The sequence below is a fragment of the Zafaria cholistanensis genome (genome assembly GCF_008580665.1).
Lineage (GTDB): Bacteria > Actinomycetota > Actinomycetes > Actinomycetales > Micrococcaceae > Zafaria > Zafaria cholistanensis.
In genome coordinates, this window is sequence record NZ_BKDJ01000016.1 from 1 (window position 1) to 56006 (window position 56006).

The 56006-nt window shown below is 70.7% G+C and carries 52 protein-coding genes, 4 tRNA genes, 1 pseudogene and 1 riboswitch (1 of these 58 running past the window's edge); of the genes and pseudogenes, 42 read left to right on the forward strand and 15 right to left on the reverse strand.

The annotated features are described in order from the left end of the window. The first annotated feature begins 399 nt into the window (after window positions 1-399). The 6 genes from NCCP_RS12745 to NCCP_RS12765 all read left to right on the forward strand — a co-directional run bounded on the left by NCCP_RS12745 (window position 400) and on the right by NCCP_RS12765 (window position 8154). Entirely contained in the window at window positions 400-2409 is a 2010-nt protein-coding gene (locus NCCP_RS12745; protein ID WP_149957670.1) for a M13 family metallopeptidase, read from the forward strand. Between the two features lie 108 nt (window positions 2410-2517). Then, window positions 2518-4044, forward strand: coding sequence for a lysine--tRNA ligase (lysS, locus tag NCCP_RS12750; protein WP_149957671.1), 1527 nt, complete (start codon window positions 2518-2520; stop codon window positions 4042-4044). Window positions 4045-4051: 7 nt separating this feature from the next. Further along, entirely contained in the window at window positions 4052-4222 is a 171-nt protein-coding gene (locus tag NCCP_RS15050) for a hypothetical protein (protein ID WP_172627401.1), read from the forward strand. Window positions 4223-4336: 114 nt separating this feature from the next. After that, entirely contained in the window at window positions 4337-4633 is a 297-nt protein-coding gene (locus NCCP_RS12755) for a histone-like nucleoid-structuring protein Lsr2 (RefSeq protein ID WP_149957672.1), read from the forward strand. A 262-nt stretch (window positions 4634-4895) separates the two neighbouring features. Continuing rightward, on the forward strand, window positions 4896-7406 hold the full coding sequence (locus NCCP_RS12760; RefSeq protein WP_149957673.1) for an ATP-dependent Clp protease ATP-binding subunit: 2511 nt from the start codon (window positions 4896-4898) through the stop codon (window positions 7404-7406). A gap of 241 nt (window positions 7407-7647) precedes the next feature. After that, a complete protein-coding gene (locus NCCP_RS12765; RefSeq protein WP_149957674.1) occupies window positions 7648-8154 on the forward strand; it encodes an amino-acid N-acetyltransferase in 507 nt (168 codons plus the stop codon). A 65-nt stretch (window positions 8155-8219) separates the two neighbouring features. Here NCCP_RS12765 and NCCP_RS12770 read toward each other — a convergent pair whose 3' ends face one another. Further along, the gene (locus tag NCCP_RS12770) at window positions 8220-9248 is read right to left on the reverse strand and encodes an HhH-GPD family protein (RefSeq protein WP_225873826.1); all 1029 of its coding nucleotides are present in this window, start codon (window positions 9246-9248) and stop codon (window positions 8220-8222) included. A gap of 179 nt (window positions 9249-9427) precedes the next feature. Between NCCP_RS12770 and NCCP_RS12775 the strand changes: the two genes are divergently transcribed. Continuing rightward, complete coding sequence (locus tag NCCP_RS12775; protein WP_216364720.1) at window positions 9428-10117, forward strand: hypothetical protein; 690 nt, start codon at window positions 9428-9430, stop codon at window positions 10115-10117. A gap of 36 nt (window positions 10118-10153) precedes the next feature. Here NCCP_RS12775 and disA read toward each other — a convergent pair whose 3' ends face one another. The 3 genes from disA to NCCP_RS12790 form a co-directional block, all read right to left on the reverse strand. Then, window positions 10154-11230, reverse strand: coding sequence for a DNA integrity scanning diadenylate cyclase DisA (gene disA / locus NCCP_RS12780; protein ID WP_149957675.1), 1077 nt, complete (start codon window positions 11228-11230; stop codon window positions 10154-10156). Window positions 11231-11295: 65 nt separating this feature from the next. Beyond that, window positions 11296-12684 carry a DNA repair protein RadA gene (gene radA, locus NCCP_RS12785; protein WP_149957676.1) on the reverse strand — a complete coding sequence of 463 codons (1389 nt, stop codon included), beginning with the start codon at window positions 12682-12684 and terminating at the stop codon, window positions 11296-11298. A gap of 134 nt (window positions 12685-12818) precedes the next feature. Next, entirely contained in the window at window positions 12819-13946 is a 1128-nt protein-coding gene (locus tag NCCP_RS12790; RefSeq protein WP_149957677.1) for an FUSC family protein, read from the reverse strand. A gap of 273 nt (window positions 13947-14219) precedes the next feature. Between NCCP_RS12790 and pstS the strand changes: the two genes are divergently transcribed. The 4 genes from pstS to pstB all read left to right on the forward strand — a co-directional run bounded on the left by pstS (window position 14220) and on the right by pstB (window position 18316). Further along, window positions 14220-15323, forward strand: coding sequence for a phosphate ABC transporter substrate-binding protein PstS (gene pstS / locus NCCP_RS12795; protein ID WP_149957678.1), 1104 nt, complete (start codon window positions 14220-14222; stop codon window positions 15321-15323). Window positions 15324-15505: 182 nt separating this feature from the next. Beyond that, on the forward strand, window positions 15506-16366 hold the full coding sequence (gene pstC, locus NCCP_RS12800; RefSeq protein ID WP_414727729.1) for a phosphate ABC transporter permease subunit PstC: 861 nt from the start codon (window positions 15506-15508) through the stop codon (window positions 16364-16366). Next, window positions 16366-17472, forward strand: a complete 1107-nt coding sequence (pstA, locus tag NCCP_RS12805) for a phosphate ABC transporter permease PstA (protein WP_149957680.1) — start codon at window positions 16366-16368, stop codon at window positions 17470-17472. Before pstC ends, pstA begins: the two co-directional genes overlap by 1 nt. 64 nt (window positions 17473-17536) lie before the next feature. Beyond that, window positions 17537-18316: a phosphate ABC transporter ATP-binding protein PstB gene (pstB, locus tag NCCP_RS12810; RefSeq protein WP_149957681.1), complete on the forward strand. Its 780-nt coding sequence runs from the start codon at window positions 17537-17539 to the stop codon at window positions 18314-18316. 126 nt (window positions 18317-18442) lie between these two features. Here pstB and NCCP_RS12815 read toward each other — a convergent pair whose 3' ends face one another. The 3 genes from NCCP_RS12815 to NCCP_RS12825 form a co-directional block, all read right to left on the reverse strand. Beyond that, window positions 18443-19468, reverse strand: a complete 1026-nt coding sequence (locus NCCP_RS12815) for an inorganic phosphate transporter (protein WP_149957682.1) — start codon at window positions 19466-19468, stop codon at window positions 18443-18445. A 10-nt stretch (window positions 19469-19478) separates the two neighbouring features. After that, complete coding sequence (locus NCCP_RS12820; protein WP_149957683.1) at window positions 19479-20096, reverse strand: DUF47 domain-containing protein; 618 nt, start codon at window positions 20094-20096, stop codon at window positions 19479-19481. Between the two features lie 504 nt (window positions 20097-20600). Then, the gene (locus NCCP_RS12825) at window positions 20601-21260 is read right to left on the reverse strand and encodes a hypothetical protein (protein ID WP_149957684.1); all 660 of its coding nucleotides are present in this window, start codon (window positions 21258-21260) and stop codon (window positions 20601-20603) included. A 166-nt stretch (window positions 21261-21426) separates the two neighbouring features. Between NCCP_RS12825 and NCCP_RS12830 the strand changes: the two genes are divergently transcribed. The 8 genes from NCCP_RS12830 (at window position 21427) to NCCP_RS12865 (ending at window position 28499) form a co-directional block, all read left to right on the forward strand. Beyond that, window positions 21427-21499 (forward strand) — tRNA-Lys (locus tag NCCP_RS12830). Window positions 21500-21698: 199 nt separating this feature from the next. Next, a riboswitch (TPP riboswitch) is annotated at window positions 21699-21808 on the forward strand. Between the two features lie 32 nt (window positions 21809-21840). Further along, complete coding sequence (locus NCCP_RS12835; RefSeq protein WP_149957685.1) at window positions 21841-22509, forward strand: YkoF family thiamine/hydroxymethylpyrimidine-binding protein; 669 nt, start codon at window positions 21841-21843, stop codon at window positions 22507-22509. Between the two features lie 33 nt (window positions 22510-22542). Beyond that, complete coding sequence (locus tag NCCP_RS12840; protein WP_149957686.1) at window positions 22543-23157, forward strand: ECF transporter S component; 615 nt, start codon at window positions 22543-22545, stop codon at window positions 23155-23157. 4 nt (window positions 23158-23161) lie between these two features. Further along, window positions 23162-24931: an ABC transporter ATP-binding protein gene (locus NCCP_RS12845; protein ID WP_149957687.1), complete on the forward strand. Its 1770-nt coding sequence runs from the start codon at window positions 23162-23164 to the stop codon at window positions 24929-24931. Further along, window positions 24928-25749 (forward strand): energy-coupling factor transporter transmembrane component T family protein, encoded by an 822-nt coding sequence (locus tag NCCP_RS12850; protein ID WP_225873827.1) that lies wholly within the window; start codon window positions 24928-24930, stop codon window positions 25747-25749. The genes NCCP_RS12845 and NCCP_RS12850 overlap by 4 nt, the downstream gene beginning before the upstream one ends. A 62-nt stretch (window positions 25750-25811) precedes the next feature. Continuing rightward, window positions 25812-27080, forward strand: a complete 1269-nt coding sequence (locus NCCP_RS12855) for an MFS transporter (RefSeq protein ID WP_149957688.1) — start codon at window positions 25812-25814, stop codon at window positions 27078-27080. A gap of 119 nt (window positions 27081-27199) precedes the next feature. Continuing rightward, on the forward strand, window positions 27200-27523 hold the full coding sequence (locus NCCP_RS12860) for a toxin-antitoxin system YwqK family antitoxin (protein WP_149957689.1): 324 nt from the start codon (window positions 27200-27202) through the stop codon (window positions 27521-27523). Window positions 27524-27623: 100 nt separating this feature from the next. After that, a complete protein-coding gene (locus NCCP_RS12865) occupies window positions 27624-28499 on the forward strand; it encodes a hypothetical protein (protein ID WP_216364721.1) in 876 nt (291 codons plus the stop codon). Between the two features lie 38 nt (window positions 28500-28537). Here NCCP_RS12865 and NCCP_RS12870 read toward each other — a convergent pair whose 3' ends face one another. Then, the gene (locus NCCP_RS12870) at window positions 28538-29839 is read right to left on the reverse strand and encodes a DUF445 domain-containing protein (RefSeq protein ID WP_414727730.1); all 1302 of its coding nucleotides are present in this window, start codon (window positions 29837-29839) and stop codon (window positions 28538-28540) included. Between the two features lie 110 nt (window positions 29840-29949). Here NCCP_RS12870 and NCCP_RS12875 point away from each other — a divergent pair, with 110 nt between their 5' ends. From NCCP_RS12875 to NCCP_RS12885, 3 genes are read left to right on the forward strand one after another with little or no spacing between them, the layout of a single operon-like run. Further along, the gene (locus NCCP_RS12875) at window positions 29950-30816 is read left to right on the forward strand and encodes a glycerophosphodiester phosphodiesterase (RefSeq protein ID WP_149957691.1); all 867 of its coding nucleotides are present in this window, start codon (window positions 29950-29952) and stop codon (window positions 30814-30816) included. Between the two features lie 10 nt (window positions 30817-30826). Next, the gene (locus tag NCCP_RS12880; protein WP_149957692.1) at window positions 30827-31606 is read left to right on the forward strand and encodes an AzlC family ABC transporter permease; all 780 of its coding nucleotides are present in this window, start codon (window positions 30827-30829) and stop codon (window positions 31604-31606) included. Beyond that, window positions 31606-31917 (forward strand): AzlD domain-containing protein, encoded by a 312-nt coding sequence (locus NCCP_RS12885; RefSeq protein ID WP_149957693.1) that lies wholly within the window; start codon window positions 31606-31608, stop codon window positions 31915-31917. Before NCCP_RS12880 ends, NCCP_RS12885 begins: the two co-directional genes overlap by 1 nt. Window positions 31918-32061: 144 nt before the next feature. Here the strand turns inward: NCCP_RS12885 and NCCP_RS12890 are convergent, their stop codons facing one another. Further along, entirely contained in the window at window positions 32062-32691 is a 630-nt protein-coding gene (locus tag NCCP_RS12890) for a P-loop nucleotide/nucleoside kinase family protein (RefSeq protein ID WP_225873828.1), read from the reverse strand. Between the two features lie 101 nt (window positions 32692-32792). On the opposite strand from NCCP_RS12890, the gene NCCP_RS12895 reads away from it, so the two are divergent. Further along, window positions 32793-33185, forward strand: coding sequence for a hypothetical protein (locus NCCP_RS12895; RefSeq protein WP_149957694.1), 393 nt, complete (start codon window positions 32793-32795; stop codon window positions 33183-33185). A 12-nt stretch (window positions 33186-33197) separates the two neighbouring features. Here NCCP_RS12895 and NCCP_RS12900 read toward each other — a convergent pair whose 3' ends face one another. Continuing rightward, the gene (locus tag NCCP_RS12900; RefSeq protein ID WP_308655511.1) at window positions 33198-34676 is read right to left on the reverse strand and encodes an amino acid permease; all 1479 of its coding nucleotides are present in this window, start codon (window positions 34674-34676) and stop codon (window positions 33198-33200) included. Window positions 34677-34749: 73 nt separating this feature from the next. Next, window positions 34750-35823: an aldo/keto reductase gene (locus NCCP_RS12905; RefSeq protein ID WP_149957695.1), complete on the reverse strand. Its 1074-nt coding sequence runs from the start codon at window positions 35821-35823 to the stop codon at window positions 34750-34752. Between the two features lie 571 nt (window positions 35824-36394). Here NCCP_RS12905 and NCCP_RS12910 point away from each other — a divergent pair. The 11 genes and pseudogenes from NCCP_RS12910 to NCCP_RS12960 all read left to right on the forward strand — a co-directional run bounded on the left by NCCP_RS12910 (window position 36395) and on the right by NCCP_RS12960 (window position 47313). Then, on the forward strand, window positions 36395-37468 hold the full coding sequence (locus tag NCCP_RS12910) for a substrate-binding domain-containing protein (protein ID WP_149957696.1): 1074 nt from the start codon (window positions 36395-36397) through the stop codon (window positions 37466-37468). Then, the gene (locus NCCP_RS12915; RefSeq protein ID WP_149957697.1) at window positions 37452-39005 is read left to right on the forward strand and encodes a sugar ABC transporter ATP-binding protein; all 1554 of its coding nucleotides are present in this window, start codon (window positions 37452-37454) and stop codon (window positions 39003-39005) included. The genes NCCP_RS12910 and NCCP_RS12915 overlap by 17 nt, the downstream gene beginning before the upstream one ends. After that, window positions 39002-40042, forward strand: coding sequence for an ABC transporter permease (locus tag NCCP_RS12920; protein ID WP_149957698.1), 1041 nt, complete (start codon window positions 39002-39004; stop codon window positions 40040-40042). Before NCCP_RS12915 ends, NCCP_RS12920 begins: the two co-directional genes overlap by 4 nt. Next, complete coding sequence (locus NCCP_RS12925) at window positions 40039-41178, forward strand: ABC transporter permease (protein ID WP_149957699.1); 1140 nt, start codon at window positions 40039-40041, stop codon at window positions 41176-41178. The genes NCCP_RS12920 and NCCP_RS12925 overlap by 4 nt, the downstream gene beginning before the upstream one ends. 106 nt (window positions 41179-41284) lie before the next feature. Beyond that, window positions 41285-42715 (forward strand): LLM class flavin-dependent oxidoreductase, encoded by a 1431-nt coding sequence (locus NCCP_RS12930; protein ID WP_149957700.1) that lies wholly within the window; start codon window positions 41285-41287, stop codon window positions 42713-42715. An 83-nt stretch (window positions 42716-42798) separates the two neighbouring features. Then, the gene (locus tag NCCP_RS12935; RefSeq protein WP_149957701.1) at window positions 42799-44022 is read left to right on the forward strand and encodes an acyl-CoA dehydrogenase family protein; all 1224 of its coding nucleotides are present in this window, start codon (window positions 42799-42801) and stop codon (window positions 44020-44022) included. Window positions 44023-44092: 70 nt separating this feature from the next. After that, window positions 44093-44353 (forward strand): annotated as a pseudogene (locus NCCP_RS12940) (hypothetical protein); the annotation flags it as partial. A gap of 178 nt (window positions 44354-44531) precedes the next feature. Further along, a complete protein-coding gene (locus tag NCCP_RS12945; protein ID WP_149957702.1) occupies window positions 44532-44867 on the forward strand; it encodes a thiamine-binding protein in 336 nt (111 codons plus the stop codon). Between the two features lie 45 nt (window positions 44868-44912). Continuing rightward, the gene (locus NCCP_RS12950) at window positions 44913-45620 is read left to right on the forward strand and encodes an O-methyltransferase (protein ID WP_149957727.1); all 708 of its coding nucleotides are present in this window, start codon (window positions 44913-44915) and stop codon (window positions 45618-45620) included. 63 nt (window positions 45621-45683) lie between these two features. Beyond that, window positions 45684-46376 (forward strand): GNAT family N-acetyltransferase, encoded by a 693-nt coding sequence (locus NCCP_RS12955; protein WP_225873829.1) that lies wholly within the window; start codon window positions 45684-45686, stop codon window positions 46374-46376. A 76-nt stretch (window positions 46377-46452) separates the two neighbouring features. Beyond that, window positions 46453-47313, forward strand: coding sequence for a spermidine synthase (locus tag NCCP_RS12960; RefSeq protein ID WP_149957703.1), 861 nt, complete (start codon window positions 46453-46455; stop codon window positions 47311-47313). A 134-nt stretch (window positions 47314-47447) separates the two neighbouring features. Here NCCP_RS12960 and NCCP_RS12965 read toward each other — a convergent pair whose 3' ends face one another. After that, on the reverse strand, window positions 47448-48893 hold the full coding sequence (locus NCCP_RS12965; protein ID WP_149957704.1) for an NCS2 family permease: 1446 nt from the start codon (window positions 48891-48893) through the stop codon (window positions 47448-47450). 179 nt (window positions 48894-49072) lie between these two features. Here NCCP_RS12965 and NCCP_RS12970 point away from each other — a divergent pair, with 179 nt between their 5' ends. After that, complete coding sequence (locus NCCP_RS12970; protein ID WP_149957705.1) at window positions 49073-50029, forward strand: universal stress protein; 957 nt, start codon at window positions 49073-49075, stop codon at window positions 50027-50029. A 40-nt stretch (window positions 50030-50069) separates the two neighbouring features. Here NCCP_RS12970 and NCCP_RS15480 read toward each other — a convergent pair whose 3' ends face one another. The 3 genes from NCCP_RS15480 to NCCP_RS12985 all read right to left on the reverse strand — a co-directional run bounded on the left by NCCP_RS15480 (window position 50070) and on the right by NCCP_RS12985 (window position 53471). Further along, window positions 50070-51737 carry a C40 family peptidase gene (locus tag NCCP_RS15480; protein ID WP_172627402.1) on the reverse strand — a complete coding sequence of 556 codons (1668 nt, stop codon included), beginning with the start codon at window positions 51735-51737 and terminating at the stop codon, window positions 50070-50072. Between the two features lie 343 nt (window positions 51738-52080). After that, window positions 52081-53100, reverse strand: a complete 1020-nt coding sequence (locus NCCP_RS12980) for a cation diffusion facilitator family transporter (protein ID WP_149957707.1) — start codon at window positions 53098-53100, stop codon at window positions 52081-52083. Continuing rightward, on the reverse strand, window positions 53100-53471 hold the full coding sequence (locus NCCP_RS12985; protein WP_149957708.1) for a metallopeptidase family protein: 372 nt from the start codon (window positions 53469-53471) through the stop codon (window positions 53100-53102). Before NCCP_RS12985 ends, NCCP_RS12980 begins: the two co-directional genes overlap by 1 nt. A 145-nt stretch (window positions 53472-53616) precedes the next feature. On the opposite strand from NCCP_RS12985, the gene NCCP_RS12990 reads away from it, so the two are divergent. The 7 genes from NCCP_RS12990 to NCCP_RS13020 all read left to right on the forward strand — a co-directional run. Further along, window positions 53617-53689: transfer RNA gene (locus tag NCCP_RS12990), tRNA-Glu, on the forward strand. Between the two features lie 87 nt (window positions 53690-53776). Then, window positions 53777-53850, forward strand: a tRNA-Asp gene (locus NCCP_RS12995). Window positions 53851-53905: 55 nt separating this feature from the next. After that, a tRNA-Phe gene (locus NCCP_RS13000) sits at window positions 53906-53981 on the forward strand. A gap of 254 nt (window positions 53982-54235) precedes the next feature. Then, window positions 54236-54655: an Asp23/Gls24 family envelope stress response protein gene (locus NCCP_RS13005; protein WP_149957709.1), complete on the forward strand. Its 420-nt coding sequence runs from the start codon at window positions 54236-54238 to the stop codon at window positions 54653-54655. Beyond that, window positions 54652-55050: a hypothetical protein gene (locus tag NCCP_RS13010; protein WP_149957710.1), complete on the forward strand. Its 399-nt coding sequence runs from the start codon at window positions 54652-54654 to the stop codon at window positions 55048-55050. The genes NCCP_RS13005 and NCCP_RS13010 overlap by 4 nt, the downstream gene beginning before the upstream one ends. Continuing rightward, the gene (locus tag NCCP_RS13015; protein ID WP_149957711.1) at window positions 55047-55625 is read left to right on the forward strand and encodes a DUF6286 domain-containing protein; all 579 of its coding nucleotides are present in this window, start codon (window positions 55047-55049) and stop codon (window positions 55623-55625) included. The genes NCCP_RS13010 and NCCP_RS13015 overlap by 4 nt, the downstream gene beginning before the upstream one ends. Then, window positions 55622-56006, forward strand: partial view of a hypothetical protein gene (locus NCCP_RS13020; protein WP_149957712.1) — the 5' portion only. Its footprint extends 230 nt past the window's final position; only the first 385 of its 615 coding nucleotides appear in the window; the start codon lies at window positions 55622-55624; its stop codon lies beyond the right edge, outside the window. Before NCCP_RS13015 ends, NCCP_RS13020 begins: the two co-directional genes overlap by 4 nt.

The following is a 56006-nucleotide window of genomic DNA, read 5'->3' on the forward strand; positions in this document are numbered from 1 at the left end:
GGAAGCTAAGACCCACAGCGCCGATGGTACTGCACCCGGGAGGGTGTGGGAGAGTAGGACACCGCCGGACAACCATTACGGAAGCCCCCGACCACACCGTCGGGGGCTTCCCCCCTTTAACACCCCCAACCCACCCACCCCGCCCGGCCGCCAGCCACCCACAGCACCCCAAACAGCCACCGGAGCAGCCAAAGCACACCGCCCGACCCGCCGGTTTGCCCACAGGCGGTTGTGGACAAACCGGCCGGGGTCCGCCTTCGGACCGCTGTCCGCCTGCCGCGGAAATGCCCGGTTTTCCGGCGCACCGCCAGGCGAAGGCAGTACAGTGAGCCTTCCAGACCGTAATTCCCGCCACACGGGTGCGTTGCGTGCCGTGTGGGCCGATACCTCAGGGGAGCCATGACTGCAGAACCCACTTCCATCCCCACCGCTGCAGCGGCGGCCGGGTCCACCACCGCGGGCCACCGCGACCATGCCGTTCGCCCGCAGGACGATTTGTTCCGGCACGTCAACGGCGGATGGCTTGCCTCGGCGGAGATCCCCGGGGACCAAGGCAGCTACGGCTCCTTCATGCAGCTGCGCGACGAATCCGAGGCGGCGGTTCGCGCCATCATCGAGGAGGCGCAGGAGCACCCCGCCGGGCCGGACGGGGCCCCCGACCCGCGCCGGGCGCGCATCGGCGCGCTCTACGCCAGCTTCATGGACGAGGCGGCCATCGAGGCCCGCGGCATGGATCCCATCCGCGCCGACCTGGCGGCCATCTACGCCACCACCAGCGTCCGGGACCTCGTGGCGCTGACGGGGCGCCTCCAGCGCCAGGGTGTTTCCGGCTTCTACGGCGTCGGTGCCAGCAGCGATGCGGGCCAGCCGGACCGCAACCTCCTCACCTTCCTGCAGTCCGGGTTGGGCCTGCCCGACGAGTCGTACTACCGCGAGGAGAAGTTCGCCGAACTTCACGGGGAATACCGGCTCCATTTGGGCCGCCTGCTGGCCCTGGCCGAGGTGCCGGACGCGGAACGGGCCGCCGCGGCGGTGGTGGACCTGGAGACCGCGCTGGCGGCGCACCATTGGGACCGGGTCAAGACCCGCGACGCCCAGGCGCGCTACAACCTGCTTACCGGCGACCAGCTTCGTGCCCTGCACCCTTCAATCCAGGCATGGCTGGACGGTGCCGGCATCGATGCCCGGTACTACGCGGAGGTCGACGTGTGGCAGCCCTCCTACCTGGAGGGCCTCGAACAGGTCCTGGCGGAGCAGCCGCTCGAGGCCTGGCGGCACTGGCTCGCGGTCCAGCTGGTCCGCAGCTACGCCCCGTACCTTTCCGGCGCATTCGTGCAGGAGAACTTCTCCTTCTACTCGGCCAAGCTCGCCGGCACCACGGAGCTGAAGGAACGCTGGAAGCGCGGGGTCGCGTTCGTGGAGGGCGCCGTCGGGGAGGACATCGGCCAACTCTACGTCGAGCGCCACTTCCCCCACCGCCACAAGGAGACCATGGAGGGCCTGGTGGGAAACCTCATCGAGGCCTACCGCCAGTCCATCTCCGCGCTGCCGTGGATGGGTCCGGAGACCATCGACCGCGCGCTGGAGAAGCTGTCCCAGTTCCGGACCAAGATCGGCTACCCGGTCAAGTGGATCGACTACACCCCGGTGGAAGCGAATCCGTCGGACCTGATCGCCAACGCCGCCAGCGCCCAGGCCTTTGCGTTCGCCCGCGAGCTGAAAAAAATCGACGACGGCGTGGACCGCGACCTCTGGTTCATGTACCCGCAGACCGTCAACGCCTACTACCACCCCCTGCTGAACGAGATCGCCTTCCCGGCCGCCATCCTGCGTCCGCCGTTCTTCGACCCCGAGCGCGACGCTGCCTCCAACTACGGGGCCATCGGCGCGGTGATCGGCCATGAGATCGGCCACGGCTTCGACGACCAGGGATCCCAGTTCGACGGCACCGGGAAACTGAGGAACTGGTGGACGGACGAGGACCGTGCCCGGTTCGAGGAGCTCACCGCTCGCCTGGTGGCCCAGTACGACGTGCTGGAGCCCCAAGAGACCCCGGGCCATACCGTCAACGGCCGGCTCACCCTCGGCGAGAACATCGGCGACCTTGGCGGCCTTGGCATTGCCTACAAGGCCTACCGCCTGGACGTGGCCGGGCGCGGGCTGGAGGAGGACGAAGTGGTCGACGGGCTCACGGGCGACCAGCGCTTCTTCCACGCCTGGGCCGAATGCTGGCGCAATGTCTCCCGTCCGGAGACCATGATCACGCGGCTGGCCACCGACCCGCACTCCCCGGCCGAGTTCCGCTGCAACCAGGTGGCAAAGAACCTGGATGCGTTCCATGCCGCCTACGGCACCCGCGAGGGAGACGGCATGTGGCTGGCCCCGGAGGAGCGCGTCTCCATCTGGTAGCGGGCGGCCCCGCACCGGCCGCACGACGGCGGCGGGCGCCTCCGGCATGGAAGGTGCCCGCCGCCCTCCCGCGTCCGCCCCGTCCAATACCACGTAGAATTGGTTACCGTGACTGCCGAAAACACCGCCGCCCCCGCCGCCGCCAAGCACCCCGACACCAGCGACCAGCGCCAGGTGCGCCTGGACAAGCGCGCTGAACTGATCGCTGCCGGCCGCGACCCGTACCCGGTTGGCGTTCCGCGCACCCATTCCCTCCGGGAGGTGCGCGAGCAGTGGTCCCACCTCGAGGCGGGGGAGGAAACCACGGACACGGTCGGCGTCGTCGGACGCGTCGTGTTCCTGCGCAACACCGGCAAGCTCTGCTTCGCCACCCTCCAGGAGGGCGGCCCCGAGGGCCACGGCACCCGCCTGCAGGCCATGGTCTCGCTGGCCAGCGTCGGCGAGGAAGCCCTCGCCGAATGGAAGCGCCTGGTGGACCTCGGAGACCACATCTTCATCCAGGGCCAGGTCATCTCCTCCCGCCGCGGCGAGCTCTCCGTCATGGCCGAGGAATGGCGGATGGCCTCCAAGGCCCTGCGCCCGCTCCCGGTGCTGCACGCGGACCTGAATGAGGAAACCCGCGTCCGCCAGCGCTACGCGGACCTGATCGTGCGCGACGAGGCCCGCGAGATGGTCTACAAGCGTGCGGCCATCACCCGCGCCATCCGCGACACCCTGCATGCGCGCGACTACGTGGAGGTGGAGACCCCGATGCTCCAGCTTATCCACGGCGGCGCCTCGGCCCGGCCGTTCCACACCCACCTGAACGCGTTCGACCAGCCGATGACCCTGCGCATCGCCACCGAGCTGTTCCTTAAGCGCGCGGTGGTTGGAGGCATCGACCGCATCTTCGAGATCGGGCGCATCTTCCGCAACGAGGGCGTGGACTCCACGCACTCCCCGGAGTTCACCACGCTGGAAAGCTATGAGGCCTACGCCGACCAGTTCGTGATGGCGGACCGCATCAAGGAGATCATCCTCGCCGCCGCGGACGCCATCGGCGCCGGCCGCGTCTTGGAGACCTCCAAGGGCACCATCAACCTCGACGGCGAATGGCGCTGGCTGGGCCTGTACCCGGGTCTTTCCGAGGCCGTCGGCCAGGAAATCACCCCCCAGACCCCGGCTGAGACCCTGCGGGCGGTCGCCGCGGAGCACGGGGTCAAGATCGACCCCGCCTGGGATGCCGAGAAGCTGGCCATCGAGCTGTTCGGCGAGATCGTTGAGCCAACCCTGATGGACCCGACCTTCGTCTACGACTACCCGCCGTCGGCGCAGCCGCTGGCCCGCCACCACCGCAGCGAGCCGGGCGTCATCGAGGCCTGGGACCTGATTATCGGCGGCATGGAACGCGGCACCGCCTTCTCCGAGCTGATCGACCCGGTCACCCAGCGCGAGCGGCTCACCCAGCAATCCCTGCTGGCGGCCAACGGCGACCCCGAGGCAATGCAGCTCGACGAGGACTTCCTGCGTGCCCTTGAGTACGGAGCCCCGCCCATGGGCGGGATCGGCCTGGGCGTGGACCGGCTGGTGATGCTCTTCACCGACGTGGGCATCCGCGAGACCATCCTGTTCCCGCTGCTCAAGCCGGAAGCCTAGGCCCGCCATGCAGTATGTGGAGGTCCTGACCCCGACAATCGTGGTGGCCCTGCTGTTCTGGGTGGTCATCCGGGCCGTCATGAACGCGGACCGCTCCGAGCGCCGCGCGGAGGCGGAGGCCGAGGCGCGCCGGGCCCAAGCCGCGAAGGAAACCGAAAAGAACGACGACGGAATTTGATTTCCTGACGCGGACAAAGCTTGGTTGAGAGTCTCCGGATGTGATTAGACTGGCCTGCCACACCGCAGGAAACGGCGGCCGTGGCGGCCAGTCACCCCAACCAAGGAGCTCCATGTGGCACGGAAAGTCGAAATCACGTTGATCGACGACCTCGACGGAAGTCCGGCCGAAGAGACCGTCCAGTTCGGACTGGACGGAAACCACTACGAGATCGACCTTGGGGCCGCCAACGCCTCCCGGCTGCGCGAACTCCTGGCGCCCTACATCGAGGCCTCCCGCCGCTCCAACGCCTACTCCGCGGCCGAGGCCCCGGCCATCCGCGCCTGGGCCACCGAGCACGGCTTCCAGGTCAGCGAGCGCGGCCGCCTGCACTCGGACGTCATCGAGGCCTACCGCGCCGCTCACCCCTGACGCCGGGCCCCGCCCTGCCGCCTCCTTGCGAAACCGCATCCCCGCACCGCATCCCCGCACCGTATGTCCGGCACCGTATCCCCGCCATGGCCGGCCCCGAAACCTGGCGGCCTGGGGCGCGTGCGGGGCCGCGGCGGAGGCTCCGCGGAAGCCGGCCCGGCACGCCCGTTCGGGCACCGCGTTTTCCCTACGGCGAACAAGCCCCACAGGGGCGCAAATCGTGCGTAGCATCGGAGGTACGCGTTAGCTAGGAGTGTGCCGCATGTTTGAGAGATTCACCGACCGTGCCCGTCGCGTTGTCGTGCTCGCCCAAGAAGAGGCGCGCATGCTCAACCACAACTACATCGGCACCGAGCACATCCTGCTCGGCCTCATCCACGAGGGTGAGGGGGTTGCCGCCAAGGCCCTGGAGTCCCTGAACATTTCGCTCGGGGCCGTCCGCGAGCAGGTGCAGGAGATCATCGGACAGGGCCAGCAGGCCCCTTCCGGCCACATCCCGTTCACCCCCCGCGCGAAGAAGGTCCTTGAGCTCTCGCTGCGCGAGGCGCTGCAGCTGGGCCACAACTACATCGGCACCGAGCACATCCTGCTTGGCCTGATCCGCGAGGGCGAGGGCGTTGCCGCCCAGGTGCTGGTCAAGCTGGGCGCGGACCTGAACCGTGTCCGCCAGCAGGTCATCCAGCTGCTCTCCGGCTACCAGGGCGGGAAGGAGACCACCGGTACGGGCACCGGCCAGAGCCAGCAGGAGGGTGCGCCGGCCGGTTCCGTGGTCCTGGACCAGTTCGGCCGCAACCTGACGCAGGCCGCACGCGAAGGAAAGCTCGACCCGGTGATCGGCCGCGAGTTCGAGATGGAACGCGTGATGCAGGTGCTCTCCCGCCGCACCAAGAACAACCCGGTGCTCATCGGTGAGCCCGGCGTGGGCAAGACCGCCGTCGTCGAAGGACTGGCCCAGGCGATCGTGCGTGGCGACGTGCCGGAGACCCTCAAGGACAAGCAGCTCTACACCCTGGACCTCGGGTCCCTGGTCGCCGGTTCCCGCTACCGCGGCGACTTCGAGGAGCGCCTGAAGAAGGTCCTCAAGGAGATCCGCACCCGCGGCGACATCATCCTGTTCATCGACGAGATCCACACCCTGGTCGGTGCCGGTGCGGCGGAGGGTGCCATCGATGCCGCCTCCATCCTCAAGCCGATGCTGGCCCGCGGCGAGCTCCAGACCATTGGCGCGACCACCCTGGATGAGTACCGCAAGCACATCGAGAAGGACGCCGCGCTGGAGCGGCGCTTCCAGCCGATCCAGGTCAAGGAACCCTCCGTGGAGCACACCACGCAGATCCTGCGCGGCCTGCGCGACCGCTATGAGGCCCACCACCGCGTCTCCATCACGGATGGCGCGCTGGCCGCGGCCGCGCAGCTGGCGCACCGCTACGTCTCCGACCGGTTCCTCCCGGACAAGGCAATCGACCTGATCGACGAGGCCGGAGCCCGCCTGCGCATCCGCCGCATGACGGCCCCGCCGGCCCTGAAGAAGATGGACGAGGACATCGCCAACGTCCGCCGCGAGAAGGAAGCCGCGATCGACTCCCAGGACTTCGAGGGAGCCGCCGCGCTGCGCGACAAGGAGCAGAAGCTCCAGGAAGCGCGCGCGGAAAAGGAGAGGGCCTGGAAGAACGGCGACCTGGACGAGATCGCTGAGGTCAACGAGGAGCTCATCGCCGAGGTGCTGGCGAACTCCACGGGCATCCCGGTCATCAAGCTCACGGAGGAGGAGTCCTCCCGCCTGCTGCACATGGAGGACGAGCTCCACAAGCGCGTCATTGGCCAGGACCAGGCGATCAAGGCCATTTCCATGGCCATCCGCCGCACCCGTGCGGGCCTGAAGGACCCGAACCGCCCGGGCGGCTCGTTCATCTTCGCCGGACCCACCGGCGTGGGCAAGACCGAGCTGGCCAAGGCGCTCGCGGAGTTCCTCTTCGGCGAAGAGGACGCCCTGATCACCCTGGACATGTCCGAGTACTCGGAGAAGCACACGGTCTCCAGGCTCTTCGGTGCCCCTCCGGGGTACGTGGGCTACGAGGAGGGCGGCCAGCTCACCGAGAAGGTCCGCCGCCGCCCGTTCTCCGTGGTGCTGTTCGACGAGGTGGAGAAGGCGCACGCCGACCTCTTCAACTCGCTCCTGCAGATCCTTGAGGACGGCCGCCTGACCGACTCGCAGGGCCGCGTGGTGGACTTCAAGAACACCGTGATCATCATGACCACGAACCTTGGCACCCGCGACATCTCCAAGGGCGTCATGACCGGCTTCCAGTCGGCCACGGACACCAAGACCGGCTATGAGCGCATGCAGGCCAAGGTCCAGGAGGAGCTGCGCCAGCACTTCCGGCCCGAGTTCCTGAACCGTGTCGATGACGTGGTGGTGTTCCCGCAGCTGACCCAGGAGCAGATCGTGCAGATCGTGGACCTCTTCGTGAAGCGCCTGCAGAAGCGCCTCGACGACAAGGGCATGACGATCGAGCTCAGCCCTGCGGCCAAGGTCCTGCTGGCCACCAAGGGCTATGACCCGGCCATGGGCGCCCGCCCGCTGCGCCGCGTCATCCAGCGCGAGATCGAGGACCAGCTCTCCGAGAAGATCCTCTTTGGCCAGATCGTGACCGGCCAGCGGATCACGGTGGACGTCGAGGGAGAAGGCGACGCCGCGAAGTTCACCTTCGTGGGCCACGACGGACCCGAGGCCCTGACCGGGGAACCGGAACCGGCCGCCATCGAAAGCTAGTCCGGGAAGGCCGGCCTGTACAGGCTCTGACAGGCCCGGCTCCACCGGCGGGGGACCCCGGTTTCCGCACCCTTCGGGGGCGCGGAAGCCGGGGTCCTTTGGCATGCGGGTCCCTCCCTCCCTCCCGCCCTGCCCCGCCCCGTCCTGCCCCGCCCCGCCCCGGCCTGCGGGCGGGGAGCGGTTGCGGTGGCCTGTTTCGCCGGCACCCCCCCGCGGAGTCCACCGGGCATAGGATGGCCGCATGAGCACCTTCTTCCTGCGCCGCGCCCGCACCGGGGACGTTGAAAGCATCCGCGCCCTCGTCAAGCCGCTGGCGGACCGGCGCGTGCTGCTGGAAAAGGAGGCCGTGGCCTACTACGAAAGCCTGCAGGAGTTCCGGGTGGCCGAGGACGCCGCCGGGGCGATCATCGGCTGCGGGGCCCTGCACGTGATGTGGGAGGACATTGCCGAGGTGCGCACGCTGGCCACCTCCGAGGACTGGCGCGGCCGGGGCGTGGGCCACGCCCTGCTGGAGCAACTGGTGGAGGATGCCCGTGCCATTGGCGTCGAGCGGGTCTTCTGCCTCACCTTCGAGGTGCCCTTCTTCCAGCGCCACGGGTTCGAGGTCATGGCCGACCAGTCGGTGGTCGACCCGGAGGTCTATTCCCAACTGCTGCGCTCCACCGATGAAGGCGTCGCTGAGTTTCTGGACCTGGCCCGGGTCAAGCCCAACACCCTGGGCAATACCCGGATGATCCGCCACCTGTAGGACCCCCGCGCCGCGGCCGCGGGGAAGGAACGCGGGAAGGGGCGGCACGGGGGCCGGGTGCGGAACTAGTGGGGGAGTGCCACGCCCTCCGGTCCCTCGTGGGCCAGCCCGTCGGCGAGCAGCCCGTCAAGGCAGCGCAGCCGCTGGTCCGCGGGCGCGGAGAGCCCGGCAAGGCGCTTCCAGGCCGCCGCCAAGGCCGGATCCCCCGAAACCGTGTTCCCCAAAGCCGTGTCCCCCGAAGCTGTATCCTCCGCCGGGGCTGCTGGATTCGGGACCCGGCCGGAGGCCCCGAGCAGCTCCGCGCGCCGGACCGGGACCTCGGAGGCGCGCAGCACCGCCATGAACGCGCCGCGCACCTGGCGGTCGGTGCCCGCCCACGGCTGCCCCTTGGGAACGTAGTGCGGCTCCGGCTGCCCGGCCCCGACCCAGGCGCACACATCGGCCACGGGGCACTGCGGGCAGCGGGGGGAGCGGGCAGTGCACACCAGCGCGCCCAGTTCCATCACCGCGGCGTTCCAGGCATTGGCCAGCCGGCCGCCATCCTGCTCCCGCGCAGGCATCAGCGCCTCCGCCAGCCGGGCCTCGGCGGCCGTGTAGCTGGGCTCCGGCAGGGCCCGGCCGGACACCAGTCGGGCGTGCACGCGCCGGATGTTGGTGTCCACGACGGTTTCCGGCGCGCCGAAGGCGAAGCAGGAGATCGCAGCGGCCGTATAGGCGCCCACGCCGGGCAGCGCCAGCAGGTCCGCGTGGGCGGACGGCACGCGGCCGCCATGTTCCTCCACGATCCGCTGGGCGGCGCCGTGCAGGCGCAGGGCGCGGCGCGGGTAGCCCAGCCGTCCCCAAGCCCGCAGAGCCTCCCCGGCGGGCTCCGCGGCGAGGTCCGCCGGCTCCGGCCAGCGCTCCATCCATTCCTCCCATACGGGCAGCACGCGCGCCACGGGCGTCTGCTGGAGCATGAACTCGCTCACCATCACGCCCCACGGGGTGCACTCCGGGCGGCGCCAGGGCAGGTCGCGCGCGTTCGCGGCGAACCAATCGGTGACGCGGCGGTGCAGGCCCCCCAGGCCCCGGTCAACCAGATCGGGCTCCTCCAAACCGGGCTCCTCCAAATCGGGCTCCCCTAAACCGGGGTCTCCCCAGCGGGGCTCTCCGAGGCGGGATGGGGGCACGGCAGGGGCTCCTAGCGGGTGGCGGCGGGGCGGAACAGGCACCAATACTCTACTGCCCGGCGTGGGAACCCGCCTGCGGGCCCGCGGATCCCTAGCCTCTTAACATGGCTCCAGAGCAGTCCCGCCCCGCCCCCAACGCCCCCGTCCCGCCCCCAGCCTCCGCGTCCCGCCCCACCCGGCCCAGCCCCGCCGTGTACCGCCGGCGGCGCCTGGTGGCCCTGGCGCTGCTGCTGGCGGTGGCGGCCCTGCTGGTGTGGGCCGTGGCGGCACTCGTTGGACTGTTCCGCGCGGAACCGGCGGCCTCCGGGCAGGCCGCCTCCAGCGCCGCCGCTCCGCAGCCCGCCCCGGCCCCCGCGGTCCCCTCCGCTGCGGCCGGGGAGGCCACCACGGCGTCGTCCGGCGGGATTGCCGCCTGCACGGAGGCGGACATCGCCGTGGCCGCCTCCACCAGCAGGAAGTCGTACTCGTCCAGCCAGACACCGGTCCTGGTCATGACCATCACCAACGTCGGATCCTCCGCGTGCCGGGTCAACGTGGGCACCAGCCAGCAGGACTTCAGCGTCTCCAGCGGATCGGACCGGATCTTCTCCACCACGGACTGCCTCGCGGATCCGACGGATGCGGAGATCACCATCCGGGCCGGGAAATCGGAAACCGCCCGCTTCGCCTGGGAGCGCAAGCGCAGCGCCCCGGGCTGCAAGTCCGTCTCCGCCAAGCCGCGCCCGGGAACCTACGTGCTGACCGCGAAGCTGGGCGAGACCACCAGCGGCAAGGTGCCCTTCGTCCTGAAGTGAGGTTACCGCCGTACGGAGCCGGAGCCGGAGCCGCCGCTACATGAACCGGTCGAGCAGGCTGGACTCGGCGATCCGGGACAGGCCTTCGCGCACCGTGCGGGCACGCTGTTCCCCGATGCCGTCCACGGCCATCAGGTCCTCGATGTTCGCGGCCATCAGGCGCTGCAGCCCGCCAAAGGTTGCCACCAGGCGGTCGGCGACCGCGCGCGGCACCGACTTGATGCCCGCCAGCAGCCGGTAGCCCTGCGGGTGCACCACGGTCTCCAGGGAGTTCGTGTCCGGGGCGTACCCCAGGATGGAGGCGATCCGGGACAGGTCGATCATGTCCGTGGAGGAGAGCTCGTGCAGCTGCGCCAGGGCCACCTCGATGTCCAGCGGCTCGGTGCCCGCCTCCGAGTAGTCCTTGAGCAGCATGTCGCTGCCCGGACCCAGCCCGGTGCTCAACTCTTCCAGCTGCAGAGCCAGCAGGCGTCCGTCGACGCCAAGCTCCAGCACGTACTGGGCGATCTCCTCGGAGATCCGGCGGACCATCTCCTGGCGCTGCAGCACGACGGCGACATCCCGCACGGTCACCATGGCTTCGATCTCCAGCGCGGACAGCGTACCGGTCACCTGGTCCAGGCGGGTGCGGTAGCGCTCCAGCGTCTGCAGCGCCTGGTTGGCACGGGCCAGCACGGGCTCGGATCCTTCCAGGACGTGCCGCAGCCCCTGCACGTAGATGGCAATGATCTGCATCGATTGGGACACGGAGATCACGGGGAAGCCGGTCTGGATGGCCACGCGCTCGGCGGTGCGGTGGCGCGTGCCCGTCTCCTCGGTGGGGATGGTGTGGTCCGGGACCAGTTGCACTCCCGCCTTGAGGATGTTGGAGGCGTCCCGGTCACACACGATCGCGCCGTCCATCTTGGCCAGTTCCCGCAACCGCTGGGGCGAGAACGCGATGTTGATGTCGAAGCCGCCCGAGCAGATGTTTTCCACGGTGCGGTCCTGGCCCAGCACGATCAGGGCGCCGGTGCGCCCGCGCAGGATGCGCTCCAGGCCGTCACGCAGGTGCGTGCCGGGGGCGACGCGCGCCAGCGTGGTGCGCAGCGCTTCTTCGGGGCTCTTGGCCATGACCGTTCCTTCCGGGCCGGCCGGACCACGGAAATGGCGCGACCTTGCGCCTATTCTACGGGTGGCTAGCGGTTTCGCTGGTTGAATGCGACCTCCAGCGCCTCGTGGAGCGTGCTGACCTCCCACACCCGGAAACCTTCCGGCACGTTCCCGGGCCCGTTGGGGGAGGCCGGGACCACCGCGTACTTGAACCCCAGCCGCTCGGCCTCGGTGATGCGCCGCCCAATCTCCGGCACCGGGCGCACCTCGCCGGCCAGTCCCACCTCCCCGAACGCGATGAAATTCGGCGGCAGCGGGCGGTCCAGCCGGGAACCGGCAATGGCCAGCGCGGTGGCCAGATCTGTCGCCGGCTCGCTCAGCCGCACCCCGCCCACCGTCGCCACGTAGGAGTCCAGCGAGGACAGGTCCAGGTTGGCGCGGCTCTGCAGCACCGCCAGGATCATCGCCGTCCGGGCCGAGTCCAGCCCGCTGGTCGCCCGGCGCGGCTGCGCGTTGCTGGTCTTGGCCAGCAGCGACTGCACCTCCGCCACGAGCGGCCGGCGCCCTTCCAGCGTCACGGTGATGCAGGTCCCGGAGACCGGCTCTTTGGTGCGGGTCACGAACAGGCCGCTGGGATCGGCCAGGCCCTCGATGCCGGATTCGGTCAGGTCAAAGCAGCCCACCTCGTCGGTGGGGCCGTACCGGTTCTTCACCGCGCGCAGCAGGCGCAGGCGGGAGTGGCGCTCGCCGTCGAACTGGCACACCACGTCCACCAGGTGCTCCAGGAGGCGGGGGCCGGCGATGGAGCCCTCCTTGGTCACGTGGCCCACCAGCAGGGTGGCCATGTTCCGCTTCTTGGCGGCGTTGATCAGCGACGCGGCGACCTCGCGCACCTGGGTGACGCCTCCGGCGGTGCCCTCCACCTCGCCGGAGGCCAGGGTCTGCACCGAGTCGACGATCAGCAGTGCCGGGTCCAGCTTCTCGATCTGGCCCAGGGCGATCCCCAGGTCCGTTTCCGCGGTCAGGAACAGCGTGTCCGCGATCGCATTAATCCGCTCGGCGCGCATCTTCACCTGGGCTGCCGATTCCTCGCCGGTTACGTACAGTACGCGCGCGCCCCCCCGGGCCGTGCGGGCGGCCACGTCCAGCAGCAGGGTCGACTTGCCCACGCCCGGCTCGCCGGCGAGCAGGATCACGGCGCCGGGCACCAGGCCGCCACCGAGCACGCGGTCCAGTTCGCCGACCCCGGTGGGCCGGTAGGAGGCGGCGGAGGCGTCAATCTGCGCAATCGGACGGGCAGGCTCGGCGACGGTGGCCGCGGCCGTGGTCCGCGCGGCGACCTGCCCGGTTTCCTCGACGGTTCCCCAGGCCTGGCATTCGCCGCAGCGTCCCACCCATTTCACGGTGGTCCAGCCGCATTCGGAGCAGCGGTAGCTCGGCGCGGATTTTGCGCGTGCGGGGGTCTTGGTGGCCATGGGTCCGATGCTATCGTCCGCCCCTGACACTCCGCCGGGCAGTCCCGGTGTCCTGTGCGGTGGGCGGGGACGTCCCCGTCCGGACCTCCCCGCCCGGACCTCCCTGCCCGGGCGTCCCCGCCCAAACATCCCGCTCAGAGGCGCGGCAGGTACCTCACGGCGTCCTCGTGGCTGGTTCCGGCGGCTTCCTGAAGGTCAACCAGCAGGGGGCGCAGCAGCAGCACCAGCCCCTCGCCCTCCAGCCCCGAAACCCCGAACGCTCCCGGGGCAAGCCGGGAGGCGCAGGCGGCGAGTTCGTTGCGTGCCGCATGCTCGGCCCGGTCGCGGGCCGACTGGTGCTCCTCGGCCACCGAATGTCCCAGCAGGTCCACCGCGTCCGCCACTCCCTCAAGGAACTCCGCCAGCGCCTCCGCCGCCTCCGGGCCCGGGATGCCGTGCGTTATCGCGTGGGCCAGCCGGCGGGTGAACACCCGGGAGTTGCGCACGGCCAGGTCCGTGCCGTCGGCCACCCGGCGCAACCGTTCCAGTTCCCCGCGGTAGCGCCGGAAGGCGGGGGAGATCATCGCGGTCTCCTGCGCCGACTTCAGTGCCGCCGGCAGCGCGTTCATCAGCTCCTGCGTGGTCCGTGCCCGCACCAGCGCGTGCCACGCCGACGTCGAATCCGCGGAGAGCAGTGCCGCCGCGCATTCGCGCAGAACCCCGGACAGCTCCCCCAGCAGTCCGCGCAGTTCCTTGACGGGCTCGCTGCGCGGATGGCGGGGGATGAGGATCGTGATCGCGACCGCGAACAGCCCCCCGACGATCGCGTCCAGGCTGCGGGCGAACGGACCGGCCTCCGGGACCGGCAGCAGCACCACCAGCAGGGACTGCAGCCCCAGTTGCGTGCTGAAGATCGTGCCGCTGTCCAGGAACCGTGCCAGCGCCAGGGACAGGGCAACGACGACGGCGGCCTGCCAAATACCGGTGCCCAGCAGGCTCAGCAGCAGGTCGCCCACCGCGATGCCCAGCGTGCAGCCCAACGCCACCTCCAGGGTGCGCCGCAGCGTGGTGTCCCGGCCAAAACCGGAGGCAATCATCGCCGAGGTCGCCGCGAACAGCGGCTCCTCATGGCCCAGGACCTCTTCGGCGAACCAGTAGGCGGCCACCGCGCCCACGGTGATATGCACGATTTTCAGCAGCGAGGAACGCACGCGCAGGATGCCCACCCGGGTCCTCCGGCGGATGAACCCCGCGGCACGGCGGAAGGCGGCGTGGGACGGCATGGGCCCAGTCTTTCACGGACGCGAGGTGATATGCGTCTCATCCCTTAGCCTTGGGACAGGGCGGGCGCAAGGGGAGGCCGGGTTTATCAACCAAGAATCCGGACTTCGTTTACCTTCCGTTCACCTTTGCCGGAATGTTACTTTACCTGCCGCCCCTAACCTCGGTTGAGGAGCGGGTAGACGCATGGCGCCTCCCGCACCCGGGCACCCACTGCACCGCTCCCCACACTCTCCGGGGACCAACTCCCCGACACCCGAAAAGAGGAACAACACGTGAAGGCTCTTCGCATCGGCCAGACCGCCGCCGTCCTTTCCGTCGCCGCCCTGGCGCTCACCGCCTGCGGATCCAACGGCAACACCGGCGCCACCTCCCCGGCCGCCGACGGCGCCGCCGCCGTCACCGGCACCCTGACCGGCACCGGCGCATCCTCCGTCGGCGCGGCCATGGTCGCCTGGGCCGAAGAATTCGCCGCCGCCAACTCCGGCGCGCAGGTCAACTACACCGAAGAGGGCTCCGGCGCCGGCCGCACCGGCCTGATCGACGGCAAGGTCGACTTCGCGGCCTCCGACGCCTACCTGACGGACGAGGAACTGGCCGCCTCCGAGGCCACCTGCGGCCCCGACGGCGCTTTCGACGTGCCGATCTACGTCTCCCCGATCGCCGTGGCGTTCAACCTCGAGGGCGTCGACACCCTGAACCTGGACGCGGACACCATCGCCTCCATCTTCGCGGGCAAGATCACCACCTGGAACGACGAGGCCATCGCCGCCCTCAATGAGGGCGTCACCCTGCCGGACACCAAGATCACCGTGGTGCACCGCAACGACAAGTCGGGCACCACCGAGAACTTCACCGACTACCTCGCCCAGGCCGCCCCGAGCATCTGGACCGAGGAGAAGTCCGGCGACTGGCCGGGCGCCTTCGCCAGCGAGTCCGCCAAGGGCACCTCCGGCGTCGTCGACACCGTCGCCAAGACTGCCGGCGCCATCACCTACGCCGACGCCTCCCGCACCACCGGCCTGGGCATCGCCTCCGTGAAGGTCGGCGAGGAATTCTCCGCCCCGACCGCCGAGGGCGCCGCCAAGGCCGCCGACACCGCCACCGCCGTCGAGGGCCGCGCCGCGCACGACATCGCGTTCGACCTGGACCGCACCTCCGACGAGGCCGGCGTCTACCCGATCTCCCTGGTGACCTTCGGCCTGTTCTGCTCCACCTACGCCGACCAGGAGACCGCGGACCTCGTGAAGGCCTTCGGCACCTACATCACCTCCGCCGAGGGCCAGGAAGTCGCCGCGGCCGACGCTGGCTCCTCCCCGCTGAGCGCCGAGCTCTCCGAGCGGGCCGCCGAGGCCATCGCGACGATCTCCGTCAAGTAAGATTTCCGTCAAGTAACAACGCTCCCGGAACGCCCCGTCCCGCCGTCCAATGGCGGGACGGGGCCTCCTGGTGTGAAGCCCCCTCAAGCTTCAGTACCTAAGGAATCCCAGTGTCCTCCAACGCTCTGACCGACTCCGGCAGCGCCGGACGTGCAGGCGACAAGATCTTTTCCACGGCCGCCATGGTGGCCGGATCCCTGATCCTGTTTGTCCTGTTCTGCGTCGCAGTCTTCCTGGTCAAGGAATCGATCCCCGCCTTGACCGCCGACCCCGCCGACCTCAAGGGCGGCGTCAGCTTCTTCGCCCACATCGGCGCCCTGATCGTCGGCACGCTCATCGCGGCCGCGATCGCGCTGCTGCTCGCGACGCCCGTCGCCGTCGGCGTCGCCCTGTTCATCTCCCACTACGCTCCGCGCCGGCTCGCCCAGGGCCTGGGCTACATCGTCGACCTGCTGGCCGCGATCCCTTCGGTGATCTACGGCGCCTGGGGCGTGACCGTGCTGGCTCCGGCGCTGGTCCCGCCCTACGTGTGGCTCGCCGAAAACGCCGGCTGGATCCCCCTCTTCACGGGACCGGCCTCCGCGACCGGCAAGACCATGCTGACCGCGGGCGTCGTGCTGGCCGTGATGATCATGCCGATCGTCACCAGCCTGAGCCGCGAAATCTTCCTGCAGACACCCAAGCTGCACGAGGAGGCCGCGCTGGCCCTGGGGGCCACCCGCTGGGAAATGGTGCGCGTGGCCGTGCTGCCCTTTGCCCGCCCGGGCATCGTCTCGGCCGTCATGCTGGGGCTGGGCCGCGCTCTGGGCGAGACCATGGCCATCGCCCTGGTCCTCTCCTCCGGCCCCATGATCGCCAGCCTCATCCAGTCCGGAAACCAGACCATCGCCGCCGAAATCGCACTCGCGTTCCCCGAATCCTCGGGCGTGCAGACGAACGCCCTCTTCGCGGCCGGCCTGGTGCTGTTTGTCATCACGCTTGCGGTCAACATGGTCGCCCGCTGGATCGTGGCCCGCCACAAGGAATTCTCGGGAGCCAACTAATGACCGTCACCACTGAAATCCGCAGCAGCCGGTCGGCGCTCACCCGCAACAAGCTCCCGAACTGGGCACCCTGGGCGGTGGCCGCCGGCGCGCTGGTCGTCTCCGCCGCCGTGCTGTCCCTGGCCGGCTTCAACGTGTGGGGCTGGGCCGTGCTGGCCGCCGTCCTGTTCGTGGCCGCCAACTGGGCGGTCTCCTTCGCCGTCGAAGGCGCGCGGAAGGCCACGGACCGGTTTGCCACCAGCCTGATGTTCGGGGCGTTCATCGTCGCCATGGTCCCGCTGGTCTCCGTGATCTGGACCGTACTGACCAACGGCATCGCCGGCTTCTCGCTGGACTTCCTGACCAGCGACATGCAGGGCGTGCGCGGCCGGGTCGACAACGCCACCGCCGCCGGGGAAAGCCCGCTCATGGGCGGTATCGCCCACGCACTGACCGGCACCTTCCTGATCACCCTCTGGGCTTCGATCATCTCCATTCCGATCGGCCTGCTGACCGCCATCTACCTGGTGGAGTACGGCCAGGGCGGGCGCCTGGCCAGGGCCATCACGTTCTTCGTCGACGTCATGACGGGCATCCCCTCGATCGTGGCGGGCCTGTTCGCCGCCGGCCTGTTCGCGCTGATCGCGGGGCCGGGCTTCAAGGCCGGCATCGTCGGTGCCGTCGCGCTGTCCGTGCTGATGATCCCGGTCGTGGTGCGCTCCAGCGAGGAAATGCTCAAGATCGTTCCCAACGAGCTGCGCGAGGCCTCGTATGCTCTCGGCGTGCGCAAGTGGCGGACCATCGTCAAGGTGGTTATCCCCACCGCGATCTCCGGCATCGCCTCCGGCGTCACCATCGCGATCGCCCGCGTGATCGGGGAGACCGCGCCGCTGATCGTCACCGCCGGCTTCGTGACCCGCATGAACACCAACGTGTTCTCCGACTGGATGGCCTCGCTGCCGGCGTTCATCTACTACCAGATCCTGAACCCCACCTCGCCGACCAACCCGGAGCCCTCCACGCTGCGGGCCTGGGCCGCCGCACTGGTGCTGATCATCCTGGTCATGCTGCTGAACCTCGGCGCCCGCCTCATCGCCCGCATCTTCGCCCCCAAAATCGGCCGCTAGCCCGATTTGCCCGCCCGGGCGCCAACGGCCCCGGCACCACGGACTTCATCTGAAAAGGAACCCCATGTCCAAGCGCATCGACGTCGCAGACCTCAATGTCTACTACGGCAATTTCCTGGCCGTGGAAGATGTCAACATCAACATCGACGCCAAGACCGTGACGGCCTTCATCGGCCCCTCCGGCTGCGGCAAGTCCACTTTCCTCCGCACCCTGAACCGCATGCACGAGGTCATCCCCGGTGCCCGCGTGGAGGGCAAAGTCATGCTCGACGGCGACAACCTCTACGGCAGCGGCGTCGACCCCGTGACCGTGCGCAGCCAGATCGGGATGGTGTTCCAGCGCCCGAACCCGTTCCCGACCATGTCCATCCGCGACAACGTGCTGGCCGGGATCAAGCTCAACAACAAGCGCATCTCCAAGAGCGACGCCGACGGGATCGTGGAGTCCTCGCTGCAGGGCGCCAACCTCTGGAACGAGGTCAAGGACCGCCTCGACAAGCCGGGCTCCGGCCTCTCCGGCGGGCAGCAGCAGCGCCTGTGCATCGCCCGCACGATTGCCGTCAAGCCCGAGGTGATCCTGATGGACGAGCCCTGCTCCGCGCTGGACCCGATCTCCACGCTGGCGATCGAGGACCTGATCAACGAGCTGAAGAACGACTACACCGTGGTCATCGTCACGCACAACATGCAGCAGGCCGCCCGCGTGTCTGATAAGACCGCGTTCTTCAACATCGCAGGCACCGGCAAGCCGGGCAAGCTGATCGAGTACGCGGAGACGGCAACGATCTTCAGCAACCCTTCCGTGAAAGCCACGGAGGACTATGTTTCCGGCCGCTTCGGATAGGCCGGGTAAGGTGTTCCCGCTCCGGCGGGAACGGCCCTGGAGGGGGATCTTCAGGGGATCTTGAGGGGGATCGCGGCGGCGGTCGGCACCACACGGTGTCCGGCCGCCGCCGTCCCGTTTGGGGAGCTAGGACCTGCCCAGCAGCGGGGACAGCGCCAGGAAGAGCACGCCGCCCAGCACCGCGCACGTGACCGGCGCGGCGAGCCAGTAGGACAGCACGCGCAGCACGTTGCGCCACATGATCGACTCGAAGCGCTGGTTGGCCCCGGCGCCCACGATCGAGCTGGTGACCGCCTGCGTGGTGGACAGCGGCAGGTGCATCACCAGGGCTCCCATGAAGAGCATCGAGGCGGAGACGGCCTGCGCGGTGGCTCCGCGCAACGCGTCGATGCTCACCAGCCGGTAGGCGATGGTGTGGGAGATCCGCCAGCCGCCAAAGAGGGCGCCGGCAGCCAGGAAGAAGCCGCCGGTGAGCTGCGCGGCCAGCGGATAGGTGCCCGGCTGCACGGCATTGCCGGTCACCAGCGCCAGGGTGAGCAGGGCGCCCGTGCGCTGGCCGTCCTGGAGCCCGTGGCCCAGCGAAACGGCGCACGCGCTGATCGACTGGGCGGCCCTGCCCCAGGCATTGACGTCATCCGAACTCGAATTGCGGGCCAGCCAGGTGGCGGAGGCCACCAGGGCGAAGGACGCCGCGTAGGCAACCAGCGGCGTGATCAGCAGGGGCAGCCCCACCCCCAGCAGCAGCATCCGCAGCGCGCCCTGGACTCCGTCCCCGCCCAGCAGCAGCGCCGAAGCGCCGCTGGAGCCGGCCAGCGCGGAGATCACCGCCTGCGTGGAGGAGGTGGGGATGCCCCGCCACCAGCAGAACAGTCCCCATCCGCCGGCCGCAACCAGCCCGGAGAGCATGACCGCCAGCCCCAGGGAGCGGCCGGGAACATTGAGGTCGACGGCGGAGACCAGGTAGGTGCCGAACGCCTGGCTGAGCATGGTGCCCACGAACGCGAAGAACGCGGCGACCAGGACGGCGATGGTCGGGGTGAGGGAGCGGGTCCGGACGGCGGAGGCCACCGAGTTGGACACGTCGCGGAAACCGTTCAGGAACGCATAGGCGCACGTCGCGGCCAGAACCAGGCCCAGCAGGAGTTGTTCCATCCGGGCGTGCTCAGGATTCCTTGACCAGGATCCGGCCCAAGTGGTCTCCCACGGCGCGCAGGGAACGGACCGCCGCGAGCAACTGGTCGGCCACGTAGCGGTGCTTGATGATCGTCGAGGCCTTCTGGAGGTCGGAGAGTTCGGCGACCCAGACGCGGTGGGTGTGGCTGGCCCGCTTGGACAGGCGCACCATCTCCAGCCAGGTGTCCTCGAGGTCGTCGAGGTTGTTCAGCTGGCCGATGGCGGCAGCGGCCAGCTCGGCCTGGCGCCCAATCATCTCCAGCTGTTCGGTCGCGCGCCGCGAGAGCCGGGCGGTTCCGGTGTGCACGATCAGGTCGCCCGCCCCGCTGAGCTGCTCCACGGCCTCGTGCAGCAGCCGGGAGAAGGTGTAGAGATCCTCCCGCGGCAGCGTATTCACGTAGCTGGTGCGCAGGTGGGTGAGCACGGCGTAGTGCCGGTTGGTGGCGCGGGCCTCCGTGGCGTTGAGGGCGGTGGCCAGCCCTTCCTGTTCCTCCTCGGGGGCCCCGAGCATTTGGGAAAGGACCTGCACTCCGTCCAGGACCTCGGAGGAGAGGTCGCGAAGCAGTTCCAGGCCGCGGTTTTCCGCAGGGAACAGGCTGAATTTCACGTTGTTTACCACCGCGGATTCAAAGGGGGAAGCGGACGTGAACAAGTTTACGCATGCTGCCCGCGGCCACCGACCACGATCCGCGTGCCCGGGGCCGGAAGCGACGAACGTCGCACTGCGGCGGGGGTGGGCGTGCTGGCCCGTCGCGCGGGCCTGGTTCCCAAGCTTCTGATTATCAAGCTTCTGGTTCTCAAGCTTATGGTGCCGAACCGGGAGCGCCTCTCGGCGGCAGGCCGCTCGTAGCGGCTGAAAGATGGAGCCCGGGGCTGCCGCGATCCGGCACCGCCAATAGTTTTCTTCCCCCTCGGGGGTTCTGTCAATACGGCTCCGTCCCCGCCGGACCTTCCAAGGGCCGGAAAAGGCGCGGTGACCAGCACCGCCGCAGGCCGGCCAAAATTTCGGGACGGAGGGGATGCATGGACCGACTCGCCGCGGTGCTTAGACCAGCTCGCCGCGGCGCTTAGACCAGCTCGCCGCGGCGCTTAGACCAGCTCGCCGCGGCGCTTAGACCAGCTCGCCGCGGCGCCAGGCCCGGGCGGAGGCCTCCAGGTCCTCGGCGGTCTTGACCAGTTGGCGCGCACTGCGGGTCAGCTTGCCCGCGTGCCGTTCGTTGGCGTGCTCCGCCGCGTCCGCGTGGTGGGTCTGGCCCAGCGCCACGACGCGGCAGAACGCCGCGGAACGTTCCAGCGCGACGTCGAACTCGCCGTCGAACGCCCCGGAAAGGATCGAATCCGCCATCGAACGCAACTCATCTGCCCCGGGGGGCTCCGCGACACCGGCCACCACGTGCTGGACCTGGGCGACGTACCGGCCCTCGCTGAAGTAGGCCGCCATGCGTTCGGGGTTCTGCACCGTCGCCGCACGCAGCGCATACAGCCGCCACAGGGCCCCGGGCAGGGAACGGGGCGGGCTCTCCGCCCACAGTTCGGCGATCGCCTCCAGCCCTTCCTTGTCCGCCAGCTTCACCAGCCGCCGGGTCACCGCCGGATCGGTGTTCGCCCGGCCCTGGTGGACCAGGGCCGCGGCGGCCAGGTGGGCGGCCTCGGACACGCGGGCCGGATCGGCCCCGCCGACAAACGGTTCGAAGTCGACCGGCGCGAACGGGACGGGCTTGTGCGGGCGCGGGGCCGAGCCCCCGGGCCCATTGGCAGGTACTGCACTCATGCGACAAGAGGATACTCCGGTGCCGCGGGCACGGCGCGGGGTGCCTCCGCCCAGGGTCCCACGGGCCCCCGCCCCCTCCAGAGGGCCGCGCGGGCGTGTCCCCGGCCAGTGGGCCGGGCAACGCCGGGAAATCCGCTAGCATTGTCGAAGGCCTTGACGGCCTGGCGGGCCTCTAGCTCAGTTGGTAGAGCATCGGACTTTTAATCCGCGGGTCGCGGGTTCGATCCCCGCGGGGCCCACCGCCGAATCCCCGTCCTCCCCGTGGAGGCGGGGATTCCTTTTTGCCCGGTGCCAGAACCGCCGGGCCAGAACCGCCGGGCCAGAACCGCCGGGCCAGAACCGCCGGGCCAGAACCGCCGGGCCAGAGCCGCCGCCTGCTCCACCGTTTCGGCTTCCGGCGGGGCAACGCCGCCGCCGCCCGGGTGCCGGTGTATGGTCTTTTCTGAACACGGGAGTCCGGTGAGCCGGGCTGAGAGGAAACTTCTCAAGTTTCGACCGTTGAACCTGATCTGGATCATGCCAGCGCAGGGAGTCAACATCGAATCCTGTGCCCTGTTAACCGCAACAGAAGGGCGCGAAAATGCATCCGAATTACCCCACTGAAGTCACCGTTCCCGCCGGGGCGCCCGTTCCCGCCGGGGTCCCTGTCCCGGACCGCGACAACTTCGGCATTGGTGCCAGGGTCACCCTGGCCGTGATGAGCCCGGACTACGTCGAGATCATCCTCCGCTCCCTGCGTGCGGCAGATGCCACGGGGCTGGAGGTGGAGACCGGAGACGTGAGCACCTTCGTGGCCGGCCGGGAGCCGGACATGCTGCGGTACCTGAGCCAGCTCATTTCGGCGGCGGCCCGCAGCGGCGCCCACGTTGTCGCCAGCGTGCACCTGTCCCGCGGATGCCCCGGCGAAGTGCAGTGCGAGCTCCCGGGCGGAGTGGGCCCCCTGCACAGCGAGATCGTCGAACTGGAAGAAACCGGCGTGCCGGCGGCGGGGGAGTGGGCCCTGTACCCGCTGGAGGACACCGGCCGCAATGGGGTTGACCCGGACCACATGCGGGACATCTACGCGGCCATCGACTATGCCAAGGCCAAGGGCACGTTCGTGAAGTCGGAACATTTCGTCACCCGGCTGGAGGGCGACGTCGCCCGCATCCTCGAGACCGTCGCTGCCGGCTGGGTCCTGGTTGGCCGGACCGTGCAGCACGTGGCCTGCCACCTCACGCTCTCGATCAACAGCCCCACCGGCCGCTGAACCTTCCTCCACGACTTTTAAGGATCTTCCCCCATGTCTTCTCGCAGCACGATGACCCCTGCCCGCACACGCACCCCCTTCACGCTCAAGGACCTGGTGCTGATGGTGGTGCTGGGGGTGGTGTTCGGCTTCCTCTACTGGGCCCTGGTCCAAGCCTGGACCGGCCTGTCCATCCTGATGGGACCCGCCGGCGACCTGGCCCAGCACTTCCTGCTCGGCGGCTGGCTGCTGGTCGCCCCGATCGCGGTGGCAATCATCCGCCGGCCCTTCGTCGGGATCATCGCCGAGGTCCTGGCCTCGGTCATTGAAGTGGTGTTCCTCGGCTCCGCCGTCGGACCGATCCTCTTCGTTGCCGCCGCGCTCCAGGGCCTCGGCAGCGAGATCCCCTTTGCGCTGCGCCGCTACCGGTCCTTCGGCTGGGGCGTGTTCGCCCTCTCCGGCCTGCTCGGGGCAGGGCTGGTGTTCCTGTTCTCCGCGTTCCGCTTCGGCTGGTATGGCCAGGAGCTGTTCATCCTGCGGCTGGTGGTGCAGCTGGCCTCCGGCGTGATCCTTGGCGGCCTGCTGGCGAAGGTCATCGTCGAGGCGCTCGCCAAGACCGGAGTGGTCGATAACTTCGCGATCGGCCGTGACCGGATCGGCAAGGCCTAACTGAATGTCCACCACCGTCCCGGGGACCAGCGCCGCCGCCGGACAGGTTCCCTCCACTGTTCCGGCAGTGGAGCTGGACAATGTCTCGGTGGAATTTCCCCGCCGGACGGGGCCGGTGCTGCGCAAGCTGGACCTTCGGCTGGAAGCGGGCGAGCAACTGATAGTTTTCGGCCCCTCCGGCGCCGGGAAATCCACCCTGCTGCAGTTGGTCACCGGAACGATCCCGCACTCCGTGGTCGCACAGCTCTCGGGGTCGGTGCGGGTGGGCGGAACCGACACCGCGGACACCGGCGTGGCGGCGTTGTCCCGCTGCGTCGGTGTCCTGGCCCAAGACCCCTCCTCGGCCGTCTGCCTGCCGGACGTGGAACAGGAACTGGCGCTTCCGCTGGAAAACCGGGCCGTCGACCCGGAGGCCATATCCGGCCGCATCGATGCGGCACTGCGGGCCGTCAACGCCGGCGGGCTGCGGCTGCGGAAAACCTCCGCGCTCTCCGGCGGGGAAGGCCAAAGGGTGGCGCTGGCCGCCAGCCTCATCGCCGAGCCCGAGGTGCTCCTGCTCGATGAGCCGACCTCCATGCTCGACGGCGAGGGCATCGCCTCCGTCCGGGAGGCAATCGAACGGGCCGTCGACCAGTACCGCCCGGCGGTTGTGCTGGTGGAGCACCGCATGGATGAGTACGCCGGGCGCCGCGGCCTGGCCGGGTTGCCGGGCCGGGCCGTGGTGCTGAATGGCGAAGGCGAAATCCTCCTCGACGGACCCACGCCGCAGGTCCTGACCGAGGCAGCCGCGGAGTTGCAGGCCCGGGGCTGTTGGCTGCCGCTGGAAACCGAGCTGCAGGCGGTCTTCGGATGCCCCGGCGGGCTGGAGGCCGAAACGGTGCGTAACGGGCTGAAAGAACTTGCCGCGGCGCACCCCACCGGGGCTTCCGTCGAAGGGCACCCCCACAGCACGGACGCCCCGGTGCTGCAGGCGGCCGGCCTGTCGGTGGGCCGGCCCCAAGCCGGCCGGCGGCGCCGCCGCTCCTCCGGGCCGGCAAAGGCCGGTTTCCAGGAGGGGGCACTGCTGGCGAACGTCGACCTGGCCCTCCGCCCGGGTGAGATTGTCGCCCTGCTCGGGGCGAACGGAACCGGCAAAACCTCGCTGCTGCTGACCCTGGCCGGGCTGCTGGAGCCTGCCGCGGGACAGGTGGCCGGCCCCCGGCCCGCCATGGTGTTCCAGAACCCGGAGCACCAGTTTGTTGCGGGGACGGTCCGCGGCGAGCTGGCCTACGGGCTTGCAGCCGGATCGGAACCGGTGGTGGACCGGCTGCTGCGGCAACACCGCCTGGAACACCTGGCGGACCAGAACCCCTTCCGGCTCTCGGGCGGCGAAAAGCGGCGCCTCAGCGTGGCGGCGATGCTTGCCCACCACCGGCCCGCCCTGCTGGCCGACGAACCGTGCTTCGGACTGGACCGGCGGGCAGCCATCGCGATGATGGATGCGTTTCGCGCGGCAGCGGCGGCAGGCCGCGCCATCATGTTCTCCACCCACGACCTGCGGACCGCGGCCACGGTGGCGCACCGTGCCGTGGTCATTGCCGGCGGGTCGGTCATCGCCGACGGGCCGGTCTTCGAGGTGCTTGCCCAACGGGAGGTGCTGGCACGGGCGGGCCTTGCCCTGCCCGCGCTCCTGGAGTGGGTGCTGGAAACTTTTGAAACACCGCACCGGATGCGCGCCGTACTCAGCGGCCTGGATGCGTTCGTCCCCCTGGACGGAGAGGGGTCCCGACCGTGAGCGCAGGCATCGAACCGCGCCGGTTCACGGACTCCCCGCTGGGGCGGCGCAACCCCACCGTCAAACTCGCGCTGCTGTTTGCGGTATCGGTCGCGCTGCTCTTTGTCTTCGACCCGGTCACTCCGGCGGTCCTGTACCTTCTGGCGCTGGCGGCCGTGGCAGCCACGGCCCGGATCCCGGCCCGGATCCTGCTGCTGGCGCATGTCCCGTTCGTGGGGTTCGGCCTCGGGCTGCTGACGGTCAACGCCCTCAGCCGTCCGGGAACCCCGCTGCTGGAGGTGGCCGGACTGGGTGTCACCGCCGAGGGGCTGACCGTCGGGGTTTCCCTGGGCCTGCGCAGCATGGTGATCGGCGTGCTCTCGATCGGCTTCATCGCCTCGACCGACGGGGTAGCCCTGATGACCAGCCTGCACCAGCATGCCCGGCTGGGCGTACGGATGACCTACGCCGTGCTGGCCGGCTACCGCATGCTGCAGGAAATGCCGGCCGAATGGCAGACCATCCGCTCCGCGCACCAGGTGCGTGCCCCGCTCCGTTCCCACGGCCGCCCGCGCAGCGGCGTGCGGTCCTTCGGCCGGTCCGCATTTGCCCTGCTGGTTGTCTCGGTGCGCAGGGGGGAACGGATGGCCCAGTCCCTTGAATCGCGCGGGCTTGGCCTCGGACCCCGCACCACGTGGCGCCCGGTGCCGCTGGGGCGGGCCGACTGGTGGCTGGCCCTCGGGGTGCTGCTGGTCCTCGCCCTGGTCTTCGCCGCCGGCGAGGCCCTGGGCTTCAGGGAAGGCCACGAACTGCTTTTCGCCCGAGGCGCCGGCGCGTGAACCGTCCGGACACCCTCCCGGCTCTTGTCCGCCCGGAAGAAAAGGCGGAGTAGGCTCGACAGGTGCCCCAGCTGCTTGCCGACCTCACCCCGCTGCGCCTCAGCCCGGCCTTCCGGAGGCTGTGGATCGGGAGCGCGCTTTCGGCGGTGGGAAGCCAGCTGACCCTGGTCGCGGTGAGCCTCCAGGTCTATGCGCTGACCGGCTCCAGCTTCGCCGTCGGCCTGTTGGGACTGTTCGCCCTGGTCCCGCTGGTGTTGGCCGGGCTGTACGGCGGGGCGGTCGCGGATTCCCGCGACCGCCGCAAGGTCGCACTGGCGTCCGCGACCGTGCTTTGGCTGAGCACGGCCGCCATCGCCGCGCAGGCCTGGGCCGGGCTCGACAACGTCTGGGTGCTCTACGTCCTGGTGGCAGTGCACTCCGGGGCCGGCGGCATCAACCAGCCCGCCCGCGGGGCGATCATCCCGAAGCTGGTCGGTGCCAAGCTCCTTCCCGCGGCGAACTCGCTGAACATGGTCACGTTTGGCATCTCCCAAATGGTTGGCCCCCTGCTGGGCGGCGTACTGGTGGCGCAGGTCGGCTACGCCTGGACGTACTCGATCGATGTCCTCACCTTCCTGGCCGCGCTGTGGTCCGTGTACCGGCTGCCGCCGCTGCCGCCCGAGGGCGGGCACACCAAGGCCGGGGTCCGGTCCGTCGTCGAAGGGTTCCGTTTCCTGGGCACCCAGCCGAACGTGCGCATGACCTTCCTGATCGACCTTGTGGCCATGGTCCTGGCCGCCCCGCGGGCACTGCTGCCGGCCATCGGCGCGGCACTGATTGGCGGGGGCGAGGCCACGGTGGGCATCCTGCTGGCGGCCACCGCCCTGGGTGCCTTCCTGGCCGGGCTCTTCTCCGGCCCGCTGGGACGGATCCACCGCCAGGGCCTGGCGGTGTTTTGGGCGGTGGCCGGCTGGGGTGCCAGCATCGCCCTGTTCGGAGCCGTGGTGCTGGCAGCGGCCGGCGGCACCCCCAACGCCTCCGGGTGGCTTTGGGCAGCCGCAGCCTGCATGGCCCTGGCCGGGGTGTCCGACGCGGTGAGCGCGGTCTTCCGCAACACCATCCTGCAGACCGCGACGCCGGATCACCTCCGCGGGCGGCTGCAGGGCGTGTTCGTGGTGGTGGTGGCCGGCGGCCCGCGGCTGGGGGAAATGGTCTCCGGCGGTGCCGCCGCAGCCCTGGGGGAGGGGCCGACGCTGGTGCTGGGCGGACTGGCCTGCGTGGGCCTCGCCGTGCTGCTGATGCGCTGGCAGCCCGGGTTCCTGCGCTACGACTCCCGGAACCCGGCGCCCTAGCCCGCACTGACCCAGCCCGCCTGCACTGACCCCTCCCGCCTCCGTCCCGCTCCCGCCCGCGTCCCGCTCCCGCCTGCGCGTCCGGCTGCCTGTCAGGCTGGCCCCGTAGGGTGGGCTGCATGAATGAGCTCTACAGGGACGGTACAGTCGCGGGCGAAGGCGGCTACCTGGGCCCCAGCAAGCACGGGGAGTGGACGTACTACCACCGCAACGGAAAGCTCAAGGCCCGCGGCCGCTACGAGGACGGCGCGCTCGCCGGGGAATGGGCCTGGTACCGCGAGAACGGCAGCCTCCTCCAACGCGGCAGCTTCCTCGACGGGGAACAGCACGGTCCCTGGGAGCGCTTTGCGGCCGACGGCACCCCCCTGGACGTGCGCCACTTCGACCGGGGCCGCAAGGCACCCGGACGCACTGCTGTCCCAGCCGGTTCCCCCACGGCGTGACCGGTTCCGGCCGGGCCGCCCCCGCGGCGCCCTCCGGCGGAGTCCTCCCTCCGCGAACCACCGGGACCTGCGGGGCCGGGGCTCCTACACTGGAACCACCATGAAAAATCCCCTTGCCTCCGCCATCATCGGTCCCGACGGCAAACCCGTTGCGGGCGTCCAGGGAGCCGTCCTCAACGCGGTGAGCCTGCAGCGTCCGCTGGTGCTCGCCTACCTGCGCCGGATGCGCCGGCGCCATCCCCAGCTGAACGCCGCCCAGCTGGCGGAGCTGGTCGAGCGCGACTTCATGCTTGCGGTCACCGGCGGCGGTGCCGCCGTGGGGGCCAGCGCGGTGGTGCCCGGCATCGGGACCGCCGCGTCGCTGGGCCTGTCGGCAGCCGCCGTCGTCGGTTTCCTCGAGGCCAGCGCGCTGTATGCGCAGTCGCTGGCCGAGTTGCACGGTATCGCCACGGACGACCCCGAAAAGTCCCGCGCCCTGGTCATGTCCATCCTGCTCGGAGACGAGGGCAGCGCGCTGATTTCCCAACTCACCCACCAGGCCGTCGGCAAGGGCATCGGTCCGGTGAGGGGGTGGGGCTCGGTGTTCGGCAGCAAGCAGCCCGCGGGGCTGTGGGGGGTGGCCTCGGCGGCCATCCAGAAGAAGTTCATGCGCCACCTCCTGGCCACGCAGGGCGCGGCGTTCTTCGGGCGGGCCATCCCGTTCGGCATCGGCGCCGTGGTTGGCGGCGCGGGCAACCGCATCCTCGGCAAGCAGGTGGTCCGGGCGGCCAGGCTCGCCTTCGGTCCGCTGCCGACCTCCATTCCCGGCGAAGTGGTGGAGGCGCCCCGTCCCGCGACGCCGGGTACGGAGCCGCGGCATGCGCCGGCGCACGGCGCGGGTTCCCCGGCGGCGCTTGCCGGGGAACCCGCGCAGGGTCCCGCCGCCGAGGTCGAAGCCCTGATTGAGGCCGAGCGGGCCCGCCGGGCGGGGCAGTAGGCGGGGCCTGCGGGGCAGAGCAGCAGGCGGGACCGGGCTCAGGCCAGCAGCAGGGTGGCCGCGGTGAAAATGGCTAAACCGGCCAGCGCGCCGACCACGGTGCCGTTGATCCGAATGAATTGCAGGTCCCGGCCCACCTGGAGCTCGAGCTTGCGGCTGGTTTCCTCCCCATCCCAGTGCGAGACGGTGTCCTGGATAAGGCCGGCGATTTGCCCCCGGTAGGTCGCCACCAGGTAGAGGCCCGCGTTGGCGATCCAGGCATCCACCTTCCCGGCCAGTGCCTGGTCCGCCGTCAGCCGCAGGCCAAATTCCGCCACCGCCCGCACGAAGGAGCGGCGCAGCTCCGACTCCGGGTGCTCCACCGCTTCCACCAGGGCCGACTTCATGCTGGACCAGCCGGTGGCCGCCAACTCCTGCAGCTGCGGGTCGCCGAGCAGCGAGTGCTTGAGCCGCTCCACCTTGGCAATCGTCTCCGGCTTGGACTGCATGTCCCGGGCGAAATCCTGCAGCCAGGCGTCGATGCTTCCCCGCACCCGGTGGTGGGGGTCCCGGCGCACGGCCTCGACGAAGGCGGAGAGCTCACGGTGGATGCGCTCCGCAAGCAGCCGTTCCACGACGTTCGGGACCCAGTGCGGGGAGCGTTCGGCGACGAGCCCGATGACGGTGCCCCGGTTGGCGGCCACCCAGTCGGCTGCGCGGTCCGCCAGCAGGTCCACCAGTTGGCGGTGGTGTCCGTCCTGCACCACCGTGCGGAGGATCCGCCCCAGCGTCGATGACCATTCCGGGGCCAGCATATGTTTGCGGGCCAGCGACTCGAGCAGGGCCAGCACGTCGCGGTCGTCCAGGACCTCGAGGGCACCGCGCACCGCCGTGGCGGCCTCCTTGGCGACGCGTTCGGACCCGGCGGGCGTGGCCAGCCAGGCCCCCGCCGTCCGGGCAAAGCGCAGGTCTTTCAGCTTGCGCCCCACCACGGCATCGGAGAGGAAGTTCTCCTGCACGAACTCGCCCAAGCTCTCCCCGATCTGGTCCTTCTTGCGCGGGATGATGGCGGTGTGCGGAATCGGCAGGCCCATCGGGCGGCGAAACAGGGCGGTCACGGCGAACCAGTCCGCCAGGGCCCCCACCATGCCGCCTTCGGCGGCGGCGCGGACATATCCCATCCACGGAATGCTTTCCTGCAGCGAAAAGGCCACCACGAAGACTGCGGTCATCAGGACCAGCAGTCCCGTGGCCAAGCGCTTCATCCGGCGCAGTGCGCCGGCCCGTGCGGCCTCCGTGGCGAAGGGGCTGTCCGGGCCGGCGCTCCCCGGAACCTGCCGCGGCGGCGGTGGAGTGGACATGCTCATGCGGGCTCCTTGGGATGGGTGGCGCCAAGGCTTCCAAGATAGTTCACCCGCTCGTGCCCGCGGAGTGCGGCAGTGCCGCCGGAGGCGCAGGTAGCGTGGGGGACATGAGGCAGCTGATCTACGCCCACCGGGGTTCCAGTGCCGTGTTCGCCGAAAACACCCGCGCCGCCTTCCTCCAGGCGCTGGCGGACGGCGCGGACGGCGTCGAATGCGACGTGCACCTGACGGCGGACCACCAGGTGGTGTGCCACCACGACCCCACGGTGGACCGCACCTCCAACGGCACCGGCCCGGTCTCCGCCCACACCCTGGGCCAGTTGCGGGCCCTTGACTTCAGCACCTGGAAGGGCGCGGCCCTGCCCGAGGGCTACGGCGCCCCGGACGAACAGGTGCTCACCCTCGCCGAACTCGTGGGGCTGCTGGAGGGTGCCGGTCGGGAAATCGGCCTCGCCGTCGAACTCAAGCACCCCAGCCCTTTCGGGCGCCTGCTTGAGGAGAAGGTGCTGGCCGGGCTGGAGGCCCTCGGCTGGGACCGGGCCACCTCCCGCATCGGCAACGTGGCCGTGAGCTTCATGAGTTTCGATCCCGGTTCGGTGGCACACCTGTTAAGGACGGTTCCGCCCCGGTTCGTCTGCCAGCTGGTGGGCGACGCCGACCCCGAATGGGCCGGGGAGGTACTGCGGGTGGATCCGTCGGCGCGCGAAGAGGTGGCCGGTGCGTTTGCCCGCGAGGCCGGCGGCGCCGTCGCGCACCTGGATGCGGGCCTGGTGGGGATGGCCGGACCCGGCGTGGGATTTGTCCGCCGCCACCCCGGGCTGGTGCGGCGCTGGCTGGAGGCCGGGCTCGTGTTCCGCGTCTGGACCGTGGACGCGGATGCCGATGTCGACTACCTCCGGGGCCTGGGTATCCAGCAACTCACCAGCAACCGGCCGGCCCACGTGAGGGCGCGCTTGGGCCGCGGAGCCCGCTAGGCTGGACCGGATGAAGTCCGTCTCCTCCCCGGCCGTTCGGATCGGCCTGTCGATCTCCCTCGCGACAGGGATCTACGGCCTGTCTTTCGGTGCGCTGTCGGTGGCCTCGGGGCTGGACCTGCCCCAGACAGTGGCCCTCAGCGCCCTCATGTTCACCGGTGGCTCGCAGTTCGCGTTCATCGGCGTGGTGGGGGGCGGCGGCACCGGTGCTGCCGCGTTTGGGGCAGCGACGCTGCTCGGGGTGCGCAACGCGGTGTACGGGGTGCAAATGAACGCCCTCCTGCGCCCGGCCGGATGGCGCCGGGCTGCCGCGGTGCAGGTCACCATCGACGAATCCGCCGCCACGGCCTCCGGCCAAACTGACCCTGACGAGCAGCGGCGCGGCTTTTGGACGGCCGGCCTGGGGGTATTCCTGCTCTGGAATATTTTCACGGTGGCAGGGGCCCTGCTGGGCAACGTGCTGGGGGACCCAAGGGCGTGGGGCCTGGACGGGGCGGCCGTGGCGGCATTCCTGGCGCTGCTCTGGCCGCGCCTGCGCAGCCGCGAACCGGTGGCAATCGCCATCGTGTGTGCGCTGGCCACCGCCCTGGCCGTGCCGCTGGCCCCGCCCGGGGTGCCCATCCTCGTGGCCGCTGTAGTGGCCGGGGTGTGGGGATGGTTCGGCCATGGCCCTGCCCGCGAAGGCCTGGAGCCTGATATGGACCCGTACGGCGGACACGGCGGCGGGGCCGCACTCCGGGCGCCGAATCCCCACGGACCGGGCGCGGGCCTTAGGGACGGAGGGCATTGATGGACCTGTGGCCGTGGATCCTGCTGGCCTGTGCCGCTGCGTTCCTGACCAAGCTGTCCGGATACCTGGTCCCGGCGGAGCTGCTGGAGAACCCGCGAATGACGCGGGTGGCCGGTGCCCTGACAATCGGACTGCTGGCCGCGCTGGCCACCGTCAATGCCTTTGCCTCCGGCCAGGCCTTGGTGGTGGACGCGCGCGCCGCCGCCCTGCTGGCAGCCACTGCGGCCCTGCTGCTGCGCGCCCCCTTCCTGGTGGTGGTTCTGGCCGGTGCCGCTACGGCGGCCCTGGCCCGGCTTGCCGGACTCGGCTAGGGCCTGCCCGGAAAACTGCCCCCCGGAGCGTGCCCCCGGGGGCGCCGGTGCTGCGCGGCTCGTCTCCGGACCCCTCATCTCCGGACCCCTCATCTCCGGCCCCCAGGGGTTCCCGGGTCGTGGGGAAACCTCCTTCGCGGTGCCTTACCCCAACCCGAGTTCCCGCACCGCGAGCGTGGCGAGTTCCTCCGGGGTGTGGTGGAGCGAATCGAGCACCAGCCGCGGGTCCTTCCAGATGGCCAGCTGCCGGCGTCGGCGGTTCAGCGAGTCCCATTCCGGCACGCCGATGAAGCGGTCCTCCTCGCGTTCGCGCTGCTGCAGGCGCAGGCGGTGCGTGGTGGGGTCGGAGCAGACCACCTCAATCCAGCGCAGGTCCGCGCCGGTGCGGGCGGCCAGCCGCATCCACTGGGCGCGGTTCTCGGGGAGGTCGTTGACGGCGTCGACCACCACGCCCAAGCCCGTGCGCAACTGGGCCTCCGCGACCGTCTCCGCCGCCAGATACGCGGCCTGGCCCTTCGGCTGGCGGTCGTCGATCCCGGCCCGGACCAAGGCAGCCTCCAGCGGATCCACGCCCACCACTGCCAGTCCCAGCTTGGTGGCCAGCGCCGCCGCGAAGCTGGACTTGCCGGCGCCCGGAAGCCCGCACACCGGCACCAGCAACGGCCCCTCGCCGGGGGGAACAGGCGACTCCTCCAGGGCTGCCACCTGCCCGCGGCGGCGGCGGAAGCCTGGCAGCGGGGACGGCGGGAGCCGGAACGCATTCGGCGGTGTCATGTTCGCATCCTAGGCGCCCGCGCCCCCGGGAACGGGCGATTTGGGGCCTCACCTGAACAAAGGTCTGGTCGGGGGTGCCTCCAAACCGTATATTCGTCCCCATGACGGGGGAACATGTGGGGGGACACGTGGGGGAACAGTTGGACCGCCAGTTGGGGGACTTGCTTTCGGGGCCGGTGCTCCCGGGGATCTACGATGTACTGGTTTCGGCTGACGAAGAAGCGCCGGACCGGATATTCATCGATGTGCATGAGTGCATCCGGACGCAACTGCTCGACGCCGAGCGGCGGATCGTCCAGGCCATCACGGGGGAGCGCGTGTTCAGTGTGGCCCGCCGGGCCACCCCGGCGGAGTGGGCCAAGGCACGCGAGCTGGACCGCTGGTTCATGATCCGCAGCGAGGAACCGGACGACGAGCTCGCCACCCTGCCGCATGAGCTGCGCCGTTTCGCGCAGGTGGCGGTCGAGTGGTTCTACGCCGCGGGCACCCGCTGACCGGACCTGCCGCTAGCGGCGGGTTTCCAGCCCGACCGGCTCGTGACCGGCAGCGGGCACCCACAGCCGGTACGCGAGCAGCAGCAGCACCAGCCACACCGCGCCCACGACCAGCGCGGTGCGGCCGGAGGCGCTGAAGCCCAGGATCACCACTACCGCGCCCATGAACGCCAGCGCCAGGTAGGTCGCCGCGGGCCACCAAGGCAGCGGGAACCCGGTGCGCTCCCCGCGCGTGCGCATGCCCTGGCGCATCCGGTGGTGTGAGAGCAGGATGACGGTCCAGGTCAGCACGGTGGCGAAGGTGGCAATCGAGGCGACCACCAAAAAAAGCTGGTCCGGGATCCATGCGTAGAGTCCCAGCCCGGCCACCAGGCAGGCGGCAATTACGGAAACCGGCCAAAACGGCACGCCGAACCGGGAGACGTGCGTGAACGACGCCGGGGCGTGGCCCTGTTCGGCGAGCCCGAACATGGTGCGCGTGGCGGCGTAGAAGATGGAGTTCATGGCGGACAGGGCAGCGGTCAGCACCACGGCGTTGACCAGATGCTCCGCGGCCGGAAGGCCCAGGCCGGCGAAGACCTGCACGAAGGGGCTGCCCTCTGAGCCGATCCGGTCCCAGGGGAACAGGCACAGCATGACGCCGATCGAGAGCACGTAGAAGAGCAGCACCCGCAGCGGGACAGAGTTCACGGCCTTCGGGAGGGCCTTCGCCGGGTCCTCCGCCTCGCCGGCGGTCATGCCCAGCGTTTCGATGCCGCCGAAGGAGAAGACCACGATCCCCAGGCTCATGACAATGCCCCAGACGCCGAAGGGAGCGAAGCCGCCGTGGTCCACCAGATGGTGCACGCCCGGTTCGTAGCCGCCAATGCTGATCCCGAAGATGATCAGGTACAGCCCGCCGGCGATCATGGCGACGATCGTGGCCACCTTGATCATCGAAAACCAGAACTCCAGTTCCCCGAAGACGTTCACGCGCAGCAGGTTCAGGCCCCCGATCAGCAGCATCGCCGCCAGCATCCACAGCCATCCCGGGGTGTCCGGGAACCACATGCCCATGTACTGGCCAACGGCGGTCATGTCCGCGATTGCGACGACGATCATCTCGAAGGTGAACGTCCATCCGGTCAGGAACGCCATGCGCGGGCTGAGGTACCGGTCGGCGTACCGGGCGAACGAGCCGGCCACGGGGTGGCGTACGGCCATTTCGCCAAGGGCGCGCATCACGATGAACACGACGCAACCGGCCGCCAGGTAGGCCAGCAGCACCGCCGGCCCGGCGGTGCGGATGGTCTCGGCGGACCCATAGAACAGGCCCGTGCCGATGGCGGATCCGAGCGCGATGAAACGGATGTGGCGCGGGTGGAGCCGGCGTTCCAGCTCGGGGGCATGGGGGTCGAGGCGCGGGTGGCGGCCGGCAGCGGTGTGGGTGGTCATGGTCCTGCCCGGGGCGTTGCGGAAAATGGGGGGATGCACGTCGTGGGTGCAAGCCACTTATTTTCCCACACTCAGGCCGCAGCCCCCGCCCGTTCCGTCCGTTCCGTCCGTTCCGCCGCAGGCCCCGGTCCTAGAGGGACGCGGAGACCTTCCAGAGGTCGACGTTGGTGCCGCCCGCCGTGATGGCGTCAATGCGTTCCAGCTCTTCCGCGGTGAACTCCGTGTTCCCGAGGGCGCCGAGGTTCTCGTCCAACTGGGCCGTGGAGGAGGCGCCCAGCAGGACGGAGGTGACTCCGCCCCCGCGCAGCAGCCAGGCGATGGCAAGCTGGGCGAGGGTCTGGCCGCGCCCGGCCGCGATCTCGTTCAGCGCCCGGGCCTTGGCGATGTTCTCCTCGGTGACGTGCCCGGCCAGCGAGCCCCGCCCGCCCTTCGGCACGGCGTTGCTGTCCGCAAGGTACTTGTTGGTGAGCAGCCCCTGGGCCAGCGGGGTGAAGGCGATCGAGCCCATCCCCTCCTCGCCGAGGGTGCGCAGCAGGTCCTCCTCGACCCAGCGGTTGAACAGGGAGTAGGCGGGCTGGTGGATGGCCAGCGGGGTCCCCAGGTCCCTGGCGATGCGGGCCGCGGCCCGGGTGCGTTCGGCGGAGTAGGAGGAGATGCCCACGTAGAGGGCCTTGCCCTGGCGGACCAGGGTGTCGAGGGCCCCGATGGTCTCCTCCAGCGGGGTGTCCGGGTCGACCCGGTGGGAGTAGAAGATATCCACATACTCCAGGCCCATCCGGGCCAGGGACTCTTCGGCGGAAGCGATCAGGTATTTGCGCGAGCCGAGGTTGCCGTGGGGGCCGGGCCACTGGTCCCAGCCGGCCTTGGAGGAGATGACCAGTTCGTTGCGGTAGGGCCTGAAGTCGGTGCGCAGCATGCGGCCGAAGTTCTCCTCGGCGGAGCCGTAGGGCGGGCCGTAGTTGTTGGCCAGGTCAAAGTGGGTGATGCCGCGGTCAAAGGCATGGCGCAGGATTTTCCGCTGGGTGTCGTAGGGGCGGTTGTCGCCAAAGTTCCACCACAGGCCCAGGCTGATGGGGGGCAGCAGCAGGCCACTGTTGCCCACGCGGCGGTAGGCGGTGGCGTCATACCGGTCTTCGGCCGCCACGTAGGGGCGGTGCGATTCGGGCACGCGGGGGAACCGGACTTCCTGGATCGGTGAGGACATGGTGGCCTTCCGGGGGAGGAGGGACGGGGGACAGGGCAAAAGATGCGTCGGACCGCTGCCCCCATTCTCCCCGCACATCCGGCTCCGGACGAGCCCTGAGGTGTCCGGGGCGGGCACGCACTCCGCGGGGGGCGGGGGCGTGCCCGGCGCAGGATTTTGGGACGCGGTGCCGGAGGTGATGCGCCGAATGTGACGCGGGGTGACGGGCCGGAGTCCCGCATGACGGAGCATGACGCGGCCCGGGATGCGGTGCGCGTCCCCGCGTGACGTTCCGCGTCGTTCCGTGAGCCACTGTGACGCCGCGGATGGGCCGGCCGCAGCCCGGTGCTTACATAGGGAACGTCACCATCAAGAGCGGCCGAGAGACCTGGTTCAACGACGCCGCAGCAACGGCGGCCCCGCGGGGCCGCGCGTGCTCCCGCCAGGATCGATGGGCCTGCTCTCCGGGCCCCCCGTCGCGGCCCGTGCCCCGGTGGAGGGGTGAGGCGGTGCGTCCATCCCGACCGGCCATGCCTGACACGCATGCCAAACCAGCACGCCGAACCAACACGCCAAACAAGGACGCCCAACCGTGAACCAGCAGCTTTCCGCCCCCACCGTCGCCCGACCCGCCCGCCGTGGAGCGCTGGCGAAGACCGCCGCCGTCCTGACCGCAGGGGTCCTGCTGGCCACCGGCTGCTCGCTCAAGGACCCCGGCGCCGGTTCCCCGGCCTCCGCGGCCCCCGCCGCCGCGCAGGAGCAGGCCGCCGCCACCGGGGTGCCGAGCCTTGAGGGCAAAACGGTGGGGATCGCGGCCAAGGACATCGTGCATGACTTCAGCCGCAAGGTCTACGAGGAGCTCCAGGCCCGCGTCGAGGAGTTGGGGGGCACCGTCGTGGCCACCCAGGCCGAGGCCAAGGACGACAAGCACGTGGCCGACGTCGAAAACCTGATCGCGCAGAAGCCCGACGCGATCGTCGTGATCCTGGGCGACGCGCAGACCCTGACCCCGGCGTTGAAGAAGGTCGACGAGGCCCAGATTCCGCTGTTCACCGTCGACTTCCAGTCCGAGTACTCGAAGAACAACGTCACCAGCGACAACTGGACGATTGGTTCGACCCTGGCCCGGACCCTCGCCGAGGATATCGGCGGCTCGGGCAAGGTGCTGGTCTTCAACGGCTTCCCGGGGGTCACCCCCTGCCGCATCCGCTACAACGAGCTGAAGCTGGTGCTTGAGGACTACCCTCAGATCGAACTGATCACCCCGGAACTGCAGGACAAGTACGAGGGCACCATCGAGGACGCCCGCCGCCAGATCGAGGACAACCTGCGCCGCCTGCCCGCGGGAGAGGTCGACGCGATCTGGTCCTGCTGGGACATGCCGCAGATCGGCGCGGCCCAGGCAATCGAGGCCGCGGGCCGGGATGACGTCAAGGTCTACGGCGTCGACGCCGAGCCCGGCGCGCTGGACCTGATCGCCGACCCGGACAGCGCCTACCAGTTCACGGTCGCCCAGCAGACCACCGCGATGGCCCAGCGTTCGGCCGACAACGTGGCGCTGTTCCTGGACGGACAGGCCGACAAGGTGACGACGACCAGCTACCTGGATCCGGTGTTCGTCACCAAGGACAACGTGGAGCAGGTACGCCGTGACCTCGGCATCTGAGGTCCCGCAGGCCGGACCCGCGCTGCTGCGCCTGGACGGCATCACCAAGTCCTTCGGCCCGGCCACGGTGCTGCATGCGGTGGAGCTGGACGTCCAGCCGGGGGAGATCGTGGGACTCGTCGGCGAAAACGGGGCCGGCAAGTCGACGCTCATCAAGGTGCTCACCGGGTTCCACACCGCCGAGGCGGGACAGATCCGGCTCGACGGGCACCCCGTGCAGATCAACCGGCCCTCCGACGCCGAACGCCTTGGCATCCGGGTCATCCACCAGGACCAGCACCTGGCCGGACGGCTGACCGTGGCCGAACAGCTGTACCTGGGCACGCCGGGCGCGCGGGGGGCTTCCCGCCGGGCACTCGAGGCCCGCGCTGCGGCCGACATTGAACGGGCCACCGGGCAGCAGCTCAATCCCCGCGTGCTGGTCGAGGACCTCACCGTGGCCCAGCAGCAGCTGATCCAGCTCACGCGGGCCGTGCTGGCCGAGCCCCGGCTGCTGGTGCTCGACGAGCCCACCGCGCCGCTGGCCGCCGCCGAGGTGCAGCAGTTGTTTACGACGCTGCGCACCCTGCGCGGGCGCGGGGTGGGCATCATCTACATTTCCCACTACCTGCAGGAGCTCGAACAGATCGCCACCCGTGCAGTGGTGCTGCGCAACGGACGCAATGCCGGCGAGGTGGCGCTCGGGGAACACGCCGGCCACGGCGCGCTTGAGCGGGTGGTCGAGCTGATGGTGGGGCGCAGCGTCGAGGAGTTCGAGCACCGCCCCGCCCGCACCGCCCGTGTCGGCGAACCCCTGCTGCGGCTGCGCGGGCTGGCGGTCCCGGGACACCTGGCCCCGCTGAGCCTGGATGTGGGTGCGGGGGAGATCGTGGGAATCACCGGCCTGGTCGGGTCCGGGGTGGAAGTGCTCGCCGACGCCGTCGCCGGGCGCCGCGCCCACGAGGGCGAGGCCCTCGCCGCGGGACGCCGCTACCGCGGCGCCGTGGGCTTCGTGGCCCGCGGGGGCGCCTACGTGCCGGCCAACCGGCGCCGTGACGGGCTCCTGGTCAACGCGTCCCTGCGCGAGAACCTCTCCCTGGCCTCGCTGCGGTCCATCAGCACGCGGCTGGGGCTGCTGCGCCGGGGGGCCGAGCGGCGCCGGGCCGCCGAACTGATCGCCCGCCTGGACGTTCGGCCCGCCGATGCCGGCGCGATCGCCTCGCGGCTCTCGGGCGGAAACCAGCAGAAGGTGGTCCTGGGCCGCTGGCTGGCCGCCCAGGCGCGCATCTTCGTGCTTGACCAGCCCACCAGCGGGGTCGATGTGGGCAGCCGCTCGCAGATCTACCAGCAGATCAACCGGCTGGTCGACGAAGGTGCCGCGGTGCTGCTGGTCACCGTCGACCTGGAGGAACTGGTGGGCCTCGCCGACCGGACCGTGGTGCTCTACCGCGGAGAACGCGTGGCCGAGCTGGCGCGCGAGGACACCACCGTGGACGCGGTGCTCGGCTACGCCTCGGGCGCCAGCCACGCACCCGACGCAACGCAGGAGGCAGCATGAGCACCACCGCTCCCGAGCGCCAGGGGCCCGGTGCCGGCGCTCCGGCGGCCGCACCGGCCCGCTCCGGTGCACAGCCCCGGCCCATCCGCACGTCCGGGTGGGCCAGCTACGCCGGGTACGGCGTGGTGGCACTGGTGCTGGCGCTGTTCGCGGTGCTTTCCCCGGTGTTCACGGACCCGGCCAACGTGGCCTCGATCATCAACCAGGCAACGGTCACGGCGATTGCAGGCATGGGCCTGGCGGTGGTGGTGATTGTCGGGGGCGACGACGTCGTCGAGGGAGGCATCGACCTCTCCGTGGGGGCAACCGCGGCCGTGGCCGGATCGGTGGCCGCGGTACTCGTGTCCGCCGGGCTCGGCCCGGCGCCGGCGGTCCTGGCTGCGCTGGGCGTGGCACTGCTGATCGGTACGGCCAACGGCGTCGCCGTCGGCCTCGGACTGCGGCCCCTGCTGGCAACCCTTGCCACCATGGGCATCGCCACCTCGCTGGACCTGGTGGTCAGCCAAAACATGAAGATCGCGCTCGAGGGGCAGCCCTTCACCTGGCTGCGTGACGCCGGCGGACTCGGCGTCTCCGGCGCCGTGGTGGTGCTGTTGGTGGTGGCCGCGGCCTTCATCTGGGTCTTCCACCGGACCCGCCTGGGCGTGAACGCCTACGCGGTGGGACAAAACCCGACCGCCGCGCGCGTGGCGGGGCTGAATCCGGCGCGCTACCGCTTTGCCAGCTACCTGGTCTCTTCGGGGCTGGCCGGGGTCGCCGGCATCCTGCTGGCCTCGCGCCTCTCGGCGGCCGTGCCCGGGATCGGCACCCAGATCCTGCTGGACATCATCCTGGTCGCCTACATGTCCACGGTCTTCTCGCGCCGCCTGGTCATCACCATCGGGGGCACGCTGCTGGCCGCACTGTTCGTCACCGCACTGTCCAACGGCATGACGCTGGCCGGCATTGCCAGCCAGTGGGTCGGCGCCGTCAAGGGTGCTCTCATCCTGGCCGTGCTCACCGTCGTCGTCCTTCGATCCAAGGCAGGAAACCGATGAGCCACTCACCCGTGGAGGCACCCGTGAACCCCGGCGCCACGACGGCTGCCCCGGCCCACGCGGCCCCAACCCACACGACGCCGGCCCAAACAGTCCCGGCGGGTTCGGAACTCCGGCGCGGCGCGACGTCCCGGCAGCGCGGAGGCCTGCCGCGCCTGGATGCCCGCCAGCTCGTGGCCCCGCTGGCCCTGGCCGCAATCCTGTTCGTCTTCACGCTGCTCAGCGACCAGTTCCTGCGCGCCGACAACCTGGCGGCGGTGCTGAACCAGAGCGCGCTGCTGGCGCTGGCCGCGGTCGCGATGACGCTGGTGGTCCGCGCCGGCGGCATCGACCTGTCCCTGGGGGTGGCGATCGACCTGTCGGCCCTGGCCGCGGCGGCGCTGATTGCCGACGGCTACTACGCCTGGGTCGCCATCGCGGGCGGGCTCGTGTTCGGGGCCGTGGTGGGCCTGGTCAACGCGCTGCTGATCGTGGGCCTGCGCATCCCGCCGTTCCTGGCTACCCTCAGTGTCTGGTTCGTGGGCACCAGCGTGCAGCAGCTGCTTACCGGCGGCGGCGCCCCCATCTATCTCTCCGGTCCCCGGGTACCCGCGGAGTTCGCCTTTTTGGGCGGGACCGGGCTGGTCGCCGGGGTGCCGGTGGCGATCGCCGCCGCGCTGGCGGTCGCGGTCCTTGGGTGGGCCCTGCTGGAAACCACCCGCTTCGGACGCGCGCTGACCGCGGCCGGGGAGCAGCCCCGCGCCGCCGCCATCGCCGGGCGCCGGGTCGGGGCGCTGACGTTCAGCGCCTACGTGATCGCCTCACTGCTGGCCGCCGTCGCCGGCGTCCTGCTGGCAGCCCGCACCAACGGATTCGTCCCGGCCAGCGGACAGCTCTATGTGCTGGATGCGATTGGGGCGGTCTTCATCGGCGCAACGCTCAGCCGCATCGGGCGCCCCAGCGTCCCCGGAACCCTGGTGGGCGTGTTGATCTTCGCGCTGCTGGCCAACGGGATGAACCTGATCGGGCTCTCCTTCTTCTGGCAGGGGCTGGGCCGCGGGGTGGCGCTGCTGCTGATCCTGCTCGCCGGCGTCGTGCTCGCCCGCGAGGGGGCCGGCGGACCGCTGCGCCGCCTGCTGGGCCCCGCCCGGCGCTAGCGGTGCCACCGGGCCGGGCGCTCCGCCCGGCCCGGGCACCCGCCACCTCCCGCCGGGGCGGGGCAGTTCCTCCCCGCCCCGCATGCTTCCAACGAAAGGACCGGCCATGGGCCGCCGCATCAGCCTCAACGCCTTCGACATGACCACCCCCACCCACCAAAGCCCCGGGCTGTGGCGCCACCCGGAGAACCGGGCGGACACCTACAACACCCTCGAATACTGGACTGACCTGGCCCGGATCCTCGAACGCGGCACCTTCGACGCCCTGTTCCTTGCCGATGTCATGGGCATCTATGACGTCTACCGGAACTCCTCGGCACCGGCGCTGCTGGACGCCGACCAGGTGCCCCTGAACGACCCCTTCATGCAGATTTCCGCCATGGCCGCCGTGACCAAGAACCTCGGCTTCGCGGTCACCAGCGCGCTGACCTACGAGTTGCCCTACGCGCTGGCCCGCAAGTTCTCCTCGCTGGACCACCTCACCCGCGGACGCATCGGGTGGAACGTGGTCACCAGCTACCTGGAGTCCGCCGCCCGCAACCTGGGCATGACCCGCCAGCTGGACCACGACGCCCGCTATGACGTGGCCGAGGAGTTCATGGAGGTCGTCTACAAGCTCTGGGAAGGGTCCTGGGAAGAGGGCGCGGTGGTCAAGGACCGCGAGCGCGGGATCTACACGGATCCGTCCAAGGTGCACCCGATCAACCACCACGGGCGGCACTTCAACGTGCCGGGCATCCACCTCTCCGAACCCTCCCCGCAGCGCACCCCGGCGGTCTTCCAGGCCGGCGCCTCCCCCCGCGGCCGCGCCTTCGGGGCCAGGCACGCCGAGGGAATCTTCCTGAACTCGATCCGCCCCGAGGTGACCCGCAAGGCCACGGACGCGACCCGCGACGAGCTGGAAGCGGCGGGCCGCCCGCGCGACGCCGCCAAGTTCTATGCGCTGGTCACCGCGGTTGTTGCCGACTCTGACGCCGCGGCGGAAAAGCTGCACCGCGAGTACCTGTCCTATTCCTCCCGCGAAGGCGCCCTGACCTTCTACGGCGGATGGTCCGGGCTGGACCTTTCCCGCTACGCCAGCGAGGAGGAGCTGAAGTACCTGGACACCAACGCCGCCCGGTCGGCGCTGTCCATCTTCACCACCGCGGATCCGGGGCGTTCGTGGACCCCGAACTCGGTCGCCGGCTACCTGGGCATCGGCGGCATCGGGCCGGTGCTGGTCGGGTCCCCGGAAACGGTCGCCGACGAGATCGAGCGCTGGGTCGACGTCGCGGGCCTGGACGGGATCAACCTCTCCTACGCCATTTCGCCCGGGTCCTTCGAGCAGTTCACCGACCTGGTGGTCCCTGAGCTGCGCAAGCGCGGCCGCGTCTGGGACAAGTACCAGGGTTCCACGCTGCGCGAGTACCTCGCGGGCGAGGGCAACAGCCGCGTCAGCGACACCCATCCGGCCGCCGCCTACCGGGGCGCCTTCGCCGGAGGCCCCAGCGCCGCGGACGCGAACGCGACCGACACCCCCGAAGCCGTCCTCGCCTGAGGTTGGCCAGCCCGAGCCTGACCCGCCCCAGGCCAACCCGCCGCACTCCCGCCGCGGCCCCACCCGAATCCGGAAGGAACACCATGAGCACCACCGATACACTGAGCCGAACCCCCTGGTCCGGAACCGCCGACGGGGCGGAGCTTGACCGCTGGAAGGCCGTTGCCCGCGGCGTCGCCGACCGCTTGGCGGCCGACGTGCTCGAACGCGACCGCGCCAACCGGAACCCGGTCGCCGAGGCCCAGCTGCTGCGCTCCTCCGGGCTGCTGGACCTGCTGGTCCCGGCCGAGTTCGGCGGTGCGGGAGGCCACTTCGAGACGGCCTTCGAAACCGTGCGCATCCTCGCCACCGCGGACGGATCCATTGCGCAGCTGCTGGCTTACCACTACTTCAACCAGGCCTGCATCGGCTTCTACGCGGACCCGGCGGACCAGCCGCACTGGTGGAGGCGCACGGTCGAGGGCGGCTGGCTGTGGGGGGACTCGGTCAACCCGGTCGACCCGACCCTGGTCCTCACCCCGGAAGACGGGGGCTACCGGCTCAACGGCCTCAAGCGGTTCTCCACCGGCTCGGGCGTAGGCGACGTGATCATCATCAATGCCGCCGTCGAGGGAGGGGAGAACCACGGCAAGGTCCTGGCCTTCGTGCTGGAGGCCACCCGCGAGGGCCTGGAGCTGCTCGGGGACTGGGACCACCTGGGCCAGCGGCTGACAGCCTCCGGCTCGGTCCGGTACACCGACGTGCCGGTCCGCCCCGCGGACATCCTTGGGGAAGTCACCGAGGAGCCGATCGCCACGCTGCTGACCCCCGGCGTGCAGCTGGGCTTCGGCAACTTCTACCTGGGTGTGGCCGAGGGGGCGCTGGCCCAGGGCCGCGACCTGCTGCTGGCCCGCCAGAACGCCTGGTTCCTGTCCGGGGCGGAAACCTACGCGCAGGACAAGGTGTTCCAGCGGGTGCTCGGCGAGCTCAAGGCGCGCACCGCCGCCGTCGCCGCCCTGGCCGAAAAGCTCAACCGGCGCTTCGACGCCGAGGTGGCGCGCTCGTCCGCCCTGACCGCCGGGCAGCGCGGAGAGTACGCCGTCGCCATCGCGGAGCTGAAGGTCGTGGCCACCGAGGTCGGCGTGGAGGTGGCCAACCGGATCTACGAGGTCACCGGCGCCAGCTCCACCAGCAACGCCGTCGGGCTGGACCGGTACTGGCGCAACGTGCGCACGCACTCGCTGCACGACCCGGTGGACTACAAGAAGATCGAGGTCGGCGCGTACTTCCTGCACGGCGAACTGCAGCCGCTCTCGCTCTACACCTAGCCCTGCCGCCAACCCCATTACCAGGCCGCACGCCCAGGCCGCCGCTTTGGCCGCGGCCGGTTTCGGCGTCGTGCGCGTCCCCGAGGCCGACGGCTGGACCGGGGCCCTGCAGGGTGCGTGCGAGTCGGCGCTTGGCCGGCACGCCGGCGCGGTGAGCGAGGAGGAGGAGGTCGCGGCCAGCGACGCAGCCGAACTCGCCTCCGCCCAGGGGCAGGTGGCCCTCACGCAACCGTCGCTGGCGGCCCTCACCCGCGCCTTTGACGCACTGGCCGCCTCCGCGACGAGTGCCGCCAAGGACCTGGACCGCCACTGGCGCAACGCCCGGACCGCCGGGAACCACAACCCCTGGGTATTCAAGGCCCGGCTGGTCGGTGACCTGGCCGTCAACGGGAGGACGTGGCCAGGGATTTGGGCTGGGGGCGAGGCGCCCGTTTCCGGACCGGAAAAGGACGCCCGGAAACCGCCTGCCCGCTCGACACCGGCGCGCAGGCGGTGGCAGGCTTGCCAGCATGATCGTTGCCTTCTCCGTCGCCCCGTCCACCTCCAGCGAGGACGGCTCCGTCCACGACGCCGTCGCGGCCGCCGTGAAGGTGGTCCGCGAATCCGGCCTGCCCAACCGCACCTCCTCGATGTTCACCGAGCTGGAGGGCGACTGGGACGAGGTCATGGACGTGGTCAAGCGCGCCACCGAGGCCGTGGCCGCCTACGGTTCCCGCGTCTCCCTGGTGCTCAAGGCGGACATCCGCCCGGGGCGCACCGGCGAGCTGGACGGCAAGGTGGAACGGCTTGAATCCGCGCTGCAGGCCCTCGGCGGCCCCGCGGCCGGAACGGAACCGCGGGGGTAGGGGATTCCGGTGAAACAGCAGGGAGACGCGGGACAGCAGCAAGACGTGGAACCGCAGGGGGAACGGCAAACCGAGCCGGGACCCACCCCGGAGGCGGTGGACGCCTACCTTGCGGACACGCTCGTGGGGGAGGACCAGGCACTGCGGGAGGGCAAGCGCGCCGCGGCCGCCGCCGGCCTGCCGGCCATTGAGGTCAGTCCCGGCCAGGGCAAGCTGCTGATGATGCTGGCCCGGCTGGCCGGCGCCCGGCGCATCCTGGAGATCGGCACCCTGGGCGGATACAGCACCACCTGGCTGGCCCAGGCCCTGCCGCCCGACGGCGAGCTGGTCACCTGTGAGTTCGAACCCCGCCATGCCCGGGTGGCCCGCGCCAACCTCGACGCCGCCGGCGTCGGAGGCCTGGTCACCATCCGCCCCGGGGCCGCGCTGGAGACCCTCGCGCGGCTGCGGGCCGAAGGGGCGGCCCCCTTCGACCTGGCCTTCATCGACGCCGATAAGGAAAACAGCGCCAACTATGTGAGCGCGGCGCTGGAACTGGTGCGGCCGGGAGGGCTGATTGTGCTGGACAACGTAGTGCGCCGCGGCACGGTGCTGCGCCCCGGGGATCCGGACACCGTCGAGGGCCGGGACGTGAACGGGACGCGGGCCGCGCTGGAACTGCTCGGCTCGGACCCCCGGGTGGACGCCACCGCCGTGCAGACCACCGGCGCCAAGGGCTGGGACGGGTTCGCGCTCGCCGTCGTGCGCGGCTGAGGTCCCATGCTCAGCAGCGGTCCCGTGCGCGGCCGTCCCTCCGCGTGCGGGAAGATGGTGGGCATGAGTTCCGCCCCCGACTGCACGGTCCGCTCCGCCACGACCGGCTCCGCCACGACCGGCTCCGCCATGACCGGCCCCGCCACGATCCGCCGCGCCACCGCCGATGACATTCCCGCCACCCTTGCCATGAAGCTGGCCGCATGGCGGGAAACGTACGCGGACCAGAGGCCCGCTGCATTCTTCGCCCGGGCCGAGGCGGCCCGGGAGCAGGAGATCGATTGGTGGCGGCGTGGATTGGAGGCCGGCGCCGAGCTGTGGATCGCCCTGGACGACGCCGGCCGCGTCCTGGGATGCGCCGGCGTCGGGACCGCCCGCGAGGACGACGCCGACGCCCGGGTGGGACGTGAACTGCAAATGCTCTATGTCCTCGCCGGGGCCCACGGGACCGGACTGGGCGGGCGGCTGATGGACGCGGCCCTGGGCGCGCACCCGGCCCTGGTGTGGGTGCTGGAGCGAAACCCCCGCGCCCACGCCTTCTTCCGCAAGCACGGATTCGTCCCCGACGGGCGGATCGAGGCCCTTGCCGACGACTGGGCCGGGTTGAGGGAGGTCCGCCTGGTGCGCCGCATCGCGGCCCCCGCCGTCCGCCGGGCCCCAGCGCAGCCGGGAGACACAGCGCAGCCCGGATCCACAGCCCAGACTGGCGAAGCGCAGCCTGGCGATACAGCGCAGCCGGGGTCCGGGCGTGGCTAAGCGTCCCAAGGCGGCGCCGAAGTCCCGCACCGCCAAGGACCGCGGCCCCCAGGACGCTGGCGCGAAGAATTCCGTCATGAAAAATTCCGCGCTGAAGAACCAGCCTGCCCGGAGCCCGGCCGGCCCGGTGCCCGGGGAATATCCGATCGACACGGGCACCGCTACCCTGGAGCGGGACCCCTACAACCCGGACGGGTGGATCCTGCACGTGAACGGGGTGCCGAGCTCCCACGTGGACATGGCCGACCCGTCCCGGCTGGACTTCGAATACATGCGTTGGATCGCCGCCCTGCTGCGCGAACGCTTCCCGGCGCAGGAGGCCGGCCGGCTGCGCGCGCTGCACCTGGGCGGGGGCGCCTGCTCCATGGCCCGCTGGGTGCACGCGGCCTATCCGGAGGCGCGGCAGGTCGTCGTCGAACTGGACGGAAGGCTCTCCGAACTGGTGCGCGAATGGTTCGACCTGCCGCGGGCGCCCCTGCTGCGCCTGCGGGTGGGGGAGGCCCGGGAGGTCCTCCAATCCCTGACCGACGCCACCCGGGACGTGGTCATCCGCGACGTGTTCGCCGGAGACCGGACGCCGGCGCCGCTCACCACCCTTGAATTCACCGGGCACGTGCGGCGGGTGCTCGACTCCGGCGGGCTCTACGTGGTCAACTGCGGGGACACGCCCTCGTTGGCCGGAGCCCGGGCCGAGGCCGCCACGATCGCCGCGGTGTTCCGGCACGTGGCCATCGTCGCCGACCCACCCATGCTCAAGGGCCGCCGCTACGGCAACGTCATCATCGCGGGCAGCGACGCCGAGATCCCGGCCGGCCCGGGCATGCTGCGCGAGCTGCTGGGGGGCGCGGTGCCGGCCCAGCACTGGGACGACGCCCAAGTGCGCGCCTTTGCCCGGGACGCCGAGCCGGCCCGGGACCCGCGGCCGGCGACGCCCTAGCCACCGCTGCCGGGGTTCCGGTCCCGGTGACCCGGGCGCCCTCCTGCGCGAACCGCCCGTCGTGGCGGGCCCGGGAACCTGGGTCCTGGGCCCGCCACGACGGGCGGTCCAACCGGCGGATTTCAGCGTCGGGGCTAGGCGATGGCCTGTTCGATCACTCCGATGCCGAAGAACAGCAGGAACGCCGCGGCGACGACCCACATCAGCGGGTGCACGTCGCGGGCGCGCCCCTGGACGGCGCGGATGAATGCGTAGGCGACGAACCCGGCGCCGATGCCGTTGGCGATCGAGTACGTGAACGGCATGAGGGCGAAGGTCAGGAACGCCGGAATGGCGAGGCCCAGGTCCGTCCAGTCGATCTTGGTGACCTGGGAAATCATCATGAAGCCAACGACCACCAGGGCCGGGGCGACGGCCTCGAACGGAACCAGGTAGACCAGCGGGGTCAGGAACATCGCGGCCAGGAACAGCACGCCGGTGACGATCGAGGCCAGGCCGGTGCGTGCTCCCTCGCCGATGCCGGCGCTGGATTCGACGTAGATCTGGTTGGAGGAGACGGATGCGCCGCCACCGGCGACCGCGCCGATCGCGTCGACCAGCAGGACCTTGTCCTGGTTGGGGAAGTTGCCTTCCTTGTCCACGCTGCCGGCCTCGTGGGCCAGTCCCACCATGGTGCCCATGGCGTCGAAGAAGATCGAGAGCAGGATGACGAAGGCCAGCAGGGTGGCGGAGGTGGCGCCCAGATGGGTGAAGGCGCCAAAGACGTCGGCCTGGCCGATCAGCGACAGGTCCGGGGCGCCCCAGGCCGGCATCGAGGGCACCACCAGGGACCAGCCCTGGGGATTGGCCGTGCCGGTGGCCGCATCGAAGCTGGGGCCGATCTTGAAGACGGCCTCGAGGATGTTTGCCAGTACCGCGGAAACCACGATGCCGATCAGGATGGCGCCCCTGGTCTTGCGCACCACCAGGGCGATGGTCAGGAGCAGGCCGACGATGAAAACGAGCGTCGGCCACCCGACCAGTTGGCCATTGATGCCCAGGCCCACCGGCACGGTGGTTCCGGCCGAGTCCGGGACGCGGCGCACGAAGCCCGCGTTGACCAGGCCGATCAGCGCGATGAACAGGCCGATGCCGACGACGATGGCGGCCTTCAGGCTCGCCGGGACGGCCTTGAACACGGCGGTCCGGAAGCCGGTGAGGACCAGCACAAGCATGGTCAGGCCGGAGACGACCACCAGCCCCATAACGTCAGGCCACGTCAGGCCGGGGTTCGCGGCGACGGTGACGGCAATGAACGCGTTGACGCCCAAGCCGGTGGCCATGGCGAACGGATGGCGCGCCCACGCGCCCATCAGGATGGTCATGATGCCGGCCACCAGTGCGGTGGCCGCGGCGACGCGGGAGATGCCCAGCTCGTTGCCGGCGCTGTCCGCTCCGGAGAGGATGAGCGGGTTGAGCACCACGATGTAGCTCATGGCGAAGAAGGTGGCGAAGCCACCGCGGATCTCGCGGGAGTAGGTGGAGCCGCGTTCGGTGATCTTGAAGTAGCGGTCCAGGAGGGGGGTTTCCTGTTTAGACATGGGCCAAATCCTACTGTCCGGTAGAGAGTGCTCCTGCTGCTTTCCGGGGCGACGTGGCGGACGCCACGCCGGTGCGCGGCCTCCCATGGCTCGCCCGCAGCGGCGGGTGAACAATGGTGCCAGGACACCTGCAGGCATCCTGCCTTATCGGGTCCGCGCGGACAAGAAGGAGAGAGGCCATGGGCGAAGAGCGCGCCGGCATTCCGGCGGCGGAGCGTATCAGCGGGATCGTGGTCGGCGTGGACGGGTCCGAGCAGGCCGAGCGGGCCCTGCGCTGGGCGGAGGAGGAGGCCGCCCGGCGCGGTGTTCCGCTGAACATCGCCACCGCCTACACCATCCCGGTCTTCGCGGCCTCGAGCATGGACGCCGGCTACGCCACCCTGGACGATGAGGCCATCCGCGAAGGTGCCGAGGAGGTGGCCCGGGAGGCCAGCGAGTCGGTCCGCGTCCCGGGGCTGGAGGTGCGCACGCTCGTGGAACCGGGCGACGCCGCCGGCGTGCTGCTGGACCTGAGCGCACAGGCCGACCTCGTCGTCGTCGGTTCCCGCGGACGCGGCGGATTCGTGGGCCGCCTGCTGGGATCGGTGAGCAGTGCGCTGCCGGCGCACGCGAAATGCCCCACCGTGATCGTGCCCCTGCCGCCGGACGAGGGGGAGGCCCTGCCCCGGCGCGACGTCGTGACCGTCGGCGTCGACGGCTCCGAGCGGGCCCGCCGTGCCGTGCTGGTCGCGGCCGAGCAGGCGCAGCGCCTGGGCGTGCCGCTGCGCGTGGTCTGCTCCGTGCCGCCGGTCAGCGGGTCGTTGGCCTGGATGCCGGCGACCGTGGACCAGGAGGAGGTGCTCGCCGACGTGCGCCACCAGGTGGATAACGGGCTGCGCTGGCTTTCCAGCCACTTCCCCGCGCTGCGGCTGGAAAGCGAGGTCATGGAGGGGTCCCCGGTCGAGGCCCTGATTCGCGAGTCGGCCACCTCCCTGCTGTTGGTCACCGGTTCGCGCGGGCGTGGCGGGTTTACGGGGATGCTGCTGGGCTCCACCAGCCAGGGCGTGCTCCACCATGCCAAGGGGCCGGTCATGGTGGTCCCGGACGGCGAGGACCCCCGGCTGGCGGACCGCAGCCGGTTCGACGACGCCGGGTAGGGGGCCCCGCGCAGGTGCCCGGCAGGTGCGCCGGCCGGGGTCAGTACCGGCCGGCGTAGGGGTAGATGTTGTACATTCCCGCGTAGTTCAGCGCGGTCACGGAAACACCCATGGCGGGGTTGCGCGCATGCGCGATCTGCCCGTTGCCGAGGTAGATCGCCACATGGTAGAACGACGCGCCGCCGTTGCTTGACCAGAACACCAGGTCCCCGCGCCTGAGCTCGCCCAGCGGGATTTTGTGCGGGGCGGCGAAATACTGCTGCGTCGAAGTGCGCGGAAGCGAAAGCCCGCCCTTGGCGAAGGCGGAACGGGTGAAGGCCGAGCAGTCGTACAGGGCCGGGCCGTTGCCGCCGTACCTGTAGCCGACAGAGGGATCGGCCGCGGCGGCCACTGCCCACCGGATCGTTGGCTCGACGATGTCTTGGGAGGTCGCCGGCAGCGGGGATGCGGGCTGAGCGGGATCCGCCGGATCCGCCCTCTTGGTCGGGGCTGCCGGGGAAGGGGCCGCCGGGGAAGGCGCGGCGGGGGAAGGCGCGGTGGGGGGCTTGGTGACAGGTGGTGCCGACGGGGCGTGCTGCTGGGCCGGGGCTTGGGGGGAGGAGGCTGGGGGGGATGAGGCCTGCGGGGAGGAGGCCTTGGGGGGCGCGGCGACGGGGGCGGGCCCCAGGGCTGACGCTTCGCCCCGCCCGCCGGGCACCAGCGCCCCGGAGGCGGGCGCGGCGTCGGGCACCCGCGCGGGAGGCTCCGGTGCCGCGGCCCGGGGTGCCGGTGCGGTCGCGGCGGGCGTGGAAGGCGCGGCAGCCAGCGCGGCGGCCAGCGCGGCTTCGCGGGCGGCGGCCTCTTTGGCTGCGATCCGGCGTTCCTCTTGGGCAACGCTGCTGTCCCGCAGGAAGGCCAGCTGCGCGATCAGCCCGGCACGGACCTCCTCTTGGGCGGCAAGGCGTGCGGCGTAGGCGGCCTGGGTGCGCGCGGCGTCCTCGCGGGCCGCCCAACTTTCCCCGGCGGCCTCCCCGGCCGCTGCTGCAGCCTGGGCGGCGTAGTTTTCCCATTCGGTCCACAGTGCGGCCGACTGCCGGGCGGCGCTGAAGGCCCGGGCCCGCCGTGCGGCCAGCGCCTCCATGGTCGAGGCCTTGTAGAGGACGTCATTGTTCCCGGTGGACTCAAACAGTTCGGGCACGCCGGGAGCGATGCCGCCATTGCGGTAGAGGTCACCGGCGATCTGCCCGGCCTTCGTCCGGGCGGTGCCGTAATGCTCCGCTGCCCGGTCGGCCTGGGTGCGGGCCTCGGCGGCAGCTGCGGTGAGTTCCGCGAGCGTCGTGGCGGCCTCGGCGTAGGTGTCCTGGTCCCCGAGGGCGGCGGCCTCGGCTTCCAGCAGGTCTTGGGTGGATGCCGCAATGAGGGCCTCGATCTGGCTGACCATCGCCTTCAGCGCGGCGGGATCCTCCTTGGCGGCCCTGACCTTGTCCTCCTCCGGAAGCAGGGGGGAAGCGGGACGGGGCGGGGAAGCGGGGCGGGGCGGGGAAGCAGGGAGAGCAGGCAGGGAGGCGGACAAGGCGGGTGATTGCGTGGCGTCAGCCTGCGCCGGCATGGGGGCCGACAGGGTGGAGGCGAGCAGGGCCAGGGTGCACGCGGCAACACTCAGGGGGCGGCGCAGGACCATGCTCGCTTCCTCACTTCCATGCTCCATCGCGTATGCCCTGTCGTGCATGCTGGGCCGTGCATGCTGGGCCGCGCATGCCTCAGCGCGCATGCTGTGCCACGCGTGGTCTGCAGCGGCGGGGCCGACGGCGCGCGTGCGGGCCTTCGGCGCCACAGGCCTTCCACGCCCCGCACCCGGTCGAGCATAGGCAGTCCCCCGTAACAGTGGCAACACCAGTCACAGAAGGTGGCAGGGATAACCGCGGGTCGACGTCCCTGCCGGGGCGTGGCGGAGGCTTGGGCGGGGAGGACTGGGCGGGGAGGACTGGGCAGGGGGAGGGGAAGTCCCGCGCCGCGGTGTCCTGCGTGGAAGTGCGCGGCGTTGGGATGCTTTGCGCTGTGTCGGGCCCGCGTCAGTCGTGGCTGGCGGGTTCGTGCCCCAGATGGCCTTCGGGCTCCAGCTGGAACGTGCAGTGCGCCGTGGCGAAGTGCTCGCCCAGGCAGGCCTGGAGGCGGTCCAGCACCAGGTGCGCGCCCTCGGGGGTCAGGAACTGCGGGTCCACGACCACGTGCGCCGAGCACACCGGCACGCCCGAGGTGATGGTCCAGGCATGCAGGTCATGCACGCCGCGCACGCCCTCCACGGAGAGGAGGTGGCGGCGCAGTTCGTGCAGGTCGACCCCGCGCGGAACGGTTTCGAGCAGCACGTCGACCACCTCGCGCAGCAGGCTCCACGCGCGCGGCAGGATCAGCAGTGCGATCACGATCGAAGCAATGGCGTCTGCGGCGGTGTACCCGGTGGCCAGGATGAGGACCCCGGCGGCCAGCACCGCGACCGATCCCAGCAGGTCCCCGAGCACCTCGAGGTAGGCGCCGCGCACATTCAGGCTTTCCTTGTGCCCGCCGTGCAGGACCAGCAGGCAGGCAAGGTTCGCCGCCCCGCCCAGGGCTGCCGCGACCAGCATGGCCGGGGTATCGATCTCATGCGCCCGTCCCAACCGGGGGACGGCCTCGATCAGGATGACGACGGCGATGGTCGCCAGCCCCACGGCGTTGGCCAGCGCGGCCAGGACCTCCGCGCGCTGCCAGCCGTAGGTGCGCCGGATGGTGGCGGGGCGGGCGGCGGCCCATGCGGCGAACAGGGCGATGCTCACGCCGGCGGCATCGGAGAGCATGTGCCCGGCATCGGCGAGCAGGGACAGCGAGCCGGAGGCCCAGGCCCCCACCAGTTGGACCAGCACTCCCACCAGGGTGATCGCCACGACGGCCATCAGCTTGCGGCGGTGGCGGCCCGTGGCAGTCCCTCCGGTCAGGCCGTGCGAGTGCCCGTGCCCGTGCCCGTGCAGGTCGTGGGCCCCATGGCTGGGTCCGTGCCCCCCGTGCCCCCCGTGCTCCCCGTGCCCTCCGTGCCCGCCGTGGTGGCGGTCGCCCATCAGCCCCACCCCAAATCGTGCAGGGTGGCGTCGTCGATGCCGAAGTGGTGGGCCACCTCGTGAACCACGGTGATGCCGATTTCCTCCACCACGTCCTCCTCGGTGTCGCAGATTTCCAGGATGGCGTCCTTGTAGACGATGATCCGGTCCGGCAGCGCTCCGGCCGCCCAGCCAAAGTCGCGTTCGGTCAGCGGGGTTCCGTCGTAGAGGCCCAGCAGGACGGTTTCCGGGTCCTCGTGGGGGAGCGGCCGGTAGCGGTCCTCGACGAAGATGGCCACGTTGTCCATCACCGCGCGCAGTTGGGCAGGTATTTCCTCCAGCGCCCGCACCACGGCGGCTTCGAAATCGTCCTCGGACATCGCATAGGCCATGTCAGGACTCTACTTTTCGGGGGCGCGGAAAGGGGAAAGTGGAGGGGCCGGAAGGGGTGCGCGGAGCCGATTTGGCGCTTGGCGAAAAGTCCTCTATAGTTTTTCAAGTCCGCAGCGCGGGAGAGATTCCGCAACGCAGACGCTGGCCCCCATCGTCTAGCGGCCTAGGACACCGCCCTTTCACGGCGGCGGCACGGGTTCGAATCCCGTTGGGGGTACTTGCAGGGCACGGATTTGCCGAGCGAAAAACGCTCTGGTAAAGTCTTCGTCTTGTGGGCGAGGGATGTCTCGATAAAAACATGCAAGGCCCTGTAGCGCAGTTGGTTAGCGCGCCGCCCTGTCACGGCGGAGGTCGCGGGTTCAAGTCCCGTCAGGGTCGCTGAGGTTTTCCGGGCGACTGGAAGATCGTGGTGATCATCGGAAGATGGTTTCCAGGCTCTGTAGCTCAGTTGGTAGAGCGTTCGACTGAAAATCGAAAGGTCACCGGATCGACGCCGGTCGGAGCCACCAGCTAGAACCCCGTTTCCCGCAAGGGAAGCGGGGTTCTCTGTTTGTCCGCACCCGGGGACGGGCCCGCTCCGGGGGAACGCGAGCTCCGCATCCACGGGGAGCCGGAGGCCGCGGAGGCGTTGCGCACGTGGTTGCGGCGCAGGCTCGGATGGGAGGCCCGGGTTCTGCGGTACAACAGGCCTTCACCTTGTGAGAGCCGTGGCCGGCAGTAGGCTGGAGGCACGGAGACACTTTCCAGGGAAAGGCAGTCCTCGATGGATCAGGAACCGACACCGGCCCGGCCCGCGGCCCCGGGGCACCTTCCCGCCGGGAGCACCTCGGTGACCCCGACGGCCGTGGCGAAGGTGGCGGCGGTGGCAGCCTCCGCGGTCCGGGGCGTCCATGCCCTTGGCACAGGCGCCCCCCGCGCGTTCGGCGCCCTCCGCGAGGCCGTCGCCCACGGGGCCGTCCCCGGGGTCGCCGCCGAGGTGGGTACCACCCAGGCCGCGGTCGACATCGTCCTGACCGCCGAGTTCGGGCGTCCCCTCTACGACCTGGCCGACGACGTGCGCGCCGCGGTCCACGATGCCGTGGAGCACCAGACCGGGTTGCAGGTCATCGAGGTCAACGTGGAGGTCGCCGATGTCCATGTCCCCGGCCTGCATGCCGAGCACCCGGCGGCGGAGCAGCCGTGACAGCCCTGCCCGGGCCCGCGCTGCCCCCGCGCCCCCAGCGGCCGCCCTCCTCCGCGGTCCGGCCCGGCGTGCGCCCGGCCGGACACACCCGAATCGCCACCCAGGCGCTCTCCAGCGTCGCCCAGGGCGTGGCGGGCCAGGTGCTGGACGTCCCGCCGTCGGCCGTCCGGGTGGGGCTCCACGACGAGTTCGGTTCGCTGGCCCTCGTCCTGAGCCTGCCGATGCCACTGCGCCCGCTTGCGGCCCCGCAGCCCCTGCCGCCGGTGTGGAAGCGTGCCCGCGACGCGCGCAAAACGGTGCGGGAGCGCTTCACCGCGCTGACCGGGGCCCATGTGGGGCGCGTGGACGTCCGCGTCACCGGGATCCTCCCCGAGACCGTGAGGAGGCCCGCATGACCGGCGCCGAACGCGAACTCATCCAGCACCGGGAACTGTACAGTGCCCGCTCGGCGGCGGCCGTCGTGGCCGCCTCCCTGGTGGTCGCGGCCAGCATCTACCTTTTGTTCGAAGTCGTCCTGAAGGCCTTGGGCCAGGAACCCTGGGTCCGTTCCCCGGACGAGTGGTGGGCCTGGTCCGCCGGGCTGCCGTCGGCCGCCGAACCGGTGGTGCTGGCGCTGCTGGGCCTGGCCACCCTTGGCCTGGGACTCTACTTCCTGCTCGCCGGCCTGCTGCCCGGACGCAGGCGCCGCCGCACCATCGCGGACCCGCGGGCCGTGGTGGTGGTGGACGACCCGGTCCTGGCCGCCGCGCTGGCCCGGCGCGCCCGGACCGAGGCCGGGGTCGGGCCCGAACAGGTGCTGGTCCACCTGTACGCCAAGGCCGTGGAGGTGCAGTTGATCCCCACCTCCGGCATCCCGGCGAACGCGGAGGCGGTCCGTGCCGCCGTGGAGCAGGAGCTGGAGCGGAACCGGATCGAGCCGCGGCCGGACGTGCAGGTGCGGGTTGCCGAGTCGGGGGTGGTGGGGCAGTGAACCAGACCCCGCGCGGGGTGAACCGCACCCTGCTGGTCCTGCTGGGCGTGCTGCTGTGCGCGGCCGGCGGACACCTGCTGCTGGTATCCCTCGGGGGAAGCTACGCGCTGGGCTGGACCCGGTTCGCCTCCCTTGCCGGCGGGCGCTTCCAGAGCCTCCTGGCCTCCACCACGCTGCCCGGGCAACCCGGTTCCTGGCTCTGGATCGTGGCGGCCGTGGCGCTGGTGGTGCTGGTGCTGCTGATGGTCTGGTGGATGGCGGTGCAGGGCAAGGGGCGCACCGGCACCTACGCCCGCGAATACTACGACGACGGCGCGCGCGGCATGGTCGAAATCGGCGCCGGGGTGCCGGAGCAGGCCATCAGGACCGCGCTGTCCGAGC

Coding starts and splice junctions, on each gene's coding strand:
- NCCP_RS12745 (WP_149957670.1), top strand. CDS start 400: ATGACTGCAGAACCCACTTCCATCCCCACCGCTGCAGCGGCGGCCGGG.
- NCCP_RS15050 (WP_172627401.1), top strand. CDS start 4,052: ATGCAGTATGTGGAGGTCCTGACCCCGACAATCGTGGTGGCCCTGCTG.
- NCCP_RS12760 (WP_149957673.1), top strand. CDS start 4,896: ATGTTTGAGAGATTCACCGACCGTGCCCGTCGCGTTGTCGTGCTCGCC.
- NCCP_RS12765 (WP_149957674.1), top strand. CDS start 7,648: ATGAGCACCTTCTTCCTGCGCCGCGCCCGCACCGGGGACGTTGAAAGC.
- NCCP_RS12775 (WP_216364720.1), top strand. CDS start 9,428: ATGGCTCCAGAGCAGTCCCGCCCCGCCCCCAACGCCCCCGTCCCGCCC.
- disA (WP_149957675.1), bottom strand. CDS start 11,230: ATGGCCAAGAGCCCCGAAGAAGCGCTGCGCACCACGCTGGCGCGCGTC.
- radA (WP_149957676.1), bottom strand. CDS start 12,684: ATGGCCACCAAGACCCCCGCACGCGCAAAATCCGCGCCGAGCTACCGC.
- NCCP_RS12790 (WP_149957677.1), bottom strand. CDS start 13,946: ATGCCGTCCCACGCCGCCTTCCGCCGTGCCGCGGGGTTCATCCGCCGG.
- pstC (WP_414727729.1), top strand. CDS start 15,506: ATGGTGGCCGGATCCCTGATCCTGTTTGTCCTGTTCTGCGTCGCAGTC.
- pstA (WP_149957680.1), top strand. CDS start 16,366: ATGACCGTCACCACTGAAATCCGCAGCAGCCGGTCGGCGCTCACCCGC.
- pstB (WP_149957681.1), top strand. CDS start 17,537: ATGTCCAAGCGCATCGACGTCGCAGACCTCAATGTCTACTACGGCAAT.
- NCCP_RS12815 (WP_149957682.1), bottom strand. CDS start 19,468: ATGGAACAACTCCTGCTGGGCCTGGTTCTGGCCGCGACGTGCGCCTAT.
- NCCP_RS12825 (WP_149957684.1), bottom strand. CDS start 21,260: ATGAGTGCAGTACCTGCCAATGGGCCCGGGGGCTCGGCCCCGCGCCCG.
- NCCP_RS12835 (WP_149957685.1), top strand. CDS start 21,841: ATGCATCCGAATTACCCCACTGAAGTCACCGTTCCCGCCGGGGCGCCC.
- NCCP_RS12840 (WP_149957686.1), top strand. CDS start 22,543: ATGTCTTCTCGCAGCACGATGACCCCTGCCCGCACACGCACCCCCTTC.
- NCCP_RS12845 (WP_149957687.1), top strand. CDS start 23,162: ATGTCCACCACCGTCCCGGGGACCAGCGCCGCCGCCGGACAGGTTCCC.
- NCCP_RS12860 (WP_149957689.1), top strand. CDS start 27,200: ATGAATGAGCTCTACAGGGACGGTACAGTCGCGGGCGAAGGCGGCTAC.
- NCCP_RS12865 (WP_216364721.1), top strand. CDS start 27,624: ATGAAAAATCCCCTTGCCTCCGCCATCATCGGTCCCGACGGCAAACCC.
- NCCP_RS12870 (WP_414727730.1), bottom strand. CDS start 29,839: ATGTCCACTCCACCGCCGCCGCGGCAGGTTCCGGGGAGCGCCGGCCCG.
- NCCP_RS12875 (WP_149957691.1), top strand. CDS start 29,950: ATGAGGCAGCTGATCTACGCCCACCGGGGTTCCAGTGCCGTGTTCGCC.
- NCCP_RS12880 (WP_149957692.1), top strand. CDS start 30,827: ATGAAGTCCGTCTCCTCCCCGGCCGTTCGGATCGGCCTGTCGATCTCC.
- NCCP_RS12885 (WP_149957693.1), top strand. CDS start 31,606: ATGGACCTGTGGCCGTGGATCCTGCTGGCCTGTGCCGCTGCGTTCCTG.
- NCCP_RS12890 (WP_225873828.1), bottom strand. CDS start 32,691: ATGACACCGCCGAATGCGTTCCGGCTCCCGCCGTCCCCGCTGCCAGGC.
- NCCP_RS12895 (WP_149957694.1), top strand. CDS start 32,793: ATGACGGGGGAACATGTGGGGGGACACGTGGGGGAACAGTTGGACCGC.
- NCCP_RS12905 (WP_149957695.1), bottom strand. CDS start 35,823: ATGTCCTCACCGATCCAGGAAGTCCGGTTCCCCCGCGTGCCCGAATCG.
- NCCP_RS12920 (WP_149957698.1), top strand. CDS start 39,002: ATGAGCACCACCGCTCCCGAGCGCCAGGGGCCCGGTGCCGGCGCTCCG.
- NCCP_RS12925 (WP_149957699.1), top strand. CDS start 40,039: ATGAGCCACTCACCCGTGGAGGCACCCGTGAACCCCGGCGCCACGACG.
- NCCP_RS12930 (WP_149957700.1), top strand. CDS start 41,285: ATGGGCCGCCGCATCAGCCTCAACGCCTTCGACATGACCACCCCCACC.
- NCCP_RS12935 (WP_149957701.1), top strand. CDS start 42,799: ATGAGCACCACCGATACACTGAGCCGAACCCCCTGGTCCGGAACCGCC.
- NCCP_RS12945 (WP_149957702.1), top strand. CDS start 44,532: ATGATCGTTGCCTTCTCCGTCGCCCCGTCCACCTCCAGCGAGGACGGC.
- NCCP_RS12955 (WP_225873829.1), top strand. CDS start 45,684: ATGAGTTCCGCCCCCGACTGCACGGTCCGCTCCGCCACGACCGGCTCC.
- NCCP_RS12960 (WP_149957703.1), top strand. CDS start 46,453: ATGAAAAATTCCGCGCTGAAGAACCAGCCTGCCCGGAGCCCGGCCGGC.
- NCCP_RS12965 (WP_149957704.1), bottom strand. CDS start 48,893: ATGTCTAAACAGGAAACCCCCCTCCTGGACCGCTACTTCAAGATCACC.
- NCCP_RS12970 (WP_149957705.1), top strand. CDS start 49,073: ATGGGCGAAGAGCGCGCCGGCATTCCGGCGGCGGAGCGTATCAGCGGG.
- NCCP_RS15480 (WP_172627402.1), bottom strand. CDS start 51,737: ATGCACGACAGGGCATACGCGATGGAGCATGGAAGTGAGGAAGCGAGC.
- NCCP_RS12980 (WP_149957707.1), bottom strand. CDS start 53,100: ATGGGCGACCGCCACCACGGCGGGCACGGAGGGCACGGGGAGCACGGG.
- NCCP_RS12985 (WP_149957708.1), bottom strand. CDS start 53,471: ATGGCCTATGCGATGTCCGAGGACGATTTCGAAGCCGCCGTGGTGCGG.
- NCCP_RS13005 (WP_149957709.1), top strand. CDS start 54,236: ATGGATCAGGAACCGACACCGGCCCGGCCCGCGGCCCCGGGGCACCTT.
- NCCP_RS13015 (WP_149957711.1), top strand. CDS start 55,047: ATGACCGGCGCCGAACGCGAACTCATCCAGCACCGGGAACTGTACAGT.